At 60.5% G+C, this 57,515-nt stretch carries 49 protein-coding genes and 6 tRNA genes (1 of these 55 running past the window's edge); 15 read left to right on the forward strand and 40 right to left on the reverse strand.

All coding sequences use genetic code 11. The features are described from left to right. Window positions 1-206: 206 nt before the first annotated feature. The 3 genes from rplL to RX395_RS01160 form a co-directional block, all read right to left on the reverse strand. Window positions 207-584: a 50S ribosomal protein L7/L12 gene (gene rplL, locus RX395_RS01150; RefSeq protein WP_006235005.1), complete on the reverse strand. Its 378-nt coding sequence runs from the start codon at window positions 582-584 to the stop codon at window positions 207-209. A gap of 102 nt (window positions 585-686) precedes the next feature. After that, window positions 687-1,208: a 50S ribosomal protein L10 gene (gene rplJ / locus RX395_RS01155; protein WP_006235004.1), complete on the reverse strand. Its 522-nt coding sequence runs from the start codon at window positions 1,206-1,208 to the stop codon at window positions 687-689. Between the two features lie 507 nt (window positions 1,209-1,715). Then, complete coding sequence (locus tag RX395_RS01160; RefSeq protein WP_316364858.1) at window positions 1,716-2,852, reverse strand: pyridoxal phosphate-dependent aminotransferase; 1,137 nt, start codon at window positions 2,850-2,852, stop codon at window positions 1,716-1,718. Window positions 2,853-2,945: 93 nt separating this feature from the next. Here RX395_RS01160 and RX395_RS01165 point away from each other — a divergent pair, with 93 nt between their 5' ends. Then, window positions 2,946-3,608 carry a hypothetical protein gene (locus tag RX395_RS01165; protein WP_316364859.1) on the forward strand — a complete coding sequence of 221 codons (663 nt, stop codon included), beginning with the start codon at window positions 2,946-2,948 and terminating at the stop codon, window positions 3,606-3,608. Window position 3,609: 1 nt separating this feature from the next. On the opposite strand, the gene RX395_RS01170 is transcribed toward RX395_RS01165, so the two are convergent. The 5 genes from RX395_RS01170 to RX395_RS01190 all read right to left on the reverse strand — a co-directional run bounded on the left by RX395_RS01170 (window position 3,610) and on the right by RX395_RS01190 (window position 10,758). Next, window positions 3,610-4,173 (reverse strand): uracil-DNA glycosylase family protein, encoded by a 564-nt coding sequence (locus tag RX395_RS01170; RefSeq protein WP_316364861.1) that lies wholly within the window; start codon window positions 4,171-4,173, stop codon window positions 3,610-3,612. 3 nt (window positions 4,174-4,176) lie between these two features. Next, complete coding sequence (locus tag RX395_RS01175) at window positions 4,177-5,553, reverse strand: alpha-amylase family glycosyl hydrolase (RefSeq protein ID WP_316364863.1); 1,377 nt, start codon at window positions 5,551-5,553, stop codon at window positions 4,177-4,179. A gap of 154 nt (window positions 5,554-5,707) precedes the next feature. Next, entirely contained in the window at window positions 5,708-6,904 is a 1,197-nt protein-coding gene (locus RX395_RS01180) for an MFS transporter (RefSeq protein WP_316364864.1), read from the reverse strand. Window positions 6,905-7,024: 120 nt separating this feature from the next. Continuing rightward, window positions 7,025-9,436 (reverse strand): ferrous iron transport protein B, encoded by a 2,412-nt coding sequence (gene feoB, locus RX395_RS01185; protein WP_316364866.1) that lies wholly within the window; start codon window positions 9,434-9,436, stop codon window positions 7,025-7,027. A gap of 422 nt (window positions 9,437-9,858) precedes the next feature. Beyond that, complete coding sequence (locus RX395_RS01190) at window positions 9,859-10,758, reverse strand: alpha/beta hydrolase (protein ID WP_316364867.1); 900 nt, start codon at window positions 10,756-10,758, stop codon at window positions 9,859-9,861. Between the two features lie 243 nt (window positions 10,759-11,001). On the opposite strand from RX395_RS01190, the gene RX395_RS01195 reads away from it, so the two are divergent. The 10 genes from RX395_RS01195 (at window position 11,002) to RX395_RS01240 (ending at window position 23,042) form a co-directional block, all read left to right on the forward strand. After that, window positions 11,002-11,565, forward strand: coding sequence for a PTS sugar transporter subunit IIA (locus RX395_RS01195; protein ID WP_040359007.1), 564 nt, complete (start codon window positions 11,002-11,004; stop codon window positions 11,563-11,565). A 181-nt stretch (window positions 11,566-11,746) separates the two neighbouring features. Beyond that, the gene (gene asnS / locus RX395_RS01200) at window positions 11,747-13,150 is read left to right on the forward strand and encodes an asparagine--tRNA ligase (protein ID WP_022093883.1); all 1,404 of its coding nucleotides are present in this window, start codon (window positions 11,747-11,749) and stop codon (window positions 13,148-13,150) included. A 258-nt stretch (window positions 13,151-13,408) separates the two neighbouring features. Further along, window positions 13,409-14,194 (forward strand): hypothetical protein, encoded by a 786-nt coding sequence (locus RX395_RS01205; RefSeq protein WP_117745796.1) that lies wholly within the window; start codon window positions 13,409-13,411, stop codon window positions 14,192-14,194. A 160-nt stretch (window positions 14,195-14,354) separates the two neighbouring features. Further along, on the forward strand, window positions 14,355-15,335 hold the full coding sequence (locus RX395_RS01210) for an ABC transporter substrate-binding protein (RefSeq protein WP_195361885.1): 981 nt from the start codon (window positions 14,355-14,357) through the stop codon (window positions 15,333-15,335). Between the two features lie 203 nt (window positions 15,336-15,538). Beyond that, window positions 15,539-16,462 carry an ABC transporter permease gene (locus tag RX395_RS01215; protein ID WP_006234992.1) on the forward strand — a complete coding sequence of 308 codons (924 nt, stop codon included), beginning with the start codon at window positions 15,539-15,541 and terminating at the stop codon, window positions 16,460-16,462. Continuing rightward, window positions 16,455-17,249 carry an ABC transporter ATP-binding protein gene (locus RX395_RS01220; RefSeq protein WP_117817097.1) on the forward strand — a complete coding sequence of 265 codons (795 nt, stop codon included), beginning with the start codon at window positions 16,455-16,457 and terminating at the stop codon, window positions 17,247-17,249. Before RX395_RS01215 ends, RX395_RS01220 begins: the two co-directional genes overlap by 8 nt. A 157-nt stretch (window positions 17,250-17,406) precedes the next feature. Further along, window positions 17,407-19,431 carry a bifunctional metallophosphatase/5'-nucleotidase gene (locus RX395_RS01225; RefSeq protein ID WP_316364877.1) on the forward strand — a complete coding sequence of 675 codons (2,025 nt, stop codon included), beginning with the start codon at window positions 17,407-17,409 and terminating at the stop codon, window positions 19,429-19,431. A gap of 128 nt (window positions 19,432-19,559) precedes the next feature. Next, window positions 19,560-20,327 carry a mechanosensitive ion channel family protein gene (locus tag RX395_RS01230; protein WP_055250280.1) on the forward strand — a complete coding sequence of 256 codons (768 nt, stop codon included), beginning with the start codon at window positions 19,560-19,562 and terminating at the stop codon, window positions 20,325-20,327. 91 nt (window positions 20,328-20,418) lie between these two features. Then, a complete protein-coding gene (locus RX395_RS01235; protein ID WP_316364880.1) occupies window positions 20,419-22,335 on the forward strand; it encodes a BMP family ABC transporter substrate-binding protein in 1,917 nt (638 codons plus the stop codon). Next, on the forward strand, window positions 22,332-23,042 hold the full coding sequence (locus RX395_RS01240) for a metallophosphoesterase family protein (protein ID WP_316364883.1): 711 nt from the start codon (window positions 22,332-22,334) through the stop codon (window positions 23,040-23,042). The genes RX395_RS01235 and RX395_RS01240 overlap by 4 nt, the downstream gene beginning before the upstream one ends. A 125-nt stretch (window positions 23,043-23,167) precedes the next feature. On the opposite strand, the gene rplA is transcribed toward RX395_RS01240, so the two are convergent. From rplA to RX395_RS01295, 11 genes are all read right to left on the reverse strand, one after another. Next, on the reverse strand, window positions 23,168-23,875 hold the full coding sequence (gene rplA / locus RX395_RS01245; RefSeq protein WP_022093892.1) for a 50S ribosomal protein L1: 708 nt from the start codon (window positions 23,873-23,875) through the stop codon (window positions 23,168-23,170). A 117-nt stretch (window positions 23,876-23,992) separates the two neighbouring features. After that, entirely contained in the window at window positions 23,993-24,421 is a 429-nt protein-coding gene (gene rplK, locus RX395_RS01250) for a 50S ribosomal protein L11 (RefSeq protein ID WP_022093893.1), read from the reverse strand. A gap of 120 nt (window positions 24,422-24,541) precedes the next feature. Beyond that, window positions 24,542-25,078, reverse strand: a complete 537-nt coding sequence (nusG, locus tag RX395_RS01255; RefSeq protein ID WP_006234984.1) for a transcription termination/antitermination protein NusG — start codon at window positions 25,076-25,078, stop codon at window positions 24,542-24,544. A gap of 3 nt (window positions 25,079-25,081) precedes the next feature. Further along, window positions 25,082-25,420 carry a preprotein translocase subunit SecE gene (secE, locus tag RX395_RS01260; RefSeq protein WP_055285218.1) on the reverse strand — a complete coding sequence of 113 codons (339 nt, stop codon included), beginning with the start codon at window positions 25,418-25,420 and terminating at the stop codon, window positions 25,082-25,084. A gap of 76 nt (window positions 25,421-25,496) precedes the next feature. Then, window positions 25,497-25,572 (reverse strand) — tRNA-Trp (locus RX395_RS01265). A gap of 13 nt (window positions 25,573-25,585) precedes the next feature. Then, window positions 25,586-25,735, reverse strand: coding sequence for a 50S ribosomal protein L33 (gene rpmG / locus RX395_RS01270; RefSeq protein ID WP_022093895.1), 150 nt, complete (start codon window positions 25,733-25,735; stop codon window positions 25,586-25,588). A gap of 279 nt (window positions 25,736-26,014) precedes the next feature. Further along, entirely contained in the window at window positions 26,015-27,205 is a 1,191-nt protein-coding gene (tuf, locus tag RX395_RS01275) for an elongation factor Tu (protein WP_035137538.1), read from the reverse strand. A 96-nt stretch (window positions 27,206-27,301) separates the two neighbouring features. Next, window positions 27,302-27,378, reverse strand: a tRNA-Met gene (locus RX395_RS01280). A gap of 3 nt (window positions 27,379-27,381) precedes the next feature. Further along, window positions 27,382-27,457 (reverse strand) — tRNA-Thr (locus RX395_RS01285). 10 nt (window positions 27,458-27,467) lie between these two features. Further along, window positions 27,468-27,549 (reverse strand) — tRNA-Tyr (locus RX395_RS01290). A gap of 785 nt (window positions 27,550-28,334) precedes the next feature. Continuing rightward, window positions 28,335-28,409: transfer RNA gene (locus RX395_RS01295), tRNA-Thr, on the reverse strand. A gap of 161 nt (window positions 28,410-28,570) precedes the next feature. Between RX395_RS01295 and RX395_RS01300 the strand changes: the two genes are divergently transcribed. Beyond that, window positions 28,571-29,911 (forward strand): DNA-binding protein, encoded by a 1,341-nt coding sequence (locus RX395_RS01300; protein WP_316364892.1) that lies wholly within the window; start codon window positions 28,571-28,573, stop codon window positions 29,909-29,911. 27 nt (window positions 29,912-29,938) lie between these two features. Here the strand turns inward: RX395_RS01300 and RX395_RS01305 are convergent, their stop codons facing one another. The 6 genes from RX395_RS01305 to disA all read right to left on the reverse strand — a co-directional run bounded on the left by RX395_RS01305 (window position 29,939) and on the right by disA (window position 35,443). Then, window positions 29,939-30,616 carry an NYN domain-containing protein gene (locus tag RX395_RS01305; protein ID WP_055285223.1) on the reverse strand — a complete coding sequence of 226 codons (678 nt, stop codon included), beginning with the start codon at window positions 30,614-30,616 and terminating at the stop codon, window positions 29,939-29,941. Window positions 30,617-30,619: 3 nt separating this feature from the next. Next, window positions 30,620-31,534, reverse strand: a complete 915-nt coding sequence (gene rlmB, locus RX395_RS01310; protein ID WP_316364894.1) for a 23S rRNA (guanosine(2251)-2'-O)-methyltransferase RlmB — start codon at window positions 31,532-31,534, stop codon at window positions 30,620-30,622. 186 nt (window positions 31,535-31,720) lie between these two features. Further along, complete coding sequence (gene cysS / locus RX395_RS01315) at window positions 31,721-33,187, reverse strand: cysteine--tRNA ligase (protein ID WP_316364895.1); 1,467 nt, start codon at window positions 33,185-33,187, stop codon at window positions 31,721-31,723. Window positions 33,188-33,190: 3 nt separating this feature from the next. After that, entirely contained in the window at window positions 33,191-33,685 is a 495-nt protein-coding gene (ispF, locus tag RX395_RS01320) for a 2-C-methyl-D-erythritol 2,4-cyclodiphosphate synthase (RefSeq protein ID WP_006234975.1), read from the reverse strand. Then, the gene (ispD, locus tag RX395_RS01325) at window positions 33,675-34,403 is read right to left on the reverse strand and encodes a 2-C-methyl-D-erythritol 4-phosphate cytidylyltransferase (protein ID WP_195520838.1); all 729 of its coding nucleotides are present in this window, start codon (window positions 34,401-34,403) and stop codon (window positions 33,675-33,677) included. Before ispD ends, ispF begins: the two co-directional genes overlap by 11 nt. Next, window positions 34,403-35,443 (reverse strand): DNA integrity scanning diadenylate cyclase DisA, encoded by a 1,041-nt coding sequence (gene disA, locus RX395_RS01330; RefSeq protein WP_369796797.1) that lies wholly within the window; start codon window positions 35,441-35,443, stop codon window positions 34,403-34,405. Before disA ends, ispD begins: the two co-directional genes overlap by 1 nt. Before the next feature lie 373 nt (window positions 35,444-35,816). On the opposite strand from disA, the gene RX395_RS01335 reads away from it, so the two are divergent. The 3 genes from RX395_RS01335 to RX395_RS01345 all read left to right on the forward strand — a co-directional run bounded on the left by RX395_RS01335 (window position 35,817) and on the right by RX395_RS01345 (window position 38,297). Next, window positions 35,817-36,395, forward strand: coding sequence for a manganese efflux pump MntP (locus RX395_RS01335; RefSeq protein ID WP_195520837.1), 579 nt, complete (start codon window positions 35,817-35,819; stop codon window positions 36,393-36,395). A gap of 123 nt (window positions 36,396-36,518) precedes the next feature. Then, complete coding sequence (locus RX395_RS01340) at window positions 36,519-36,989, forward strand: helix-turn-helix domain-containing protein (RefSeq protein WP_271759652.1); 471 nt, start codon at window positions 36,519-36,521, stop codon at window positions 36,987-36,989. Between the two features lie 3 nt (window positions 36,990-36,992). Continuing rightward, the gene (locus RX395_RS01345) at window positions 36,993-38,297 is read left to right on the forward strand and encodes a type II toxin-antitoxin system HipA family toxin (RefSeq protein WP_316364901.1); all 1,305 of its coding nucleotides are present in this window, start codon (window positions 36,993-36,995) and stop codon (window positions 38,295-38,297) included. A gap of 126 nt (window positions 38,298-38,423) precedes the next feature. On the opposite strand, the gene RX395_RS01350 is transcribed toward RX395_RS01345, so the two are convergent. The 15 genes from RX395_RS01350 to rph all read right to left on the reverse strand — a co-directional run. Beyond that, complete coding sequence (locus RX395_RS01350; RefSeq protein WP_316364903.1) at window positions 38,424-39,881, reverse strand: aminoacyl-histidine dipeptidase; 1,458 nt, start codon at window positions 39,879-39,881, stop codon at window positions 38,424-38,426. A 214-nt stretch (window positions 39,882-40,095) separates the two neighbouring features. Next, entirely contained in the window at window positions 40,096-42,738 is a 2,643-nt protein-coding gene (locus tag RX395_RS01355; RefSeq protein WP_316364906.1) for an ATP-dependent Clp protease ATP-binding subunit, read from the reverse strand. Window positions 42,739-42,930: 192 nt separating this feature from the next. After that, the gene (locus RX395_RS01360) at window positions 42,931-43,620 is read right to left on the reverse strand and encodes a TetR/AcrR family transcriptional regulator (RefSeq protein WP_055309426.1); all 690 of its coding nucleotides are present in this window, start codon (window positions 43,618-43,620) and stop codon (window positions 42,931-42,933) included. Beyond that, the gene (locus tag RX395_RS01365; RefSeq protein ID WP_316364908.1) at window positions 43,604-48,043 is read right to left on the reverse strand and encodes an acyl-CoA dehydratase activase; all 4,440 of its coding nucleotides are present in this window, start codon (window positions 48,041-48,043) and stop codon (window positions 43,604-43,606) included. The genes RX395_RS01360 and RX395_RS01365 overlap by 17 nt, the downstream gene beginning before the upstream one ends. Window positions 48,044-48,324: 281 nt before the next feature. Beyond that, on the reverse strand, window positions 48,325-48,873 hold the full coding sequence (locus RX395_RS01370; RefSeq protein ID WP_316364910.1) for a DUF2798 domain-containing protein: 549 nt from the start codon (window positions 48,871-48,873) through the stop codon (window positions 48,325-48,327). 313 nt (window positions 48,874-49,186) lie between these two features. Further along, window positions 49,187-50,755 (reverse strand): threonine/serine exporter family protein, encoded by a 1,569-nt coding sequence (locus RX395_RS01375; protein WP_216596217.1) that lies wholly within the window; start codon window positions 50,753-50,755, stop codon window positions 49,187-49,189. 336 nt (window positions 50,756-51,091) lie between these two features. Beyond that, window positions 51,092-53,056 (reverse strand): lysine--tRNA ligase, encoded by a 1,965-nt coding sequence (gene lysS / locus RX395_RS01380; RefSeq protein WP_316364911.1) that lies wholly within the window; start codon window positions 53,054-53,056, stop codon window positions 51,092-51,094. A gap of 79 nt (window positions 53,057-53,135) precedes the next feature. Continuing rightward, complete coding sequence (gene greA / locus RX395_RS01385) at window positions 53,136-53,606, reverse strand: transcription elongation factor GreA (RefSeq protein WP_006234960.1); 471 nt, start codon at window positions 53,604-53,606, stop codon at window positions 53,136-53,138. Window positions 53,607-53,712: 106 nt separating this feature from the next. Continuing rightward, window positions 53,713-53,988, reverse strand: a complete 276-nt coding sequence (tatA, locus tag RX395_RS01390) for a twin-arginine translocase TatA/TatE family subunit (protein ID WP_022094895.1) — start codon at window positions 53,986-53,988, stop codon at window positions 53,713-53,715. Window positions 53,989-54,100: 112 nt separating this feature from the next. Further along, window positions 54,101-54,177: transfer RNA gene (locus tag RX395_RS01395), tRNA-Pro, on the reverse strand. A gap of 49 nt (window positions 54,178-54,226) precedes the next feature. Next, window positions 54,227-55,123, reverse strand: a complete 897-nt coding sequence (gene ispE / locus RX395_RS01400; protein ID WP_316364912.1) for a 4-(cytidine 5'-diphospho)-2-C-methyl-D-erythritol kinase — start codon at window positions 55,121-55,123, stop codon at window positions 54,227-54,229. A 2-nt stretch (window positions 55,124-55,125) separates the two neighbouring features. Continuing rightward, a complete protein-coding gene (locus tag RX395_RS01405; protein ID WP_316364913.1) occupies window positions 55,126-55,422 on the reverse strand; it encodes a Veg family protein in 297 nt (98 codons plus the stop codon). A gap of 183 nt (window positions 55,423-55,605) precedes the next feature. Beyond that, window positions 55,606-56,052 carry a D-aminoacyl-tRNA deacylase gene (gene dtd / locus RX395_RS01410; protein ID WP_316364915.1) on the reverse strand — a complete coding sequence of 149 codons (447 nt, stop codon included), beginning with the start codon at window positions 56,050-56,052 and terminating at the stop codon, window positions 55,606-55,608. A 3-nt stretch (window positions 56,053-56,055) separates the two neighbouring features. After that, window positions 56,056-56,697, reverse strand: a complete 642-nt coding sequence (rdgB, locus tag RX395_RS01415; RefSeq protein WP_022094898.1) for an RdgB/HAM1 family non-canonical purine NTP pyrophosphatase — start codon at window positions 56,695-56,697, stop codon at window positions 56,056-56,058. A gap of 140 nt (window positions 56,698-56,837) precedes the next feature. Next, on the reverse strand, window positions 56,838-57,515 hold the 3' portion of the coding sequence (rph, locus tag RX395_RS01420; RefSeq protein WP_316364917.1) for a ribonuclease PH. It continues 48 nt past the right edge of the window; the window shows 678 of its 726 coding nt (coding positions 49-726); its start codon lies beyond the right edge, outside the window — the gene reads right to left on this strand; its stop codon occupies window positions 56,838-56,840.

Consider the following 57,515-nt stretch of genomic DNA (forward strand, 5'->3'; position numbering starts at 1 on the left):
CACCCCTTCGACTCGAATTCTTGACGGCCTGAACAATCGTCAATATCGGTCGGAGGGGTGGCTTTGTAAAGCCGTTTGTCTCCACCCGCGTAGCGGGTGGTTTAAAGCTGGCCGCTGCGCGGCCAGCGGACTAAAGTCTTGAAACAAAAAAGACGGGGCTCGCAATGCGAACCCCGTCTGCAAAGAAATCTGGCGAGAAAGCCTGATTACTTGAGGGTGACAGCAGCGCCAGCAGCCTCGAGCTTCTCCTTGGCAGCCTCGGCGTCCTCCTTCTTGGCACCCTCGAGAACAGCCTTGGGAGCGCCCTCGACGACCTCCTTGGCCTCCTTCAGGCCAAGGTTGGTGAGCTCACGGACGGCCTTGATGACCTGGATCTTGTTGTCGCCGAAGCCCTCGAGCACGACGTCAAACTCGGTCTTCTCCTCGGCCTCAGCAGCGCCAGCAGCAGGAGCGGCGACAACAGCGGCAGGAGCAGCGGCGGAAACGCCGAAGGTGTCCTCGATAGCCTTGACGAGCTCGGAAGCCTCGAGAAGGGTCATTTCCTTAAGAGCATCGATGATCTCATCGGTGGTAAGCTTAGCCATTTCTAAGTCCTTTCGGTTTCCGTGCGGATGCACGGAGATCAGTTAAAACACGGCGCGAATGCGCCAGGGGTGCGGCGTTGCCGCCGCGGGTGAAAACAGCAACTAGGCTGCCTTCTGCTCGGAGACCTGCTGGATCGAACGAGCGAGACCAGAGGAAACGCCGTTGACGCAGACAGCGATGTCGCGAGCGAAACCGGAGATGAGACCGGCGATCTGGCCGAGAAGCTGATCCTTGGTGGGCAGCTCGGCGATAGCCTTAACATCATCAGCGGAAACGGCCTTGCCGTCGGAGATACCGCCCTTGATCTCAAGGACGCCCTTGGACTTAGCGGAGAAGTCCTTAAGGGCCTTAGCGGCCTCGACCGGCTCGGACTCGTAGAACACATAAGCGACGGGGCCGGCGAGGATCTCGTCGAGCTCGGGCTGCTCCTGGTTCTTGAGAGCGATCTTGACCAGGTTGTTCTTGTAGACCTTCATCTCGGCGCCGCACTCGCGAAGCTGATGACGCAGCTCCTGAGCCTGCTTAACCGTCAGACCGTTGTAGTTGACGACGAACAGACCAGCGTTCTCGGCGATACGGGACTCGATCTCTGCAACCTTGTCGATTTTGTACTGCTGGGGCATGAATTACACCTCCTCGAATTCTTTCCGGGCACGGTCCGCCACAAGGACGTGACGGGGGCATGTCCAAAAAGAAAGCCCCCGCGCTGCATGAGCGACGGGGGCGAGAAGACATATCTACTCGACCACCTCGGCTGGCGGGATATCCCATTAAGCTCGCGGGCAAAGCCCGTTTGCGCCGGCTGTCTCTGGCAGCGGATTCGTGCGTGAACCGAGAGTATTATGGCGGGGACCCCGGCGTCGGTCAACGGAAAACCGGGCTGTACACAATTCCACCATCCGGCCGCGCCGCCGAAGGCCAGGCGCAAGGTTTTCGCTCGGTCAAGTCCTGGGCTCGCACGAAGAGCACATTAAGTGCTCTTCGGCTCGTGCGGAATCTACGAAAACCTTGCGCCTGGCCTTCGGCGGCGCGTGCCTGCGTCAACTATGGGGCAGCCCGGTTTTACGTTGGCCGGCACGCCCCACTCATAATGCTTGGGTCGGTGGGCTGATGTGTTGCGTCCCTGAGGACTACAAAGTCGAAATGAAGGTGGACAGGCGGTGGAGGCCTTCGTCCAGGTCTTTGTCGGAGACGCAGTAGCTTAGGCGGATGTGGCCTTCGGTTCCGAAGCAGTCGCCCGGGACTAGGGCTACGTTTGCCTCTTTGATGGCTTTGATGCAGAAGTCTTCGCTGGTTAGGCCGTACTGTTTGATGCTGGGGAAGGTGTAGAAGGCTCCTGCCGGTTCCACTACATCGAGGCCCATGGCGTCTAAGGCTGCGAGCACGCGTTCGCGGCGGGCTCGGTAGACTTCGAGCATGGGGGTGGGGTCGACGGTCAGGGCTCGGGCTGCGGCGTCCATTTCGAAGGAGACGGCGCTCGATACTAAGTATTGGTGAGCCTTTGCGATCTCGGCGATGACGGGGGCTGCGGCTGCGAGCCAACCTAAGCGCCAGCCGGTCATGGCCCAGGGCTTGGAGAAGCTCTCGATGACCACCGTCTGCTCGCGTAGCTCCGGGTGGCGCTGGGCAAATCGCTCGTAGCCATCCACATAGACCAGACGGTTGTATACGTCGTCGCAGACTACGTAGATGCCCGCCTGCTCCGCTACGCGCGCCACGGCGTCGAGCGATGCCGCGTTGAGAATGCAGCCCGTGGGATTGTTGGGCGAGCAGATAACGATGGCCTTGGTCGCCGGGGTCACGCAGGCGCGAAGCGCTTCCTCGTCAATCTGAAATTGCGCGGGCTCCGTATCCAAAAAGACCGTCTTGGCATGGTTGGCCACGACGATGCTCTCGTACAGGCCAAAGGCCGGCGTGGGGATGATGACCTCGTCGCCGGGGTTGAGCATGGCCATAAACGTAGCCGACAGGGCCTCGGTCGCGCCATCGGTCAGGATGACCTCGTCAGCAGAAAACAAAAGGCCCGCGTCGCCCATATATGCGGACAGCGCCTCGCGCAGGGCGGGACGGCCGTTGTTGGGCGGATAGTGTGTGTCGCCGCGGTCCAACGCGACGGTCACCTCGGCGCTAATCACATCGGGCGTGGGGAAATCAGGCTCGCCGAGCGCGAGCGCAATGCATCCCGGATGCTGCGCGGCGAGTGCGTTGATCCGGCGGATGCCGGAGGGCTTGAGCGTGGCAAGCGAAGTATTCATGGGCAGGCGCATGGCGTTCCTTTCGTAAGGGTTGCACTAGGATAGCGCGGCTAGGCGCCGCCAGACGGTGTAACCTAAACGGAAACCAACCGGAAAGGAGGCGACATGGAGACGACCGCACGCGGCGATGTACCAAAAACGCTGCAAACCATTGCGTATATCAGCATTCCCAATAGCTCCGATCTTGAGTTTTTGCTCTGGGACCTGCAGGATGCCATCGCCGCCTATGCTCAGCTTTCCGACACCGTACTCCCCCGCCCGGTCGACTTGAAGGCAAATGACGCCGGCAGCGTTGCCGATGGCATCGTGCTGGCCATTGAAGATGTGGCTGACGATGAGATGTTGACAGCCATCGAGCAGGCACTTGAGCGCTTTGGCGGTACGGGAACGCGCGTCTATGCTGCGATTCGAGCCGCACAAGAGGGCACTGAGCAGGCGCGTGGGACCGCCGTTCGCCTGCACAAGGCATGTGAGCGCCATGACCAATTGTGGTGTGGCGGCGTTGCCATCTGCGCCGGCAGCGGCATTGCGGCGCTTCGTCGCTCTCCGCGCATGGGACTCTTGCGGCGACCGTTTTCTGAGGCCATGGACAAGCTCGTGGGCGCTGTGCGCATGGGCTGCTCCGTCGAGCATGCACAGCGACTTGGCGGAGGCAATGCCGCCAACGTCGACGCCGACGGCATGGTTTGCGCCGAGCCAGCCGTGCCTGCGCCGATCTGGCGAGGCGTTCTGAAACGTCTGGGCGCCCACGCTCAAACAAAAATCTAAATTAAATAACAGCCCAGTCAACGGCTTCGTGCCAACGCTCAACAAGACGCTCCAGACACCATGCTGCATTGGCGGGACTTGTCGAGGGCAGAACGATGGCAGGCAGCCCCGTCCGATCTTGCAAGTAGCGTTTGTAGAGTCGCCCTGCCGTACCGCCGTTACAGACAACGACCTCGATCGACGCGGCATCGGTAATGCGCTCGATATGTGCCGGCACAACGTTGCGGATGCTCGCGTCGCTCGAGCCCTTAATGTCGCAGCTCTCGATTGCATCCCACAGGGCCACGCCGCCGTTCAGCAGCATGGCCCGCTTGGCGGCAATGGAGGCATCGAGCGTCGCGGGCTCACCACTTGCCAAAGGATCGCCCTCGTTGGGCGGCACAGGCATACCGAGGCACGTGGCCATCACACGCCAAAAGCGATTCTGAGGGTTGCCGTAATAAAAGGCATTGGCGCGCGAAAGCACCGAGGGAAACGACCCGAGCACCAAAACGCGCGAGCGCTCGTCAAACACGGGCTCAAACCCATGCTCAATATGTTGATAGCCCTCGTCAGACGTTGCCATGGGCTAGGCTCTCAACAGATAGCGCACCTCGTAGGGTGCAAGATCAAGGGTACCCGTCAGCTCGACCGCGGGCGCATCGTCGGCAAGCAGGTCGACGAAGGAGCCGTTGAGTTCGCCGGCGCCAAAGGTGTAAGGCTCACTCACGGCATTCACCGCCACGAGTACCGTCGCGCCGTCACAGGCGCGCTCGAACAGCAGCTGCTTGTTCTGGATCACCACGTTGCGATAGGCACCGTAGTTGAGAGCACGGGCAGCCGCGTCGTCGGCCGAGCGAAGGTGCGCAAGCTGCGTGATGAACGCCGTCAGCTCGTTGGGCGCAGGCTCATTGAGCGCAGGTCGCAGCGCCCAGTCGCCATCGGGGCCACCCTTTTCGCCGGCAATTCCCCACTCGCTGCCATAGTAGACGCACGGGATGCCCGGCATGCCAAAGAGCATGCCGTAGGCGGGACGCAGACACGACTTGTCGGTGAGGATACTTGCCAGGCGCGGCACATCGTGGTTGTCGACAAACGACAGCAGATGTTTGCCGCGGTAGATGCACCACGGATCGCCGCCAAACTGGCGGTGCAGCGAATGGGCGATCTCGAACATGTTGACCGAGTTAAAGCTGGAGTACAGGCCCTTGTAGCACTCGTAGTTGGTGCAGGAGTCGAGCATCTCGTCGTTGACGATTTGGTTGTAGTCGCCGTGGAGCGTCTCGCCGATCAGCACAAAGTCGGGCTTGAGCTCACGGGTAAAGACGTGCAGGCGGCGCATAAAGTCGCGGTCGAGCATATAGGCAACGTCCAGGCGCAGGCCGTCGACGCCAAAGACCTCGGCCCAGCGGCGCACGGACTCGAGCAGGTAATCGACCACAGCGGGATTTTGCAGGTTGAGCTTCACAAGCTCAAAATGGCCTTCCCAGCCCTCGTACCAAAAGCCATCGCCATAGCAGGAATCGCCGTCAAAGCTAATGTGGAACCAGTCCTTGTACGGCGAGTCCCACTTGCGCTCCTGCACATCGCGGAAGGCCCAAAAACCGCGGCCGACGTGGTTGAAGACGGCATCGAGCACCACGCGGATGCCATGGGCATGCAGCGTGTCGCATACGGCGGCAAAGTCGGCGTCCCCACCCAGGCGACGGTCGATATGGCGCAGGCTGCGTGTATCGTAGCCGTGGCTATCAGATTCGAGCGGTGGGTTGATGAGCACAGCGCCAACGCCGAGTTCCTGCATGTAGGCGGCCCATTGGGCGACCTTCATGATAGGAGCATCGGGGTTGGGCGCGGCGTTGGCAGCCTGGGCGAGCTCATCCTCGGCAACGGGCGCGGCGTTTTCGCGCGGAGCCCCGCAAAAGCCCAGCGGATAGATCTGATAGAACGTCGTCTCGTATGCCCACATAACAGCCTCCCGGTAAGCTCAACACAACGACATCCATTGTATGCCCGCCGCGCATCCCCTCCCCCAAAATAAGTTGCGGTGGAATAGGGACTGTTTGCCGGGTTTATTGGGCCCAGCAGTCCGTATTTCACCGCAACTGATGAGGAGGATGTGGCTAGGCGACGGGCTTTGCGCGGCGTATGGCTGGGAACATCACCGTGATGGCGAGGATGACGCCCACGACGGCAATCGCCCCGCCCGCGAAGCCGATCCAAGCGATACCGGGACCCGAAACCACGGCGCCGCCGATTGCGGTGCCCGTGCCAATACCGAGGTTAAACAGGCCCGAGAAGATCGACATGGCGACGGCCGACGAATCTGCCGGCGTGTGCTTGATGAGCTCGGCCTGAAACGCCACGTTAAAGGCCGTGGCGCAGCAACCCCACAGTGCGCAGACGGCAAGCACTGTCACGAGCGACGATGCGGCCGGCCCCATGAGCAGCAGGGCCACCGGCACGCCGGAGAGCGTGATAGCAAGGAACGGAAAACGGTGCCCGTCGAACAGGCGGCTGAACAGCCAGCTGCCCACCAAGCCGGAACAGCCAAACGCCGTCAGCGTCATGGTGATGGCGCCCGCATCGACGTGCGCGACCTGCGCCAGGAAGGGCTCGATATAGCTGTAGCTTGCGTAATAGCCGGTCGCCATGAAGACCGTGACTGCGTAGAGCGCGATGAGGAGCGGGTTCTTGAGCAGCTCGGGCAGCTGTTTGACGGTAAAGCGCTCACCCGCCGGCATGGCCGGGAACACCGCTGCCTGGTAGACGACCGCGATGGCTGAGAGGCCCCCGACCACGGCAAACGTCATGCGCCAGCCCACGGCCAAGCCAATGGCGCGACCGAGAGGCAGGCCAAAGATCTGCGCGATGGACGAGCCCGTGGCGATCATGCTGATGGCGAGCGCGCCGTGGCGAGTGTCGACCAGGCGCGAGGCCATAATCGAGGCGACTGACCAGAACACGGCATGTGCGCAAGCGACCACCAGGCGCGCGCAGACCAGGATGGGATAGGTCGGCGCCACAGCGGACAGGAACTGACCGAGCGAGAACACGGCCAGCACGCCCAGCAGCATCCGCTTGAACTCAAAGCGCGAGGCGAACACCATGAGCGGCAGCGACAGCAGCATGACGCCCCAGGCATAGACCGAGATCATGATGCCCGCCTGGGCCTCGGTGAGCGAGAACGATGCGGCGATATCAGTCAGAAGGCCGATGGGCATGAACTCCGACGTGTTGAACACGAACGCGCAGCAGGTGAGCCCGATGAGCGGGAGCCACTGCTTGAGCGTGATACCGTCTTGCCTTGTCTGAGTCATATATAACGTCTCCAATCGTTTTGAGCGGAGGCGATTATATAGCAACGGCCCCGCATCCGTCAGTACAGATGCGGGGCCGAAAACAATTCGATACACAGAGGTTGCGCCGTCAATTCATAACTAAGCCAACCCCAGCAATATGCCCGCCGAATGCACGACAAACGCCACGATCCAGGCGACCGTCACCTGAAACGCGAATACAGCCACGGCATAGCGCGCGCCCAACTCGCTCTTGACGGCGCCGATGGACGCCACGCAGGGCGGGTACAGCAGCGTAAAGACCAGGAACACGTAAGCGGTAAACGGCGAAAACATAGTTGACAGCACCGCGGGAGAGGTTGCGCCCAAAAGCACCGTGAGCGTCGAGATGACGCTCTCCTTGGCAATGAGCCCCGTGACGAGCGCCGTCGAGGCGCGCCAGTCGCCAAAGCCGAGCGGGGCCAACACCGGCGCGATGATGCTGCCCAGACCGGCAAGCAGGCTTTGCGACTGGTCGGCGACCACGTTAAAGCGGATGTCGAACGTCTGAAGGAACCAGATGACCACGGTCGCGGCAAAGATAATGGTAAAGGCCTTGGTGATGAAGTCCTTGGCCTTATCCCATGCCAGCATCACCGTCGTCTTGACGCTCGGCAGGCGGTAATTGGGGAGCTCCATGATAAACGGCACCGGGTCGCCCTTAAATGCCGTGCGGTTGAGCACCAAAGCCGCGACGCAGCCGACCACGATACCGATCAGATAGAGCGAGACCATGGCGGGAACCGTCGCCTGCGGGAAAAACGCCCCGCACAGCAAGCCGTAAACCGGCAGCTTGGCTGAGCAGCTCATAAACGGCGTGAGCATGACCGTCATCTTGCGGTCGTGCTCGGATGGGAGCGTACGGGTCGACATGATAGCCGGCACGGTGCAGCCAAAACCGACGAGCATGGGCACGAAACTGCGGCCCGACAGGCCAAAGCGACGCAACACCTTATCCATGACAAAGGCCACGCGCGCCATGTATCCGGAGTCTTCCAGAATGGAGAGGAACAAAAAGAGCACGACGATAATCGGCAGGAAGGTCAGCACACTGCCCACGCCCGTAAGCACGCCGTCGACAGCCAGCGAGCGCACCACGTCGTTGGTACCGAACGCCTTGAGGCCCGCATCGGCCGAGGCGATGATGGCGGCGATACCGTCCTCCATGAGTCCCTGCAACGCCGCGCCGATCACGCCAAACGTCAGCCAAAAGACGAGGCCCATGATCACCAGAAACGCCGGAATGGCTGTGTAACGACCTGTCAGGATGCGGTCAATCTTGACGGAGCGCACGTGCTCGCGGCTCTCGTGCGGCTTGACGACGCAACGCCCGCACACGTCGCCGATAAAGCTAAAACGCATATCGGCCAGCGCAGATAGGCGGTCGGTGCCGGCCTCGCCCTCCATCTGGGTAATGATGTGCTCGATAGCGTCGAGCTCATTGCGATCCAGGTGAAGCGCCTCGGTTACCAGCTCATCGCCCTCGACCAGCTTGGTCGCCGCAAAGCGCACCGGGATGTGCGCCGTCACGGCATGGTCCTCGATCAGGTTAGCAATACCGTGGATGCAGCGATGCAGCGCACCGCCGTCCGGACCGTCGGGCGCGCAAAAGTCCAGGCGACCAGGGCGCTCGCGGAACCGCGCCACGTGCAGCGCGTGGTCCACCAGCTCGCCGATGCCCTCGTTGCGGGCAGCGCTAATGGGGACAACGGGCACGCCCAACAGGCTCTCGAGCAAGTTGACGTCTACGGCGCCGCCGTTGGCGGTCACCTCGTCCATCATGTTGAGCGCGATGACCATAGGACGGTCAAGCTCCATGAGCTGCAGTGTCAGGTACAGGTTGCGCTCGATGTTGGTGGCGTCAATGATGTCGATGATGGCGTCCGGACGCTCGTCGAGGATGAACTGACGGCTCACGACCTCCTCGCCTGTGTACGGCGACAGGGAGTAAATGCCGGGCAGGTCGGTAACGCTCGCCTCAGGATGGTTACGGATGGTGCCATCTTTGCGGTCGACCGTCACGCCGGGAAAGTTACCGACGTGCTGGTTGGAGCCCGTCAGCTGGTTGAATAACGTGGTCTTGCCGCAGTTTTGGTTGCCGGCGAGGGCAAAGTGCAGCGGCGCGCCCTCGGGCACGGCCGTCTTTGCCGCACGGGGCGAATACGTCCCCTCGCCCAGGGCCGGATGCTCCGTCGTGCCGATTGCGGCGTTAGCGCGCGGACCTGTATCGGTGTCGTGAATACCCACGAGCTCGATGCGAGCGGCATCGTCCTTGCGCAGTGTCAACTCGTAGCCACGCAGGCGGATCTCGAGCGGATCGCCCATGGGGGCGTACTTCATCATGGTGACTTCGGTGCCCGGCGTTAGGCCCATGTCCAAAATATGCTGTCGGAGTGCCTGATCGTCCGATGCCACCGATGCGACAACGGCGTCTTTTCCGATCTCGAGCGTATCGAGCTTCACGTCCGTGTTCCTCCCCCGACGCCCACAGGGCGTTGCATTTATGTTCACCATGGCTAACCGTTTGCCATGGCTAACCAATTTTAAACTTACATGATAGCGTGAACACACAACGACGTTCAATCAGCAAATTGGCGCAATGGGGACAGGCAGGAGAGTTCAGGGCCATAGTTTCCCGATGAGGCCTCTCGGGGAAACTACATCCCAGAATTCCGGCTCGAAACGGGATATGGTTTCCCAAACAGGCCTCTTACGGAAAATGCATCCCGGAATCCCCGCTCGAAACGGAACGCGCTTTCCCAGTCGAGGCCCTATGGGAAACTGCGTCCCACCTTGAAAGGCAAAACTGGGGCGCAGTTTCCGGGCGGGGCATCAAAAACGAAGTTGCGGTGGAATAGTTCCTGGATGGGCTGGTTGATGCCCCAGATAGGAACTATTTCACCGCAAGTTATTGAAGGGCTTGGATGCCGGGACTCTTACAGATGGCGCTCGAGGAAGCGGAAGGCCAGGCGGATCCAGGGACGGACGGAAACCTGCTTGTCCTCGTTGTCGACCGCGGTGTTGGCGTTGCCGAGCGAAAGGCCGTGACCACCTTGGTCAAAGACGTGCATCTCGCAAGGGACGCCCTCCTCTGCCATGCGTTGGGCAAACGGGTAGACCTGCGCGATCGGCGCCGTCTTGTCGTCGGACACGCCCCACACAAAGGTCGGTGGCATCTGACGCGAAACATGCGTGGTGGGGCAGATGTCGGCCAGATGCTCGTCAGTTGCCTCGCCGCCCGTCACCATCGACAGGTAGTCGTTGAGCAAATCGCGCCCCGTCTTGCCGCCCGTCTTGGGCACACGCAAGTCAATGCGCGGATCGCGCGTCTGCATGTCGCGCACATAGGCAAAGTCGAGCAATGGATAGCCCAGCACCACGGCATCGGGACGAATGTCGTCCGGACGCGCCCCGGCAAGTGCCGCAAAGGGGCCGGTCTTCCACTGTGTTGCCAGCGAGGCGCAAATCATGCCGCCAGCAGAAAAGCCCACGACGCACACGCGCTTAGGATCGACATGCCACTCGTCGGCGTTGGCGCGCACCGTGGCGACCATCTTGGCAAGATCTGCCTGGGGGTGCGGAAAGCTCACGTCACCCGTAGAACTCGTGACATAGTTGAGCACAAAGGCCTGGTAACCGTGATCCAAAAACGCAAACGCCACAGGATCCTGCTCATGCGGAGCGATATGCGTAAACGCACCTCCGCCACAGATAATCACCGCGGGGCGGCGGCCATTCGGTTTATCGGGCAACGGCTCGGCACCCAAATACGTAAACGTCGCCGGATAATCCTCGGTCGACTCCTCGCCCCACAGCGCATGGTTCTCGACAATCATATGTGCTCCCTTCGCGCAAATTATGCGCCCTTGTTTTTCGCCTTCAAGCGTACCCCACTTGAACCCGTGGCGCAGAAACACTCCGGCAATAAGTTTCCCTTCAACTGATATATCACATAATCCCAGTTCAGAGGTATCGTTGAGCAGCGTAGAATAGGGGCGTTGACCAAGCCGCGAAACACATGTGAAACGTTTCCGGCAAACCAAACGCGCGATATGCGCCTATTTAAGTTGGAGGCAACTATGGGTCTGCTCGATTCGCTTAAGTCCACCTTCACCTCGACCGGCGAGGCGTCCGTTCCGCCCGCAGCAAGCTTCGCCACCCGCGAAGGCGTCATCTATGCCCCCGTCAACGGCGTGCTCGTCAACCTGAACGAGGTTCCCGACGAGACGATCGCCTCGGGCATGCTTGGCCAGGGCTATGGCATCGAGCCCATTACCGGCACCATCTATGCGCCCGCCAACGGCCGCATCGGTGCCACCACTGTCACCAACCACTCCATCGGCATGATCACCGAGGACGGCCTGCGCGTGTTCATCCATGTTGGCCTGGGCACCGTGGAAATGAACGGCAAGGGTTTTGCCCGCTTTGTCGAGATGGGCGATGTGGTCAAGGCAGGCCAGCCGCTCATCAGCTTCGACCGCGAGGCCATTAAGGCCGCTGGTCACGAGGACATCGTGACCGTCATCGTCTCCGAGCTCGATCGTCTTAAGAGCATCGACCATGTCGGCGAGTCTGGAACGCTTATCGGCGGCAACCCGCTCGTCAAGCTTGGCGACCCGCTGCTGGTTGCCAAGACCAAGTAGCCAGGCCCCACGCCACACAGCCAAAAGGCACCTCGTCAAGCGCCCGCGACCATTTGGCCGCGGGCGCTTTTCGTTTGAAAAACCATCCCGCCAATGCTTTATCTGTATAGCTCAAATGAGCCGAGCTGCTAGAATATCGAACTGTATGGATAACTATCATTCAACCGTTATGGGAGGATACGTGAACCGCACCAAAATCGCGCAGCTCTATGCCGATGCCGAGTCGCTCGGCGGCCAGACCGTCACCGTCGCCGGCTGGGTCAAGTCCGTCCGCGACATGAAGAACTTTGGCTTTGTTACGCTCAACGACGGCAGCTGCTTCCGCGACCTGCAGGTCGTCATGAACCGCGAGGCACTCGACAACTACGACGAGATCGCCCATCAAAACGTCTCGGCCGCACTCATTTGCACCGGCACCGTCAAGCTGACCCCCGATGCGCCCCAGCCTTTCGAGCTTTCTGCCACCTCCATCGAGGTCGAGGGCACGAGCGCCCCGGATTACCCGCTGCAGAAGAAGCGCGCAACCGTCGAGTTCCTGCGCACCCAGCAGCACCTGCGCCCGCGCACCAACCTGTTCCGCGCCGTGTTCCGCATCCGCTCTGTCGCGGCTGCCGCCATCCACCGCTTCTTCCAGGAGCAGGGCTTTGTCTACGTCAACACCCCCATCATCACCACGAGTGACTGCGAGGGCGCCGGCGAGATGTTCCGCGTGACCACGCTCGACCCCAAAAATCCGCCCCTCACCGAGTCCGGCGAGGTCGACTGGAGCCAGGACTTCTTTGGCAAGCATGCAAGCCTCACCGTGTCCGGCCAGCTCAATGCCGAGAACTTTGCCATGGCCTTTGGCGACGTGTACACCTTTGGCCCCACCTTCCGTGCCGAGAACTCCAACACCACGCGCCACGCCGCCGAGTTTTGGATGATCGAGCCCGAGATGGCCTTTGCCGACCTTAACGACTACATGGATAACGCCGAGGCCATGCTCAAGTACGTCCTCAAGGACGTTATGGCAACCTGCCCCGACGAGCTCAATATGCTCAACAAGTTTGTGGACAAGGGTCTGCTCGAGCGCCTGGACCATGTCGCCAACTCCGACTTCGCCCGCGTCACCTACACCGAGGCCGTCGAGATCCTGGAGCAGGCAGTCGCTGCTGGCCACCAGTTTGATTACCCCGTCAGCTGGGGCATCGACTTGCAGACCGAGCACGAGCGCTTCCTGACCGAGGAGCACTTTAAGCGCCCGACCTTCGTGACCGACTACCCGGCCGAGATCAAGGCGTTCTACATGCGCATGAACGAAGACGGCAAGACCGTCGCCGCCGCCGACTGCCTGGTGCCGGGCATCGGCGAGATTATCGGCGGCTCCCAGCGCGAGGAGCGCCTGGATCTGCTCGAGGCCCGCATCAAGGACCTGGGCATGAATCCCGAGCAGTACAAGTACTACCTTGACCTGCGCCGCTACGGTTCCTGCAAGCACGCCGGCTACGGTCTGGGCTTCGAGCGCTTGGTCATGTATCTGACCGGCGTGGGCAACATCCGCGACGTCCTGCCGCACCCGCGCACCGTGGGCAACGCCGACTTCTAATCGTCGGACGCTAGCTCGCGTCGCCACACGCCAACGCTCATCGCACAAGCGCCTCTCGACATCGGTCGAGAGGCGCTTTTTTCAACAGCATCCGTCAAGCTTTTGGCAAGGTTTTGGTCAGTTGAGCAGGGCTGTTGAAAACTCGACCCGCCGTTTGCCGACGACTACCGACCGCCCAGAGCGCCCTGCGCCCCTGGGAAAGCCCCGCGTCCTAGGCTCCATACCGTCGCCACCCAAAACGGAAAGGACGTGGGCACCATGACCGAAGCCGCTGTTGAAACCTACGACACCACGACGAGAGGCGCCGCCTCGATGGCAGCCTATCGCGCCGTTCGTATCCTGCAGCTCTTGAGCGAAAACACCGGCGAAGACAAGGCCATGCTTTCCGATGAGCTGATCCGGCGCCTCGCCCATCCTGACGACCCCGCCCGCATGCCCATCTCGGCGGCGCGGCGCAGCATCTACACCGCCATCTCCGCGCTTCGCCATGCCGGATACGAAATTGAGTACAAACGCGGCGTGGGCTACAAACTTCTTACCCGCCCGCTCACCGATGAAGAGATCATCCGGCTCCACGGTATGGTCATGCGCAACCGCTCCACGCCTATCGCTATCCGCAAGAGCATGGCGCAGCACTTAGTTGCCATGGCGAGCGCCGACGTTCGCGGCTACCTCGATACACCCGAACCCGCTCCAAGCGCAGGCAGCAAGGCTACCAAGGCAACACGCACGCCCATCAAGCGCATCGACACGTGCGAGCTCGTCGAGCAGGCCATCGACCACGGAACCACGGTGAGTTTTGATATTTCGAGCGTCACGACACGCGGCGAAACCGAAGCAGCACGGATGACACTCCGTCCCTTTGCCATCAGGCAGCGCGATGGCATCTCGTATCTGCTGGGAACGGTCTACGACGCCCGAGGCACCGACGATACGCTGCGCACCGTCGAGATCGCCCGTATGAGAAACGTCAGCACGCGCCTGCTCGACGGCAAGAAGCTCTTCGCCGCCCTAGACGAGGACGACGCCTCCTCCGCCGCATAAGACCCTCCGCCGCCCATTCGACTACCCGCACCGCCCATCCGATTCTGTATTAAAAAACCCGCCAGGCTGTTGTAAAAATGGACATCAGCGCTACTATAGTTCCACTTGCACTTTGTCCCAGTGCAGTGTTTCCAGCCATTTTTATACTGGGGGTAATGATATGAAGGACATCACCATCAGCCGCAGGAGCCTTCTGGTCTCCGCCGGCCTGCTCGCGCTCGCCCCGCTCGCCGGATGCGGCGGCAACTCTGGTTCCGGCTCCGCTGCCGCCGGTTCCGACTACACCATCGGCGTTCTGCAGCTCACCGAGCACTCCGCGCTCGATGCCGCCAACGACGGCTTCGTCAAGGCCATCAAGAAGAGCGGCCTTAAGGTCAAGATCGACCAGAAGAACGCCCAGAACGACCAGTCCACGTGTAAGTCCATTGCCGACAAGTTTGTGGGCGACAACGTCAACCTGATTTATGCCATCGCCACGCCCGCCGCGCAGGCTGCCGCCGGCGCCACGGCCGATATCCCCATCGTGGGCTGTGCCATCACCGACTACGCCGCCTCCGGCCTGGTCCAGGACAACGACAAGCCGGGCACCAACGTCACGGGCGCTTCCGACCTCACCCCGGTCGCCGAGCAGCTCGAGATGATGCAGAAGGTCCTGCCCGACGTTAAAAAGGTCGGCCTGCTCTACTGCACCGCCGAGTCCAACTCCGACGTCCAGATCAAGGCCGCCAAGAAGGAACTCGACAAGCTGGGCCTGGAGTACACCGATTTCACCGTCTCGAGCTCCAACGAGATTCAGTCCGTCGTCGAGTCTGCCGTGGGCAAGGTCGACGCGCTGTACTCCCCCACCGACAATACCATCGCCGCGGGTGCCTCGCAGGTCGGCCAGATCTGCAAGGAAAACAAGCTTCCCTTCGTGACTGGCGAGGAGGGTATGTGCATGGCCGGCGGCCTGTTCACCCTCTCCATCAACTATGAGGACCTGGGCTACGCCGCGGGCGAGATGGCCGTTAAGATCCTGAAGGGCGAGGCCAAGCCCGAGGATATGCCGATCAAGCACCTCTCGAGCAAGGACCTGGTCGTCGTCAAGAACGACGAAATGGCCGAGGCCCTGGGCATCGACCTTTCCGCCCTGGACGCGTAATGCCATACGCGGCATGCGTCTAGAGCCCGTGCTCGCGCTTTAGCCGCGTTATTCAATATCTGAGCCACAGGGGCGGGCGCTATAGACCGGCGTCCGCCCTGCTTGTTTCAGGTAAAACAAAACGTCTGTCCGTAACTCTTCTATGCATTGTTACCGCTATTATGGTGAATCACGTGTCCACCCTATCCTAGGAGGTATGAAGCATGCTCATTGCATTGCAGGGCGCCGTTTCGCAGGGCGTCCTCTGGGGCATTATGGTGCTTGGCGTGTTTATCACGTTCCGCCTGCTCGACATCCCCGATATGACCTGCGACGGCAGCTTTGCCCTCGGCGGCTGTGTCTGCGCCGTGCTCATCGTCAATAACAACGTCGACCCGCTGCTCGCCGTGCTGGCCGGCATGTGCGCCGGCGCCATCGCGGGCGCCGTCACGGGCATTCTGACCACCGTCTTCGAGATTCCCGCGATCCTCGCCGGAATCCTCACCCAGATCAGCCTGTGGTCCATCAACCTGCGCATCATGGGCAAGTCCAATACGCCCATTCTTGCCAAGGGCACCGTGTTCTCGGCCGTCAGCAATATGACCGGTCTGCCGCAGTCCACCGTTGCCATCATCTTGGGCATACTGCTCGCCGTGGCTATCGTTGCCATCCTGTATTGGTTCTTTGGCACCGAGATCGGCTCGGCGCTGCGCGCCACCGGCAACAACGAGTACATGATCCGCGCTCTGGGCGTCAACACCAACTCCACCAAGATGATCGCCCTCGTGCTCTCCAACGCCCTCATCGGCCTTTCGGGCGCGCTCATCTGCCAGAGCCAAAAGTATGCCGACATTGGTATGGGCACCGGTGCCATCGTTATCGGTCTTGCCGCCATTGTTATCGGTGAGGTGCTCGGCCGTCTGCTGCCCGGCGGCCTCACGCAGTTTAGCGTCCGTCTTGCCTCCGCCGTCTTTGGCTCCGTGGTGTACTTCCTTATCCGCGCCATCGTGCTGCAGTTGGGCATGGACGCCAACGACATGAAGCTGCTCTCCGCCGTAATTGTCGCTGTGGCCCTGTGCGTGCCCGTGGTTTGGGAGCGCTATAAGCTCCGCAGCTCCTACACGAAGGGGGATGAGGCAGATGCTTAAGCTCTCGCACGTCAAGAAGACCTTTAACAAGGGCACCGTCACCGAGAAGCGCGCGCTCACCGGCGTCGACCTCACCCTGAATGACGGCGACTTTGTAACCGTGATCGGCGGCAACGGCGCCGGCAAGTCCACGCTGCTCAACATGATCGCCGGCGTGTACCCGCTCGATTCGGGCGTTATTGAGCTCGACGGCACCGACATCTCGCGCCTGAGCGAGTCGCAGCGTGCCAAGTACCTGGGCCGCGTGTTTCAGGACCCCATGCGCGGTACCGCTGCCGACATGCAGATCGCCGAGAACCTGGCCCTCGCCAAGCGTCGCGGCCAGCGTCGCGGCCTTTCGTGGGGCGTCACCAAGGCCGAGAAAGATGAGTACGTTGAGCTGCTCAAGCGCCTGGACCTTGGTCTGGACACGCGTCTCAACGCCAAGGTCGGCCTGCTCTCGGGCGGCCAGCGCCAGGCACTCACCCTGCTGATGGCCACGCTCACCAGGCCGCGCCTGCTACTGCTCGACGAGCACACCGCGGCCCTCGACCCCAAGACGGCCTCTAAGGTGCTCAACCTGACCGAGGAGATCGTCGACGAGAACCGCCTGACCACGCTCATGGTCACGCACAACATGAACGACGCCATCCGTCTGGGCAACCGTCTGATCATGATGCACGAAGGCCACGTGATCTACGACGTGGCGGGCGATGAGAAGAAGTCGCTCACCGTAGCCGACCTGCTGCAGAAGTTCGAGGAGGTCTCGGGCGGCGAGCTCGCCAACGACCGCATGCTGCTAAGCTAAACCTACCAAAAAGGGACAGGTTTATTTTGGCAGGTTTTATCTGCGCAAACGTCAAAACCGCCGCAAAGGGACAGACGTCCTTGCGGCGGTTTTCGCATATTATGTCGATAATCCGATATTCAACCAGACATTCTGGCTAAGGACTAAGGAAACTGCCATGAAAAGACTCCCCCGCTTTGCGTTAGCCGCCGCGTTGTTTGCCGGCACGCTCGCAGGCATCCCAAGCCTCGCTTTCGCGGGGAACCTGCCCGCCGCTATTGACGGCTCCGTGGCCGTCATGCACACCAACGACATCCACGGCAGCTACAAGTACAGCTACAACGCAAGCAAGGGCACCGGCACTGTGGGCTTTGATGGGCTGGCGGTTCTCTATAGCGCCCAAAACAGCGCCCCCGATCTTTTGCTCGATGCGGGCGACACCTTCCACGGGCAGTCCTTCGCCACCATGAGCGAGGGCAAGAGCATCGCCGAGCTCATGGACACCTTCTATGTAGACGGCTACGACGCGACCACGCCGGGCAACCACGACTGGAGCTACGGCGCGGACAAGCTCCGCACCATGACCGGCTACAGCACCGCCGGCACGCCCTTCGCCATGCTCTGCGCGAACGCGAAGTCTACGAGCGGCGTATGGAGCTCGAGCATCACGAAAACGCTCGATCGCACCTGGGAGGATAGCGAGGATCACTCCACATTCGACTACAAAATCAAGGTCGGCGTCGTGGGTGCCATGGATGAGTCGCTGGGATCCTCGCTGCGCGCGGACCTGGTCGCGGGCACGTCGTTCTCGAGTGCCACGAACGCCATCAATACCGAGGCAGAGCAGCTGCGCAAGGAGGGCTGCGATGTTGTTGTGTGTATCGCGCACACGCTCGACGCAAAGACCTTTGCCACGCGGCTCCGTGGCGTCGATGCCCTTATCGCAGGCCACGAGCACATCAACCTTAACGAGAAGGTGACGGGAGCCGACGGCAAGACGATCCACGTTGTCGAGGCAGGCAGCGCCTTTGCCGAGGTGGGGCTGCTTTCCATTCCGTACAAGTACGACACCAATGGCACCGAGACGACCGACGATGACACGGTCACGGTCCCTGCAGACGGCAGCGACGAGAAGCTCTACACCGTCAAGAACGTCAACGACCTTTTGGCAGACCCCGACAAGGGCTCCGACTACCAAAGCTGCCTTGAAGCCGTCCGCAACAAGATCAAGCCGCTCGACGAGGCCTTTGAAAACGAATCGAACAAGGTGCTCGGCACATCCACCACCAACTATTTCTACGGCGAGGACGCCGCAGGCACGCATGGTTGGGAAATGGTGCGCACCACCGATTTCCGCCCCAGCAAGGAGGACGACACCACCAAAGCCCAGACCATCGGCCACGTGATTTGCGGCTCCTATCTTGCCTTGACGGGCGCAGACCTCGCTATCGAAAACGCTGGCGGCATCCGCGGCGGCATCGCGGCGGGCAACGTGACCGCCGGCAACGTCATCGCCATCTCGCCCTACGGCAACACCGTGGAGACCTGGACCATGACCGGCGCGGACTTCCTCGCAGCGCTCGAGCACTCGCTACAAATTAGCGACGATTGCAACGACAGCTACGAGCTTCAGCAGGCTTATGTGACGGCCGGTCACACCGAGCAGGAGGCGCAAGACAAGTACAAGTGGCGCGATGACTCTGGCAGCGTTCTCTCCTTTGGCGGCATCAACGTGACGATTGATTGGACGCAGCCCGAAGGCAAGCGCATTGTGAGTGCCACACTCACCAAAGACGGCAGCACGCTCGATCCCACCAAGACCTATACCGTCGCCACCAACAACTACATCATCACCAACACGACCGACTTCCCCACCTTCGCAAACGCCACCAAGTACACCGAGTGGGGCACGTGCGAGGCGGCGCTGAGGGCGCTGATTGGGCAGAACGGCTGGGAGAGCAAGATGGCCGGGCTCGCCGGCACCATCAGCTTTGGCTCCACTGCCGTGGACCCCACGCCCACACCGGCCCCGACGCCTAAGCCCTCGCCTAAGACGGACACGGCGACCACGAAGGTCATCACCAAGAAGACGACCGGTAAGCTCGCCGCAACGGGAGACCGCACGCTGGCAGTAGTTGGCGCGTGCCTTATCGGCGGCATCATCGTCATCATGCTCGGCATTATCTGGAAGCGTCGACGCTAAGCTACACCGCCGGGCCTTGCAGCCCCACCGCGTAAACTTTATATCGAGCACAGAAGCCCGTCCGAATTTGATCGGACGGGCTTCTTGGTGGGTATCATGGTTGGACGATCATTAGGAGGTTTCCCTACATGGAATTGTTTGAGCCGATTCTTCATTTCTTTGAGCAACGGTGGGTCCACAACATCATCTGGGCCGTCATCTTGGCGATAGGCACCGCCGTCGCCGCCAAGGTCGTATCCAAGACCCTGAACCATCTGCTTAACCGAGACGATAACCCGCTACCGGCATCGAGTATCTTCATCAACATCGCGCGCGCCGTCATCTGGATGATCGGCGGCAGCTTTATCCTCGACAACTGTTTTGGCATTAATGCAAACGCCCTCGTCGCCGCTCTTGGCGTCGGCGGCATCGCCATCTCCCTGGGTTTCCAGGACACGCTCTCAAACCTTATCGGCGGCATGCAAGTGACCTTTATGGGCATCATCAAGCCCGGCGACAATATCGAGGTCGGCGGTGTGTCGGGCGTGGTCCAAGACATCACTTGGCGCCATACAACGATTGAGGATGCCTGTGGACAGACCATCATTGTGCCCAACTCCAACATCTCCAAGAACACGCTCGTGCATTTGATGCCCTTTGGACGCGTGGCCGTGCCCGTTGCCGTAAAGGACACGTCTAAGTGGGCTTCCCTTGACGCGCTGGCAGACGAGCTCACGAGCGCAACCAAAACGGCCGTCTCGCCCATCTCGGGCTTTGACAAAGAGCCCTACGTGCTCTTTAGCGAAATCGGCGACTTTGGCATCAAGGGAAAGATCATCTTTATCGTCAGCGACGACAGCACCACCTTCACGGCAGCCGACGCCTGCATCCGCGCCATCGCCCCTATCATCGCCTAACCCGCCAAAAAGGGACAGGCACCTTTGTGGTGGTTTTCATTCGTGGTACCATGGTTTATATAGTTGTTTAAACGACTAAGGGAGCAACATCATGGAAGAGGCCTATCGTCAAGCACGCAAGCGCGGCGAGCAAGGACGCCGACGCGCCATTAGCCAAAGCGAGCATCCATACCTTACGGACCTCGACAGCTTGGTTGCTCAGCTCCCCTTAGGTCAGCGAGAGAATGTCGGCCTGCGGGATATTCCGCTCGAAATGGTCGTCGGCACGGTCACCAAAGGCCGTCAGTCCGCCTTTTCGTGTAACTTTATGCCCCTGCTTCCGTTTAGCACCGAGTTCGCCCGCAAGTGGTCCAACCTCTACGACATCCAGGTAACCGAGGGCTATCGCGACCCCATCATCGTCACCGAGTTCATGCATCGGTTCTATGTCCAGGAAGGCAACAAACGCGTCAGTGTCCTCAAATTCCTAGACGCCCCGACGGTTTCGGCCAAGGTCACCCGTCTCTACCCCGGCACATGGGATTCCGTCGAAAGCCGCCTGTACGGCGAGTTCTGCGCGTTTTGGCGCGTCTGCCCCCTATACGAGATCGAGTTCTCGCGTGAGGGAAGCTACGAAACGCTCGCCAAGATGCTCGGTCAGAACCTTATCGAAAAATGGACGCAGAAAAAGGTCGACTACCTGCGCCACACTTTCCTGCTCTTTAAGCGTGCCTACCTTCGCGCAGGCGGCGATCACCTGGACATTACGCCCGCCGACGCCATGCTCGTCTACCTCAATGTGTACAACCAGGACCGCCTGCTGGATACGGCGACGGATATCGTCGTAAACCGCCTGTGCAAGATCTGGCGCGAGCTGGTCATTGCCGGCAAAAATGACGAGGACAAGGTCAATCTTGTCGAAGCACCGAGCGTCGACGAGGAGGAGACGCCCGCCAAGTCCACCTCTGGCGTGCTCAACTTCTTTATGGGCAAGACCGTCTACTCGACGGCCAACCCCCTGCGCATCGCCTTTATCCATGAGTTCCCCTGTGCGACGTCGAGCTGGGACAGCCTGCACGACCAAGGGCGTCAGTATCTCGATGAGCACTTTGGCGGTATCGTGCGCACCGAGGCGTTCGAGGACTGTCACGATCCGGATGTGTTCTACGCCGCCGTGGAAACGGCTGTCAAACATGGAGCAAACGTCATCTTCTCGACCTCGCACCGCCTGATGGAATACACGCTCAGGGCTGCCGTTGAGTATCCCCAGGTTCGGTTCCTCAACTGCTCTATCGGCCTTCCCCATCAAATCGTCCGTTCGTACTTTGGCAAGATGTACGAGGCCAAGTTTCTGCTGGGCGCCCTTGCGGCCAGCATGGCGGACAACCACCGCATCGGTTACCACGCGTCGGTCTTCGCCTCGGGCGCACTCAGCGAGATCAACGCCTTTGCGATTGGCGCCTCGCTGCTCGACCCGCGCGCGCAGGTCATCCTCACCTGGGGCGATGTTCCCGCCGGTGGTCTTGCCGAAGCCATGTGCCGCGAAGGCGTAAGCGTCATGACCGGCGCTGACATGTCAAAGTCGCTCGAAGACCCAACGGCCTACGGGCTTCACCGCTTGGTCGACGGCAAAGTCACCGGCATCGCCATGCCCGTATGGAACTGGGGCCGTTACTACGAGCTCATCGTTCGCAGCCTTCTTCACGGCACGTGGGACGAGACCAGCGACGACAACCAAGTGCGCGCCGTCAACTACTGGTACGGCATGAGCTCCGGCGTTATCGACATTCGCTACGCTCCGGGCCTGCCTTATCAGACGCGCAAGCTTGTTCAGCTCCTCCGCAATGGCATTGTTGAGGGATCCATCAACCCCTTTGGCGGCGAGCTCCACAGCCAGAACGGCGTGGTACAGATCGAAGGCTTCCCTCCGCTGCCGAGCACGCAGATTGTCGAGATAAATTGGCTGGCGGACAACGTGGTAGGCACCATTCCGCAGCTCGACGATGAGCCGAAAGTCCCTGCCCTATGAAAATCCTTGCCATAGCCGATACCGAAGAACGATGCCTTTGGGAGTGCTTTCGCAAGGAACGCTTTGAGGGAGTCGACCTGATTTTGTCCGCCGGCGATCTGGACCCGGACTATCTTGAGTTTTTGGTTACGGTCATCAACAAACCGCTCATCTACGTGCGCGGCAATCACGATGACCGCTACGCACGTCATGCACCGGGCGGATGTATCTGCGTGGAAGACAGCGTGTACACGTACCGAGGGATTCGCATTGCGGGCCTTGGCGGGTCCATGCGTTATCGCGACGGCGCCAACATGTACACCGAACGCGAGATGTCCAAGCGCATGCGTAAGCTGTCGCGTAAGGTTAGGATGGTCGGCGGGTGCGACATTCTGCTTACCCATGCACCCGCCGCCGGTATGGGTGATCTGGACGATCTACCGCATCGAGGATTCGAGTGCTTTAACACAGCACTCGAATCCTGGAATCCCGACTACATGGTGCACGGGCATGTGCACAAAAGCTACGGTTGCGATTTTCAGCGCGAACGGCAGCATGCGTGTGGAACGACGATCATCAACGCCTGCGGCTATACGCAGTTTGAGCTCGACCAGACGCGCTACCCCATCCGCGGCTGGCAAGCAGCTTGGCTCAACTCGCAAACCATGCGCCGCGAGCTCAAACGCCACGATGCCATCGAGTCCTCAACTGCCAGAACCCCCTGGTAACCACCACAAAGAGGACACTGTCCCCTTTGAGGTGGTTTTGACGCGATAGCAAGAAACCCGGTCCTGCACGGGGCAGAACCGGGTTTCTTTAGCAATGCTTGCTTTGCTCAGGCAGTAACTGTTAGTTACTCAGCCAGGAAGTCACGCTGGACAGCGGGATCGACCTTGACGCCAGGACCCATGGTGGAAGACACGGAGATGGACTTGACGTACTTGCCCTTAGCAGAAGAGGGCTTGACGCGCAGAATCTCGGTGTACAGGGCAGCGTAGTTCTCGACGAGCTGCTGCTCAGAGAAGGACTTCTTGCCCAGGGGCACGTGGCAGATGCCGTAGCGGTCGGCACGATACTCAACGCGGCCAGCCTTGAGCTCGGAGACCATCTTGGCGACGTCCATGGTCACGGTGCCGAGCTTGGGGTTCGGCATGAGGCCACGGGGACCAAGGATCTTACCGATACGACCAACCTTGGCCATCATGTTCGGCGTAGCGATAGCGGCGTCGAAGTTGATCTCGCCCTTCTGAATCTGGGCGACGAGCTCGTCGGAACCGATGATGTCGGCGCCGGCAGCCTCAGCCTCGCGGGCCTTCTCGCCCTCGGCGAAGACGGCAACACGAACGGTCTTGCCGGTGCCGTGGGGCAGGGAGATGGAACCACGGATGTTCTGGTCAGCCTTACGAGTATCGATGCCCAGACGGAAGTGGGCCTCGACGGTCTCGTCGAACTTGGCGGTGTCGAGCTCCTTGATGAGCTTGGCAGCCTGAAGGGGGGTGTAGAGCGTGGCGCGGTCGATCTTCTCGGCAGCGGCGTTATAGCTCTTACCATGCTTAGCCATGTGCATTACCTCCTGTGGTTAAACGGGCGTGAGCCCTCCCACATCGTATCGTGTGCCCTATTGCACACATTTAACGGGCGCCCCGGTCGGAGCACCCGTCGTTACCATAAGAAATCGCTACTCAGCGATGGTGACGCCCATGGAACGGGCGGTACCGGCGATGATCTTCTTGGCGGCGTCAATGTCGTTGGCATTGAGGTCCGGCATCTTGATCTCGGCGATCTTGGTGAGCTGCTCCTGGGAGAGCTGACCAACCTTGTCGGCCTGGGGCTTAGCGGAACCAGACTTGAGGTTCAGCTCCTTCTTGATGAGGTGAGCCGCCGGCGGGGTCTTGGTGATGAAGGAGAAGGACTTATCCTCGTAGACAGAGATCTCAACGGGGATGATGTCGCCCTTCTTGTCCTGCGTCTCGGCGTTAAAGGCCTGGCAGAACTGCATGATGTTCACGCCAGCAGCGCCCAGGGCGGGGCCGACGGGAGGAGCGGGGTTAGCTGCACCAGCAGGAATCTGGAGCTTAATGACGTTGGCAACCTTCTTCTCAGCCATGGTCATTCCTTTCGAATCACGAGTGTGAAGTACTTGCTATATCGTAAGCACGCACGTGTTAGAAGCACTCCTGAGATGAGCAGTCACAGAAGAAGCACGCTCGCGCGAACGGACGAAAACTTAAGCGATGACAGCGACCTGGTTAAAGTCGAGCTCGACCGGCGTCTCGCGGCCAAAGATCATCAGCGTGACCTTGAGCTTGCCAGCCTCGGTGTTAACCTCGGAGACCTTGCCATCAAAGTCGGTAAGCGGGCCATCGGTGACGCGGACGGACGTGCCGACCTGAATATCAACCGAGGTGCGCTTGGGCGAATCGCCCTTACCGGGACGACGAGTCATCTTATTGTACTCGTCGCGGGAAAGCGGAGCGGGCTTGCCGTTGCCGCCTAGGAAACCGGTGACGCCAGGCGTGTTACGAACACACGTCCAAGCATCGTCATCCATCTCCATGCGGACCAGGACATAACCCGGGAAAATCTTGGAATCCTTGGTCTCGCGCTTGCCACCCTCTTTAATCTCGGTGACGCGCTCCATAGGAATCTCGATATCAAAGATACGGTCCTGCATGCCCATGGTCTCGATGCGATGCTCGAGATCGGACTTAACGCGGTTCTCGTATCCAGAGTAAGTGTGAACGACGTACCAACGCTTAGACATGGTTTAGCCCCTCAATCCAGAGAACAGAGCAAGAGCCTCGCCAAAGCCAGCATCGAGCAGAGCGATGACGACGCCGACGACGACCAGAGAAGCGCAGACGACGACCGAGTAGTTCACGAGCTCCTTCTTATCGGGCCACGTGACACGCTTCATCTCGGACTTGACCGAAGCGAAATACTTCTTGGTGCGGGCGAAGAAACCAGGCTTCTCGTTCTTCTTGGACTTCGCAGCCTTCTCGTTCTTCTTGGCAACGGCCTTCTTGGCCTCAACCTTGGAGTTGGCGGCAGCTTTGTTGGCAGGTGCCGGCTGCTGAGCCTTCTTCTTGTTCTTCTTGTTGGCCATTTGGGTTACCTCCGCGCGATGCGCTTATACATGAGTAAACCGTAAGCCCCCAAGTGGGAGCTTACGGAATAATGACTGGCACGCCAGGAAGGACTCGAACCCTCAACACTCGGTTTTGGAGACCGATGCTCTACCAATTGAACTACTGGCGTATGTGACTAGAGACTAGCGAGTCTCTTTGTGCAGCGTGTGGTGACGGCACCAGGGGCAATACTTCTTGATCTCCATACGATCAGGCATGGTCGACTTGTTCTTGGTGGTCGTATAGTTGCGGCGCTTGCACTCAGTGCACGCAAGAGTAACTAGAGTACGCATGTATCCTGAACCTTTCATTTCCGCCCCGTACGGGCACGAGTTGTTACTTTATCAGCTCCACGTAAGTGCTGTCAATGAAAACCTCGAGTCAATTGGTTCTCGGTGGATCCATTCATATTTGGAACACATCAATGAAGCCATCGAGAGCTAATCGACGGTGCATCCAGGACCATTATCGATCCTCTCGACACCAGCAACGGCTCAATATCCATTGCAGAAAAGAACCCGGCACCCATATAAGTGCCGGGTTCTCTAAGTCAGCTATATCAAAGAGCTAATTTACTCAATGATCGTGGAGACGATGCCCGAACCGACGGTGTGGCCACCCTCGCGGATAGCGAAGCGCAGGCCCTCCTCCATGGCGATCGGGTGGATGAGGTCGCCCTCGATGGTGATGTGGTCACCAGGCATAGCCATCTCGGTGCCCTCGGGGAGCTTGACCGTACCGGTAACGTCGGTGGTACGGAAGTAGAACTGAGGACGATAACCATCGAAGAACGGGGTGTGACGGCCGCCCTCCTCCTTGGTCAGAACGTAGATCTCGCCGGTGAACTTGGTGTGCGGGGTAACCGAACCGGGCTTGCAGAGAACCTGGCCGCGCTCGATGTCCTCACGCTTGATGCCGCGGAGCAGCAGACCGACGTTGTCGCCAGCCTCGCAGAAGTCCATGGACTTACGGAACATCTCGATACCGGTAACGACGGTGTTCTGGGTATCCTTGATGCCGACGATCTCGACGGGCTCGTTGAGCTTGAGCTCACCGCGCTCGACACGGCCAGTAGCAACGGTACCACGGCCGGAGATGGTCATAACGTCCTCAACGGCCATCAGGAACGGGAGGTCGTTGTTACGAGCAGGCGTCGGGATGTACTCGTCGACGGCCTTCATGAGCTCGCGAATGGCGTCCATCCACTTGGCGTCGCCCTCGAGAGCGCCCAGAGCGGAGCCACGGATGACGGGGATGTCGTCGCCGGGGAAATCGTACTCGGAGAGGAGCTCACGGGTCTCCATCTCGACGAGGTCGATGAGCTCGTCATCGTCGACCATGTCGCACTTGTTCAGGAAGACGACGATGTAGGGAACGCCGACCTGACGGGCGAGCAGGATGTGCTCGCGGGTCTGAGCCATGGGGCCGTCGGTAGCAGCGATGACCAGGATAGCGCCGTCCATCTGAGCAGCGCCAGAGATCATGTTCTTGACGTAGTCAGCGTGGCCCGGGCAGTCAACGTGAGCGTAGTGACGGGCAGCAGTCTCGTACTCGACGTGGGAGACGGAGATCGTAATGCCGCGCTCGCGCTCCTCGGGAGCCTTGTCGATGTTCTCGAACGCAGTGAAGTCAGCCTTGCAGCCCTCGGTCTCAGAGAGAACCTTGGTGATGGCGGCGGTCAGCGTGGTCTTGCCGTGGTCGACGTGACCAATGGTGCCGATGTTAACATGCGGCTTAGTGCGCTCAAACTTCTCTTTGGCCATAAAGCCCTCCTCTAAACAGGTCGTCCCCGGACGGGACTTTGCCTTTATACCATAGTGGCCTCTCAACATACTATTGAGAAGCCACCGTGTTACCTATGGTAGCGGTGACTGGATTCGAACCAGTGACGCCACGGGTATGAACCGTGTGCTCTAACCAACTGAGCTACACCGCCGGATGGAGCCTGCAACCAGACTTGAACTGGTGACCTCTTCGTTACCAACGAAGTGCTCTACCGACTGAGCTATACAGGCACTTGACGGGTGGGAGCTATAGGATTCGAACCTATGTAGGCAGAGCCAACGGGTTTACAGCCCGTCCCCATTAACCACTCGGGCAAACTCCCAATCGTTCAAGTATCCGCAGGTCCTTTGGTCTTTTGGACCGCCGCCCCCGCGAACGAAAAAGATAATACGATGCAACCTTGGGGGCTGTCAACGAAAACCTCTAAATACACGGTGCCGGGCGTATCTATATAGCTGTGACCTGCGGTTTTGTTGAGTTTGGATATGAAGGACGGTGGTTTTGGATACTGAGGTGACGTTTCCCGAGGTAACACTTTGGTGTAGTGGAGTACACCTTCAGTATCGAACTTCGATACCGGCTTATTTGCACCTATATATAGGTCGAGATCGGAGCTTCCCAGACGGAAGATTGCTCTTCCCAGCAAAATCGAGCGTGGATAATCTCCCACCTTTGGCGTGTCACTGGGCCCAAACCAGCAGATTATCCACGCTCATTCACTAGGCGGAAGATTTTCCACGCTCGTGTGTCCGATAATCCACGCTCGATGACGATGACCAACCTCGCCCCGGCCTATGTCTCGATCTGTAACATTTAGAGAACATTTTCTCCCCCATCTGTTACAGATCGAGATGTTTCGCAGAAACCCCCGCTTACGTCTCATTCTGTAACAGTAAGAACGGTTTTCAGCCTCTTCGTGTTACGGATCGAGATGTTATCGGCCTTCCCTTGGCAATGTTTCGATCTGTAACTATAAGGAGGGTCTTCAGCCCACTCGTGTTACGGACCGAGACAAACCTGAAGCTTGGTTGGCGCCAAACACGCTGACTTATCGACATAAATAGAAACGGGCCCTGTCCCACAAGGGAACAGAGCCCGAAACTCTCATGGAGCCAGTGACAGGAATCGAACCTGCAACCCACTGATTACAAATCAGTTGCGCTACCGTTGCGCCACACTGGCACACTTGGCGCTTTCGCGCGAAGCCAGTTAAGAATAAAGGAATTGCGGACGAGGCGCAACAGGCCCTTTGACCGACCACATCTTAAAACCCTTCGCCAGAACGAATAGTTTTAATTACAATTGGCTATATAAAACTATTCGTTTTGGCGAAGGGTTTCGCGATGTTGACTACCAAGGAAGCAGCCGAACTGCTCGGCATCACCCCGCGCAGGGTGCAGGAACTCATTAGGAACGGCGCGCTAACTGCCCGCAAGGCTTCTGGCGTGTGGCTTATCGACAAAGACAGCGTAGACACGCGACTCCGTTCCGTGACCAAAACGGGGGGACGTCCCCGCCGCGGCCACGGTAAGAGCGAGATCGCATTCACCCTCATGAACCGCACCCACGAAGTCGCCCAGCTGGTCTACAGCACATCGCGAAAAGACTTTACCCACATCGGCGCCGACGTCGATCGTACCCACGCCCCTATTGGAGTATTTGGCCCTAATAGCCCCATATCGCTCGACTCCTTCCGCATCTGGTGGCGCGGCCGCGGTATCCCGCTCGCACGCATTGGGCTAGCCTCCCTGCTTGCAGAAGCCGCAGTCGATGTTCCCGATGAACTCGTGCAGCGAAATCTAGGCCTCTCCTTATCCGACCAGTATTGGATAAGGCCCCAAGGCTCCGGTCTCGCGTGGGAAGATATTAACTTCTTCAATAATGCTTTTGACGACGTCTCTCTCAGCATCGCGTCCTTCGCCCCAGAGGGCAAGGCAGCTGCCGCAAAGCCCGACAACACCTCGGACGGCAATCTTCAAAAGTACTGGACATGCGAGGGTGACCGTCGAATCCTCCACAAGGCAGGTGCGCATCTAAACCAGGAACCCTATAACGAAATGGTGGCGACTGCACTTCACCGTCGCATCCTAAACACCTGCGATTATGTGCCTTACTCGCTCGAGGGCACGGGCACTTCCGCCCTGAGCATATGCGATGTCTTCTTAACTGATGAAGAAGAGTATGTCCCTGCGTTCTATGTAAACCAGCAGGCAAATGCAGACGAGCGACTAACCGATTACGAACGGTATGTAGCAAACTGCGAGGAGCTTGGAGCGACAGATATAAAAGACGCCCTTGACCGCATGATCGTATGTGACGACATCATTGCCAACTACGATCGTCATTGGCGCAACTTCGGCCTCGTGCGAAACGTCAACTCACTGGTCTGCAGACCAGCCCCCATCTTCGATTCGGGCTCATCGCTCTGGTGCAACATATCACTAGAGGAGCTTAGGGCGGGAGAGCACAGTTTTACCAGCGCACAATTTCATTCAAGCCCCGCCAAACAAATGTTGCTCGTTGAGGATATGAGCTGGTTTGACGGGGACAAACTCGAAGGCTTCGTTGACGAGGCAATCGAGATTCTGTCCAGAAACGACGCGCTCACGGCAAGGTTGCCATATCTAAAAGAAGCGCTAACGTGGCGCCTCGAAAGAATGATCGACATCGCTGAATGGAGTTAGCAAGGCAGCATTGCCCCGCCAACTCCCCTACCGTCCGCGCAACGCCTTGAGCTTGGCCAGGGCCTCGGGGCTTAGACGGCTGCCCAGGGTCATCTTGATCTGCGGGGCCTCCTCGGCCTCGTGCACGTCGTTGTCGATCTGTTTGATCTCGTCCACCAGCATACGGCTCGAGATGCGCGTGACACCCTTGCCCATGACGACGGCCTGGATCGTGCCGTCGCTCGATACCACGGAGCATGCGCGGCCTTCCTCGCGCGCCTCGATGCAGAGCTTTTGCACCACGGTATCGGCTGAAACACCCGTCGGCGAGAACTCGATGCGCACGCCGCGGGCCGGCAGGTTGGGACGTTCACTGGAGATATTGCCCGCGCCGTCAAACACGATCACGGCCTCGTAACGGCCCTGGGCAAAGGCAGCAACGTCGTTGATGAGGGCGGTGCGCGCCATATCGTGGACGTCGCTGGAATACGGATCGTCGGAATGGTCGTACACGAGCTTTTCGTAGCGCGGCGTGCAGTGGATCACGTTGTAACCGTCGACCACCAGCAGCTCGGGCTTGTTGGAGTGCACCGTCGAGACTGGGTCGGCGATAGCCTGCGCAAACGCATTGCCGCCCACGCCGTAGGTCGCGGCCGAAACAATCGGCTTGGCCGAGCCCTCGCCAAAGCGCTTGGCCTTGGACTTGGCACGGTTCTTCTTGGACATGCGCTACTCCTCCCCCATGAGCTCGCCGGCGTTGCGGCGCAGCCACTCAAAGCAGAGGGCCGTAGTCGCCTGGGCAACATTGAGGCTCTCGGTCATGCCGCGCTGGGGAAGCTTGGTCAAAAAGTCACATTTCTCGAGCACTAGACGCGAGATGCCGTCGCCCTCGGAGCCCATGACGAGCGCCACGCGACCCTCGAAGGGAGCATCCCAGCAACTGCCTTCGGCGTGCTCAGAGGCACCGCCCACCCAAAAGCCAGCGGCCTTGAGGTCATCGAGCGCACGGGCGATGTTGGGCACCTGCGCGATAGGCAGATGCATGACGGCGCCGGCTGAAGTCTTGTAGCTGCCCACGGTCACGCCGGCGGCACGCTTGTTGGCGATGATGACGCCGGCCGCGCCCACAACCTCGGCGGAGCGCACGATGGCGCCAAAGTTGCCGTCGTCAGTCACGTGGTCGAGCACCACGACAAGTGCCGGGCCCTCGCCTGCGCGGTCGAGAATATCGGCGACATCGGCATAGGGGAAGTTGCCCACCTCGAGCGCAATGCCCTGGTGAGCGCCATGGCTCGACAGTGCGTCGAGTTGCGCGCGCGGCACATACTTAATGCGGACGCCCGCGGCGTTGAGGTCGTCGACCAGGCGCGACAAGGCGGCATCGCGCTCCCCGCCCTCGGCAATGAGCGCGCACTTGATGGGAAAACCAGTGCGCAGCGCCTCGGCGGCAGCACGACGACCTTCGATAAACTCGCCCTTGGGAGCCTGGACAGCGTCGCGGTTGCGATCGCGCTGCGGACGTGTGGCCTGAGTGCGATCACGCTGGCCCTTGGGAGCGGCAGCGCGGTCATTGCGGCGAATCGGACGCGAGCCAGAAGCGGCCTGCTTGCCGCCACGAGGCGCACGCTTGCGATTGTCGGCCATAAAGTGACCTCCTAAATACAACTATCAAACGAAACAAAATAAACGACCGCCCATGAATATTAATTCGGGCGGTCGGTACGGGTTTTCCAAGTGCCCGAGATTGCCGTGAAAGAGGAGCGACGCGTACTTGAGTACGCGAGCGACGGTTTGAACGGCAAGGTCGGGTGCTTGGGAAACCCGCGGGGATTAGAGAGATTTGATACGAGTGCCGGCGGCGGTATCTTCAATCGTCAGGCCCAGGTCCTTGAGCTGGTCGCGGATGGCGTCGGCCAGATCCCAGTTCTTGGCGGCACGGGCCTCGGCGCGGGCCTCGAGAATCTTGGCAGCAGCCTCGTCCACGTCGTCGCCCGTATAGGCAACCAGACCGGCGGCAACGCCCAGCAGACCCAGCGGCAGCTCGACCTTGGGCTCGGGAAGCTCAACGCCAAACGTATCGAGCAGCTCGGCCAGCGTGTCGGCGGCGGCAAGCGCTGCGGCCTTGTCGGCAGCGTCGCCCGCCTGCTCCAAGTACTGGTTGCACTCGGTCACAAAGCCAAAGACGGCACCCATGGCACCAGCAGTGTTAAAGTCGTCGTCCATGCACTCCTTAAAGGCGGCGCGGGTCTCAGCGGCCTTGGCGGCAAACGCCTCGGCGGCAGCCGCATCGGCATCGGCCGTCGCGTGGTTCGCGGCCCAGCGCAGGTTCTCGACCGTACCGGCGATACGCGTGAGCGAGTTCTCGGCACCCTCCAGGCGCTCCCAAGAAAAGTCGAGCGACGAGCGATAGCTCGTCTGCAGCATCAGCAGACGCAGGGCGGCAGCGGAGTGCTGCTCGAGGACCTCGGCCAGCGTAAAGAAGTTGCCGAGCGACTTGGACATCTTCTCGCCGTCTACCAGCAGCATGCCCGTGTGCATCCAGGTGTTGGAGAAGCCCTGGTGCCAGGCGCAGGTGGCCTGAGCGCACTCGTTCTCGTGATGCGGGAAGGCAAGGTCGGAGCCGCCGCCGTGGATGTCGATCGGAGTGCCCAGGTAGCGATGCACCATGGCGGCGCACTCGGTGTGCCAACCGGGACGGCCCTCGCCCCAGGGGCTCGGCCAGCTGGGCTCGCCGGGCTTGGCGGCCTTCCACAGGGCAAAGTCGAGCGGGTCGTTCTTGTCCTCGTTCTCCTCGATGCGCGCGCCAACCATAAGGTCGTCGATGTTGCGGCCCGAGACCTGACCATAGTTGGGATCGCTGCGCACGGCAAAGTACACGTCGCCGTTATCGGCGGCATAGGCATGGCCCTGCTCGATAAGCGTCTTGACCATGGCGATCATGGGGCCGATCTCTTTGGTGGCACGAGGACGCACATCCGGATCGAGCACGTTGGCGGCGCGCATGACGCCGATGAACTTGTCGGAGAACTCCGTTGCGACCTCGGCGGCAGTGCGGCCCTGCTCGTTGGCGCGCTTGATGATCTTGTCATCGACATCGGTGAGGTTCTGGGCGAATGTGACCTCGTAGCCGCTCGCGATGAGCCAGCGGCGGATCACGTCAAAGCTGATGAACGTGCGGGCATTGCCGATGTGGATGTTGTCGTAGACCGTGGGGCCGCACACGTACATGCGGACCTTGCCGGACTCGATGGGCTGGAATTCTTCCTTTTTATGGGTAGCGCTGTTGTAGATACGCATTCGTTACTCCTTAACGGTTTTCTGTAGCAGGCAGACGGCCCAGGCGCCGATTCCCTCGCCCTGGCCTTCCCAACCGAGCTTTTCGGTCGTAGTGGCGGCGACGCCCACGTTTTCGACGTCAACGCCCAGGGCATGGGCAAGGTTGGCGCGCATGGCATCGCGGTGCGGGGTGATCTTGGGTTGCTGACAGGCAATGGTGCAATCGGCATCGACAAACTCGAAGCCCAGCTCGCGCGCATAGTCCATTACGCGGGCGAGCAGCACCATCGAATCGGCACCCTCATAGGCGGGGTCGGTATCGGGGAATAGCTTGCCGATGTCTCCCCCGCGACAGGCGCCCAGAATGGCGTCGGCCAAGGCGTGCGCGAGCACATCGGCATCCGAGTGGCCCAGCAGGCCGCGCTCGTAGGGAATGTCGACACCGCCGATGATACATCGACGCCCCTCCACCAGACGGTGAACGTCGTAGCCATGGCCAATGCGCAGGTTACTGAACATGGGGAAGGTCCTCTCCCTCGGCCATGCGGCCAAGCAGGATCGCGGTTACGGGACGCAAGTCCTCGGGCACCGTCACCTTAAGGTTATCGCGCGGGCTCTGGACGCAGCGGACGCGCCCACCCATGCGCTCGACCAGCGACGAATCATCGGTGCCGGTAAAGCCCTCGGCAATGGCTGCAGCGTGGGCGCGCTTCATAGCATCGACGCTAAAGATCTGCGGCGTCTGCGCGGCCCAATAGAGCTCACGCGGCGGCGTCTCGACGATATTGTCGCCATCGACGATCTTGAGCGTGTCGATCGCGGGCTGGCCGCACACGACACCGTCGAGAGCACGGTCGCTCACGAGCACGTCGATAGCGTGGTCGATGGCCTCGGTCGCAATGAGCGGACGAGCGCCATCGTGAATGGCGACGTATTCAAAGCCCGCCGGAACCGCATGCACGCCGGCACGGGTGGAATCCTGACGGGTATCGCCGGCATCGGCAAAGCTGATGGGCGTGTCATAGTCAAACGGGTCGATGGCCAGGCGGCGCATCTCGGCACGGCGCTCGGCAGGACACACCACTACAATGTGGCCGACCTTGTCGCTACGATCGAACGCGCGGATGGACCAGCTCATAAGCGGACGGCCCGCCACGTTAACGAGCTGCTTGCCGCCGGGGTTACCAAAGCGCTGGCCGCTGCCACCGGCAACGACCACGGCGCATACGGGCGCCATTATGCGTTCCCCTGTTTGGTGCCCTTCATGCGGTACAGCGAGTCCGCAAGAATGGCAGGGTTGTTGACGCCAAAGTCGCCCAGGCGCTCCGGATCCTCGCTGATGTCATCCATGAGCTCCTGCAGCGAGCCGTACTCGTCGACGATCTTCTCGGCCACGCCGTCGCGCACGACGGACACGCGCGAAAGCGTGCGCAGGCCCAGCGGTGTCATGACGGAGTCCTCGTCCAGGTCGTCATAGCCCAGAACTGCCGCCACGTGCTGCGGGTCAGACAGGTCCTTAGGCGTCATGCGACTCAGCTCGGCGCGAATCTTCTCGGCGTTGGCCTCAGAGGAATCGCTTGCGTAGTCGCGGATCATCAAGTCGTATTCGGTATCCATGCTGGAGCCCGCGAGCTGCTCAAGCTGCATCTGCACGAGCTTGCCCTGGTTACCCAGCTTGACGATGCAATCCTTAAGCTCGGTCTTTGCCTGTTGCATGATCTCGAAACTCGAGAAAATGCCGGTGATGTCGGCGAGCGTGACGTAGTCGTCGAGCTCGAGGGCCGTCAGGCGCAGCAAGGAGCGGTCGAGCGACTGACGGGTGGTCTGGAGCGTGGCGACGAGCTGGTTGACCGAGCTCATGATGGTGGTGACGGGCTGGATCTCGTAGCTCTTGCCGTGAACGTACACGTTAACGACGGCGCGACGGGCCGAGACCGAGATCACGATGGCATCGGTGAGCACCGACATGCGAGCGGCAGTACGGTGACGCATGCCCGTCTCACTCGTGGCAAGCGAGGGATCGGGATTGAGGTGGAAGTTGGCGCGCAGGATCTGGGTGAGGTCGCCATCGATAACGATGGCGCCGTCCATCTTGGAAAGCTCGAACAGGCGGTTCGAGGTAAACGAAATGTTGAGCGGGAAGCCGTCGTTACCGGCAGCGAGCACGTTTTCGGTGTCGCCGACGCAGATAAGGGCGCCCAGGTGACCGGCGATGATCATGTCGAGGGCGGTGCGGATCGGCTGACCAGGTGCCGTCAGGCGGATGGCCTGTTCCATACGCTTTTGCAGCTCGTTCTTATCCAAGGCATCGCTCCCATCGTATACGCTCCATAAACGTCAATAAGTTTCTCACGGTTTGCCCCTGTGACGCCCGCAAAATCCGATGCTTACAGAATGAGCGAACACAGCTGAGAGCCCAATCCAAATGAGCTGCTTATGTGGTAGCATCGGGATTCGCATAAATGAGGGAGTAGTCGCGTGATCGGGTTCGCCTCCGGTGGCGCGGCAAGTCAACACACTGGCCGATGCGGCCTGGCTTGCCTTAATGAACGAGACTCGTGGCTGTGCGCGCAACGCGTACGCCACGGGTCTTTTTTGTTACTCCCCCAAGAGGTACACGCGGGCCCGCCCGCAGAGAGGGAGCCAGACTATGGGACTCGCAGAGCTCGTGTTGCTCGCCGTTGGCCTTTCGATGGACGCCTTTGCCGTTTCCATCTGCAAGGGCCTTGGCATGAAGAAGATCAACCTTAAAGTCGCCGTGGTGCTCGGCCTGTTCTTTGGCGGCTTTCAGGCCGGCATGCCCGTAATCGGATGGGCGCTCGGCAGTCAATTCATGGGCTTCATCGGACCCATCGACCATTGGATCGCCTTTATCCTTTTGGCCTTCATCGGCGGCAAAATGCTGTGGGAAGCCTTTACCGAAGACGAGGATGGAGGCGACGGCAAGGATGCCGAAAAGATTGACCTAGGCGAGTACCTGATCCTCGCCATCGCCACCTCAATCGACGCCCTGGCCGTGGGCATCTCGTTCGCCGCGCTTTCGGTCGACATCGTTCCCGCTGTATCGCTTATCGGCGTCACAACGTTCATCTTCTCCGTTGCCGGCGTAGCGATCGGCCACACCTTTGGCGCGCGCTACGAAAAACCCGCCACCATCGTGGGCGGCGTCGTGCTCATCCTCATCGGGCTTAAGATCTTGCTTGAGCATCTAGGGATCCTCGCGATATAAAAAACGCCTCTCATAAGCCAACGTCAATGTAGGAGTCTCATGCAGAGTTTTGCATAATGACTATTCGTGCAGGCTTTTGCATGTCATACTAATATGCAAAAGTCTGCACGTTAGGAGATAGCCGTGGATACCCTTCCCATCACCACACCGCGCCAAGCTGGCATCTACGTGCGCCAGGCACGCGAGACTCAGGGTCTCACCCGTGCCGCCCTCGCCAAAAAGGCCGGTGTTTCGGAGCGCCTGCTCGCATCGCTCGAGCTAGGAGACGCCACCGGCATTCGACTCGACAAGTTGCTGGCGATTTTCGACGCTCTTGGACTGGCACTCGCAGCACAAGGGGATATCGGCGAAGCGAAAAACGAGCGACCAGTCGACGCCCCGCATGCCAATCCGCTGCCTCGCAGCATCCCCAGGCGCCATCACACTCAACGTCCTCATCATCGCAACCGTCGTAGTACCGCCATTCCGGCTCTTCCAGATGTCCCCTTTACATCCGCACTCTACGACGAGGTCTTCGCCGATTTCGCCATGTCCAATCTCGGAGTCTCGATTGCCGCAAACGCATCTAGCAAAACCAAGCCCGAAGGGAAATAGCCAATGGCCAGAACATCACTTCGGACCATTATTTGCGGCGTGCCTGCTGGAACGCTCACGCAAGATGAGAACGGTCTTATCAGCTTTACCTACGATCATGACTATGACGGGCCAGCCCTATCGACCAACATACCCGTATCGAATCGCGCATACGGACAACAGGTCATGAATCCGTACCTGTTTGGCCTTCTACCCGACAGCGAGGACCAACGAAAAGCGATTGCCGCGGAATTCGACGTTAGGCCCAACAATCCCATCGCACTACTCAGCCGTATCGGACTCGACTGTCCGGGCGGCGTGCAATTTTGTGCCGAAGAAGATATCGACGCCGTCCTGCATCGCTCCGGCGAATACCGCCCCATAGACGACCACGAAATTGCTCTCCGCCTCAAGTCGATCAGAGATGACCGCAATGCATCGTGGATGGGCCTAGATGAAAGTTGGTCACTTGGAGGCAATCAGGGCAAGTTCGCTCTCGCACTCATGGACGGTCGCTGGTGCGAATGCATGGGGTCCTCGCCCACGACGCATATTTTCAAAAATGGCGTTATCGGTTTTAAACTCGAGGCTCTCAATGAGTTTGTCTGCATGAAAAGCGCCCAGCGCGCCGGCATCGCAACGGCAAACGTCGAATATCGTATGTTTGAGGACGAACCTGCCCTCATTGTTGAGCGCTATGACCGCGTGAAAGTCAAAGACGGAACGATCAGGCGCCTACATCAAGAAGACCTCTGTCAGGCACTTGGGGTGATGCCCGCCCAAAAGTACACGGCAGACGGCGGCCCGACCACACGCGACATTCAAGAGCTCCTCGTAAATACGAGCCACCATCAACTTAACCTGTATCTGTTTACGCAGATACTGTTCTTCAACGCCATTATCGGCGCACCGGATGCGCATGCGAAAAACTATTCCCTGCTCCTTGGAAACGACGGCGCAGCCATGATGGCTCGAATGTACGATGTCGCATCGGGGCTGGCATACGAGCGCATGCGCCGCCGGGCGCGCCTTGCCATGAGCGTTGGCGGCGAAAATCGTGTGGGGCGCATCGGTCCAGGCGCTATCCGCCGATACCACGGTATGGGCGACCCCGCGCTGGAGGCGGCACTCACCGATGCCGGGCTATCCGAGAAGTTTTGCTTTGCGACCATGATGGACCTCGCCTACGAGGTACCTATTTGCATGGAAGAGGTCATGGTCGAATACGCCGACCTGCCCGGCATGGCGGACCTGCGCGAGCATATGCTCGGCCCCGTCTGCGAAAACTGTCAGCGCACCCTCGACCTCATCAAGGCGGATATGGGCTAGGTGTCCGTAATCTCCCATTTCCCAAAAGAAGAGAGGGGGCACCCGTCGCAAAAGCTCGGGTGCCCCCTCACGTAATGTCATTTGCAATCCACCAGCACGTGGCTCGGACTGCTGCTAGCGCAACCTTTACGCAGCGAGGCGCTTGAGCACGTCGATGAGCAGCTCGTAGAAGCGCTCAGCAGAAGCGAGTTCCATGCTCTCGTCCGGGGTATGGACATCGGAGAGCGTCGGGCCCACGGCGATGGCATCCAGGCCGTGCAGGGCCTCGGCAAACAGGCCGCACTCAAGGCCGGCGTGAATGGACTCGATGCGCAGCTCGGAGCCAAAGAGCTCGCGATAGCTCTCGACAAAGACGTCGCGAACCGGCGAATGCTCGGCATAGCTCCAGCCGGGATACTCAAACTCAAACTTGGCGTCGAAGCCCAGGACATCGGCCAGCGTCTGCAGACGGTCCTTGAACTCGTTCTGCAGCGAGGTGATCGAAGAGCGCGGGGACAGCATAATCTTGACCTCGTCATCGGAGGTGGCGACCACGCCGATGTTGGAGGAAACCTCGACGGAGCCGTCGGTGGCGACGTTGCGGCGAATCACGCCGTTAGGGGCAAGGCGCAGGGCGCGGATGAGGGCAAGCGCGGACTTCTGGTCCATGGCCTCAACCTCGGCGTCGTCGGCAATCTCGACGGTGCAAGTAAAGCCGGGGTCGAAGACCTCGAGCTCGGCAGTGACGTCGGCGATGATGCCCTTTGCGATCTGGGCCGCGGCCTCGGCGGCAGCGTGGTCGGCGTAGACCAGAACAGCCTTGCACTCACGGTTGATGGCGTTGTCCTTGGTGCCGCCGTTAAAGCTAACGATGGCGGGCTCGCCGGCAACCATCAGGCGGTCGATGATGCGGGCCATGATGAGGTTGCCGTTGCCGCGCTCCAGGTTGATATCGCTGCCGGAGTGGCCGCCCAGCAGGCCGGAGATGTCGAGCGTGAGGGTGCTACCGGTCTTGTGCTCGCGCGCGATCGGGCAGGTGTAGGTAACGACGACGCCGCCGGCACAGCTGACGGTGGCAACGCCCTCTTCCTCGGAGTCAAGGTTGATCATGGTGCGGGCGCTAATCTGGGACTTGTCGAGCGTCTCGGCGCCGACCAGGCCAGTCTCCTCGTCGGTGGTGAACACGCACTCGAGGGCCGGATGGGCAATCGAATCGTCGTTGAGCACGGTAAGCATAAGCGCGACGGCGATACCATTGTCGGCGCCCAGAGTGGTGCCGTTAGCGGTGAGGACACCGTCCTTGACGACCAAGTCGATACCGTCGGTCGTAAAGTCGTGCTCGACGGAACCCAGCTTGTCACACACCATGTCGATGTGACCCTGCAGCATTACGGTCGGGGCATTCTCGGCGTCGGCAGATGCGGGCTTGCGAATGATGACGTTGTAGACCTCGTCCTGATACACATCGAGACCGCGCTCCTTGGCAAACGCGACCAGGAAATCGCTGATGCCCTTCTCGTTGCCAGACCCACGGGGGATCGCGCTGACCTCCTCAAAGAAATGGAACAGCTGGGCGGGCTCGTAGCCGGTAATCTTGTAGTCCATGGTGCCTCCTTGGCGCAACTGGTTAGACAGTAAGACATGCGACTTGTATATTCCCAGACTTTGCGTGCATAAACCAGTCGAAAACGCCGAGCGCCCTCGCATCATCGGCTAACGGTGGACCGTATAGCGTAACGGTCACAACTTCCGCAGCTCTACAAATCGAGGCGCCCTTGCCAGAGCGCCTCGATTGCGCGTATCAAATTGTCGCCACGCCCTACAGCGCGCCGGAACCGGCTTGCATCATGCCGCCGGGGCCCGAGGTCACGCCGCCGCTCACGGGCGCGGCGTTGCCGGTGTGCGGTGCCGCCGGGGCGGTATCGCCACCGAGCGTGCCCACCGGACGCGGTGCCGGGATCTCGCCCGTACCGTGGCTAAAGACAAACTTGCCATCGGCCACGTCGCACAGGACGGTATCGCCCTCGCCCCACTCGCCGGCCAGAAGCTCCTCGGACAGCGGGTCCTCGATGAGCTTTTGAATGGCGCGGCGCAGCGGACGCGCACCGTTGGTGAGGTCGGTGCCCTCGGCCACGATCTTGTCATAGGCCGCATCGGTGAGCTTGATGTTCATGCCGTTGGCAATCAAACGCTGACGCAGGTCGTCCACCAGCAGGTGCGCGATCTTGGTGAGATTCTCGCCCGAGAGCTTCTGGAACACCACAATGTCGTCGATACGGTTGAGCAGCTCGGGGCGGAACAGGCGCTTGAGCTCGCCCATCGCGCGGCCGCGGATCTCACTCGACGTGAGGCCCTGCTCGCCGGTGGTGCCAAAGCCAACGCTCGCATCCTGCGCGATCTCGCGGGCGCCCACGTTGGACGTCATGATGATCACGGTGTTGCGGAAGTCAACCGTCTTGCCCTGGCTATCGGTCAGACGACCCTCCTCCAGCACCTGCAGCAGAATGTTGAAGATGTCGGGGTGCGCCTTCTCGATCTCGTCGAACAGCACGACCGAGTACGGGTGACGACGAACGGCCTTGGTAAGCTGACCGCCCTCGTCGTGGCCCACGTAACCCGGAGGGCTACCGATAAGCTTGGAGACCTCGAACTCGCTGCCGAACTCCGACATGTCGAAGCTGATGAGCGCGTCCTTACTGCCAAAGAGGTACTCGGCGAGCGTCTTGGCGAGCTCGGTCTTGCCTGTGCCGGTGGGACCAAGGAAGATAAAGCTACCACCGGGACGACGCGGGTCCTTGAGCGGCGAGCGGCTGCGGCGCACGGCCTTGGCGACGGCCTCGACGGCCTCGTCCTGGCCGATAATGCGGGTCTTGAGCACGCTTTCGGTCTGCAGCAGGCGACGGCTCTCGCTCTCGGTGAGCGAGGAAACCGGCACGCCAGAGGTCACGGACACGATGTCGGCAATCTGACTCACGTCGATGGTGAGCGGGCTGGCGTCGAGCTCGGCGGTCCAGGCGGCCTTGGCCTCGGCGAGCTCGATCTCGGCGGCCTTCTGCTGCTCGGTGATCTCGGCGGCCTTGTTCATGTCGTCGCTCTCGGTGGCCTCCTGCGCGGCGGCCTTGAGCTCCTCTATGCGATGCTCGGCCTCGCGCACCGGCTCGGGCGCGCGATTCGCGGCGATGCGAGCACGGGCACCGGCCTCGTCGATGAGGTCGATGGCCTTATCGGGCAGGAAGCGATCCTGGATGTAGCGGTCGGAGAGGTTCGCGGCGGCCTCGATAGCACCCTGCGTATAGCGCACATGGTGGTGCTCCTCGTAGCGCGGCTTGAGCGCGGTCAGGATCTTGACCGTGTCCTCGACGCTCGGCTCCTCGACATCGATGGTCTGGAAGCGACGCTCGAAGGCCGGGTCCTTGGTGAGGTACTTGCGGAATTCCTCGGCCGTGGTGGCGCCGATAATCTGGAAGGCACCGCGCGCGAGCACGGGCTTGAGCATGGAGCTCGCGTCGATGGAGCCCTCGGCAGAGCCGGCACCGATGATGGTGTGCATCTCGTCAATAAACAGGATGACATCGTCAGCTTCGGTGGCCTCCTGGATCACGTTCTTGAGGCGCTCCTCAAACTCACCGCGATACTTGGCGCCCGCAACGAGGCCCGGCAGGTCGAGCGTCCAGATGTTCTGGTTCATAAGGTTCTCGGGCACGTTGCCAGCTGCAATCTGCTGAGCCAGACCCTCGACGATGGCCGTCTTGCCCACGCCGGGGTCGCCCAAGATAAGCGGATTGTTCTTGGTGCGACGCGAAAGGATCTCCATCATACGCTGGACTTCCTTTTCGCGACCAATTACAGGGTCGAGCTCGCCGTCGCGCGCCTTCTGCGTAAGGTTGGTGGCGAACTGCTTAAGCGTATCGGTGCCGCTCCCCTTTTGCTGCGATGCGTCCGAGCCGCTAAAGAACGGCAGGCCCGCACCGGGACGCCCGGCACCGGCGCCGGCGAGCGGACGCTTCTTGTCCTGGTCCTTGGCGGTAAGTTTCTCGATAGCCTTTTTGATGGAGGCGGACGACACACCCAGGCGCATGAGGATGTCCATGGCCATGCCGTTACCCTCTTCGACGATGCCAATCAGCAAGTGCTCGGTCGACACGTAGGTCTGGTTGTTCTCACGTGCCACGCGGAAGGAGCGCTCCATCACGCTAATGACGAGCGGCGTAAAGGCAAGCTTGGCAGCCTCGGTCTCCTCGCTGGGCTCGGGAACCGTGGTCTGGACCTCCTTGAGGGTGTCCATGATGTCGTCGTAGGAGATATCAAGCGAGCGCAGCGCCTCGGCAGCGATGCCCTCGTCCTCCTTGGCGAGTGCGAGCAGCAGGTGCTCGGTGCCCACCTTATTTGAGTGCAGATCGAGCGCCTCCTGTTTGGCCATCGACATGACCTTGCGCGCTCGATCGGTAAATCTATCTAACATGCTCGTTTCCTTACATGAGTTCATCGAAATCAAAACGCCCGCCCGTCGGCGGCGCTTTTGTCTCTTTACCCACAGGTTGTCTATGTTAACAGCTGGAGGAATATCTATAAACCCGGCTCACATGAATGCAGGTTATGACCGCATCGCGGGACTCACCGCGCGATGCGCGACAGGCGCCCCGCAAGAGAAACCCTAGGCGTCTTTCACCACGTCGGGACTCGTCGCACGCGATGCGCGATAGGCATCGGCCTCCTTGGAGACGCGTTCGAGCAGCTCGGATGTATCGACGCCCTCGACTTGCGCGACCGTTTCCACCGTCTGCATGGCGACCGCCCTCAGGTACGCGCACGCGCTGTCCCCCGGCTGCTCGAGGTCTATCTCCTCGCCGCCCTCCCGGGCAAAGCCGACCGCCATCACAAAGCCCATGATGCCCGAGACCAGAAAGCCCACCGCAAAGCTCGAATCTGCCTTGAGCTCTTCTCCGTCGGGGTGGACGATCTCTCTCACGCGGTCGATGATGATCGTATGGATGCCCTGCACGACCTGCTCGGCGGCACCCGCCCTCATGGTGATGACGATGCGCCGCAGCAGGCAGCGGACGTCACGCCGGTCGAACGCCGAAAGGTCGCCCTCGCTCGAAAAATGCCAGAGGGCATCGGTGATGAGCTCGTTATCCTGCAGCAGCTGGGCTATGGCGATGGCGACGAGTTCATCGAAATCGTGAAAATAGTAGTAAAACGTTCCGCGATTGCACTGGGCGGCGCGGGTCACCTCGCCAACCGACAGCTCGAAGATGCTGTTGTTCTCGATGAGCTCCCAAAACGCCTCGATGATACGGGTGCGTGCATCGGGCGCATCGGCGTCCTTACGCGGTCTCGCCATGCGCCTCACCGCACCCCTGCGCCTTGGCGTTCATGATGAGCATCTGAAGACGGTTCTCCACGTTGGCGAAGCTCACGTCGGGATCGTAGTCGAGCGGCAGGAACTGCGCCGTGGGATACTGCTCCTTGAGCGCATGGATGAGCCCGCGCCCCACGACATGGTTGGGCAGACACCCGAACGGCTGCAGGATCACGAAGTTGCGGCAGCCGCGCTTGGCGTGCTCGAGAATCTCCGCCGGAATCAGCACGCCCTCGCCCGCATCGAACGTATGGTGCAGGATCTTATCGCTCGCGCGCACGAGCTCGGGCATGCGCGTCGGCGGCTCGTAGAGCGGGCTCGCCGCGCCCAGGCGGTCGCAACGGTCGTGCGCGAGCTCGAACAGGTTGTCCGCCGTGGCGTACCAGGCCTTTTCGGGCAGCGACAGGTCGACGTGGAACTCGCGCGACTGCGCATGCTTGTAGAAATAGGTCTTGCGGATCACGTCGGTCATGCGCGCCTCGATGACCTCGAGCCCGTTGTCCTCGAGGTAGCGCTCGATCTCGTGGTTGGCGCCGAGATGGAAATTGAGCAGGTACTCGCCCACGATGAGAACGGTCGGATGCGGGTTCGAGCGGTCGTACGGAACGGCGTCCATGATCGCAAGCGCGCGTTTGAAGCCCGTCGCCTGGCCTCTCAGCCCGGAGCGCTCCATGCCCTCGATAACCTCATCGAGCGCGCGGTCGAACGCAGCGTCCGCCGCGCCCTTCTCGAGCTCGTAGGGACGGATGCGCCTAAGCATGGCCTCGAGGGCATCGATCATGGGAAGACCGTAGGCGATCTGGATGCTCGGGCCAAGGCCGAGCTTGAAGCCCGGATGCGCATTGTGGGCATCGACGTCGTCGTTGGTGAGCACCGGGACATAGTCGTATCCCGCGTCGTCGAGCGCGCGGCGCAGCAGGGGCATGTAGTGCGTCAGGCGGCAGTCGCCGATATACTTGCCAGTCACCACGGCGACGTCGTGCAGGTCGTACTTACCGCTCTCGAGTGCCGCGAGCGCCTCGCCGATCACGATTTGCGCGGGGAAGCAGATGTCGTTGTGCACATAGCGTTTGCCCAGGCGGATGGCATCCTCGCGCCCGATATCAAGGGCCTCGGCGCGCACGCCTTGATTGCGCATCGCCGCGGTCATGAGCCTGCAGAACGCATGGGAGGTGTTGGGGACCAGCGCGATCTTGTCGTGCCGGTCGCGCTTGGTGTACTTGACCTTATACGGGTCGTCGAGCGGATGGACCGCGTGCACCCGGGCGCCCTCGGCACGCTCCTCCGCGCGACGACGGTTGACCGACTCGATAAACGAACGCACGCGAATGCCCATGGGACCGGCGACGTCGCTCTCATCGAGCTTGATCATCATCGGAACCTTGGAGCCCATCTCGCCCATCATGCGCGCGATCTCGTCGGTGAGATACGCATCGTGGCCGCAGCCGAAGCTGCCCATCTGCACGAGCTCGAGCTCGGGCGTCGATGCGACGATGACCGCGCACGACAGCATGCGCGCATGGTAGTTGTTCACGATGTCGATGCGGCTGTTGGAAAGATCGACGTTGCAGACCCCCGGCACCGCATCGGGCGTCAGCACGGGGATGCCGCGCTCAGAGAAGAGCTTGGGCAGCCCGTGGTTGACCAGCGGGTCGTTGTGGTACGGGCGCGAAGCGATCACCACCGCGTAGCCGCCGTCCTCGTGCACGTTCTCGAGCACCTGCCTGCCGCGCAGCTGCAGCTGGTTCTCAAACGTCTCCTGCGCGCGGTCCGCCTGCTCGGTCGCCTTGGCAACCAGGTCGGCATCGATATCGAAGGTCTCCTTGCACCACGCCTTGAGCTGGCGGTTTCGGTCGCCCTCGTCGTACCAGTGGAACAGCGGCGTATCGAACGGAACGCCGAAACGCTCCTCCGGGTTATCGGAATTGCGCATCACGTAGGGGTATCCCTTTACGACGGCGCACATCCACTCGCTGGTAGAGGCGGTGTTTTCGGTGGGTACCGTCGTGATGATGGGCATGAAGATGCGGTCGACGCCGGCGTCGACGAGATTGCGGATGTGCCCGTGGACGAGCTTGGCCGGGAAGCACACGGTGTCGGATGTGACGTGCGCCAGACCGCGCTCGTACATCGCCTTGGTGCTGCGTCCCGAGACGCGCACCTTAAAGCCGAGCGTGCTGAAGAACGTCGACCAGAACGGCATGGTGTCCCAGAACTCGAGCACACGGGGAATGCCGATCGTGACATCGCGCCCCCCGCAGACGAGAACCGTGGGGTACGACTCGAACAGCAGCTTCTCGCGGTCGACAAAGAGATTGGGGGCAGCCGCGGTCCGGTCGCGCCCCGTGCCGGGTGCCTGTGCCTCGCAAGCACCCTGCGGACGCAGCTCCTCCGCCGCGGGAACCTCGCGCACGAGCTCATCCCATGAGATGGCGCCGCCGCGCGGGCAGCGATTGCCCGTGACGTAAAGCGAGCCGTCGCCAAATGCCACGACCGCGCGCTGGCAGCGGTTGTTGCACCGACGGCAGGTAACGCCGCCGAACTCGCGATGCTCGAAGCGCTCCACGGCATCGAGCCCGATAAACGACGTGCCGGCGTCGCCCTTGCGGCATTCCTCGCGCGCGAGCAGGGCGATACCGATAGCGCCCATCAGCCCCGGGTGGGGCGCACGCGTGACGGGTTTGCCCATATACTGCTCGAATGCGCGCAGCACCGCGTCGTTTCGGAACGTGCCGCCCTGGACGACGACTTTGTCGCCCAGACGGTTGAGATTTGAAACGCGAATGACCTTGGTGAACACGTTCTCGATAATCGAACGGCAGAGACCGGCCATGATGTCGCCCGGACCCTTACCGCGCCGCTGCTCGGAAACGACGCTGCTGTTCATGAACACCGTGCAGCGGCTGCCGAGAACGGCGGGGGCTTTGGACGAAAATGCCTCGGTCGCGATATCCTCAACGGCTATTCCGAGGTTTTTGGCAAAACCCTCGAGGAACGAGCCGCAGCCCGCAGAGCACGCCTCGTTGACGACGATATCGGTCAGCACGCCGTGGTTGAGCCAGATGGCCTTCATATCCTGTCCGCCGATGTCGAGCACGAAGGTCGCATCGGGAACGCATGCGCACGCGGCGCGGGCGTGCGCGACCGTCTCGACCGTATGGTAGTCGGCGTGGAACGCGCGCGCGAAAAGCTCCTCGCCGTATCCCGTGGTGCCCACGGCATCGATCGCAAGCGTGACTCCCGCTGTCTCCCAGCGGTTCTTCAAGCTGACAAGACCCTGTTGGGCGACGTCGAGCGGTCTGCCGTTATTAGACGCGTAGAACGAATCGACAAGCTCACCCGCCTCATCGACCAGGGCGAACTTGGTCGTCGTGCTCCCCGAATCGATACCGAGCGCCACACGCACCGTCTCTCCGGGCGCATACGCATCCGGACCCTTTGCCGGCGTCTCTTTGCCATGGCGTGCCGTAAAATCCGCCTGCTCGGCAGGTGTGGCAAAAAAGGGCTGGGCAAGACGTCCCTCCCCGCTTGCGGGCGCGACCGTCTCGAGCTTATCCAGCCGGACAAAAGCGTCGGGAAGGTCGATCGGTTGGGACGATGCGAACATGTCGGTCAGCGACAGGGCGGCACCGCGCGCGACCATGATCTGCGGATCGCGCGGGACGATAACCTGATCGTCCGATAGATTCAGTTGCTCCCGGAACACGCGGACCAGTGTGGGGTTGTAGGCGAGCGTACCGCCCTCGAAGATTACCGGCGGCTCGATGTCGATACCCTGGGCCAGACCGCCGATCGTTTGGCGGGCGACCGCGTGAAGCGCCGAAAGCGCCAGGTCGGTGGTAGGAATGCCCTCGTTGAGCAGCGGCTGGATATCGGTCTTTGCGTACACACCGCAGCGGCCCGAGACCTCGTGGACGGTCGTTCCCCGGCTTGCGAGCTGCTCGAACTCGCCCGATTCGGTGCCGACCCCCATGAGCTTTGCCATCTCGTCGATAAATGCACCGGTACCGCCTGCGCACGAGCCGTTCATGCGCATGTCGGCAACCTCGATGTCTCCCTTATCGTTGGTGCGGAAGAAGATCATCTTGGCGTCTTGGCCGCCCAGCTCGATGGCGCAGCGCGTCTGCGGATAGAACCTGCTGATCGCGAGCGCGTTGGCGACCACCTCCTGAACGTACGAGGCGCCCAGCGCGGTCGCGATATCGCGCGCACCCGAGCCGGTCACCGCAACGCGCAGTGACTCATGGGGAAAGCGCTCGGCGAGCTCGCCGAGCATGGCGCGCACGCTCGCTGTCTGACACGCCCCGTGGCGGCGATATCCCCACCACGCCTCGGTCATATCTTCGTGCATCGCGTAAACTTTGGTCGTCGTCGACCCTACGTCCAGTCCTACTAGCAACGCCATAATGCTCCGTCTCTCGCATTTTTCCCGCTAGAGATATACCACTCTACGTAATACAACAGACTGTTGTATTTAAACTCCGTATAAAAAGCGGCTGCCGAAACGCTTCAGCAGCCGCCGAATGCACCAACAGATTGTTCTGCGCGCTAGCACGTCGGGCAACGGAGCAGCACGGGCCCTCCGGTCATGCGCACCGCTCACGCCCGCGATGTCGCCGAGAGAGCTATCCACGCTTAGGGCTCCAACCAAGCAAGTCGCCCGCGCTCAGCAGATCCCTAAGCGAGCTACTCGCACTCAGGAGCCATAGCCTGCTCCAAGAGCTCGGCATGCTCCTCCTCGAAAACCGTCCCCACAGGGAAGGCGCGACGGAAGACGAAGCGGGAAATCGGACCGGCTACCAAAAGGTTCCACGGCAGCGCCATCACAAAATTATGCGGGATGTTGATCATCCAGATCGCGGGCACGGAATACAGGTTCGCAAGGATGCCGCCGGGCATGTGCGTCAGACCCTCACAGGCACCGTACAGCGACATGATGATGACCATGGGAACGACCATGCAGGAGCTGACGGCGAGCGTCATGGCAAGTGGCGAGCTCTTGCCCGGCGTGACCAGGAATTTAAAAGCGAAACCCTTGGCAAGGGGACTGGCAACAAACCAGTCGCAGCACATGGCAAAAATGTAGGCAACGGGGAAGCCGAGCCACGCAGTGGCAACGACCTCGCCGTTGATGGCCCCGTGCTGCAGGGCAACGTTGTAGATGCTCATCCAGAGCACCATGCAAAAGCACATGATAAAGGTGAACAGCAGGCTCTCTCGTTTGTTGATAGGCATAAAGGGCAGATTCCTCTCTGTGTTGTACCGCGGCGCCACGCAACAAAAACGGGCGGGCAAGATGGAGCTGTTGGAACTTCATCTCGCCCGCCCGTGGTACGCGCGTCTGCGACTACTTATGTGGTGGAACCAGCCTAGCACGAAACGCATGCGCTTCGTAAGCGTTGAGTTTATGAAGATGCAGGGCACCGATAATCCCCCGACCCCATAAGTTGCGGTGGAATACGGACTGTTTTGACCCTTTAAGCAGCAATTCAGTCCCTATTTCACCGCAACTCATTTGGTGCAAAGTAACCTGTCTCCCTTGCACCAATTAGCTGGTGTGGCGCCAGCGAGGGTCGGTGAGCGTACGCGCCACACCCAGGCCAACGGGCAAAAACGCCACGATGAGCACTGCGCGCACAAACCAGCCGAGCATATTGACTGTGTCGAAGGTGCACATGTAATACATCGAGCGATACAGATACAAACCCGGCACCATAATGACAATCGAAGGCACCGTGAGGGCGATACGCGGGTAGGTGAGCTTGACTTCGGCCAAGCTTGCCAGCAGACCCGATACCAGCGCGCCGATAAACGCTGCTGCCTCGGGAGGCATTCCCGTGCTGAGGCCCAGGAAGGGAATCATCGTCGGCGCATCGACAAGGGTCAGACGCAGGGTATTGGACACGGCGCCGATCAACCCAGCTGCCGCGGCCATCTTTACCGGGCTGTTGAACATCACCGAGAAGCCGAATACGCCAACGAAGCTCATCACCACGCGTAGGAGCGTAAGGGCAAGCGGCGAAAGGCCCAGTGGGGCAAAGTCGTCCGGCGCCAGGCCAACACACTCGGCAACCATCCAACCTACGAGCGTCGCCATCACAATAATCGATACGGCATATGAAAGGCGCTCGATACCGCTTCGCATGTCGAGCTTGGCGATGTCGAGGCCCGCCGTAATGAGCGGAAAGCCGGGAATCACAAAGAGCATGGCGCCGATATAGCCTTCTTGGTGCGACATTGCCCCCGGTATGACCTGGCCAAGGCCGAGCAATGCCAGCAGATACGAAACGCAAGCGAGCGCAACGCCGGTCGTCAGCGCGCTGAACTGACCAAGGCCTTGCTTGAGAATATGGGAACGAGCAAAGTTGCCAACACCAGCGCCTACGAATGCGCAGGCCATCTCGATAGGGCCGCCGCCGAGCAAAAAGACGAAGGCGCCGCAAGCACAGGCTGCCGCAAGGCCCTGTTGCCAGGGAGAGTAATCGGGCTTTGAGCTCTCAACGGTCTTAAGCATCTCGTGGTATTCGTGCACGGTAAACCGGCGCCCATACGTCTCGATTTCCTTTAAGAAGCTCTCCATCATCCAAATGCGATGGGTATTGACTCCCGTTGTGGGCAGGCTGACAACCTCGTTAAAGCAGTGGCCATCTTCGATGCAGGTGCACTCAAACGACAGAAGACTTAAGTCAACGTGGATGGTGACACCGAGTACGGCGGCAACACGATTCATGGTATCGCGCACGCGCCAGGCACCCGTTCCGCTTGCCAGCATAAGCATGCCGGTGCGGCAGATGATGGATGATTTATCGGTGAGCGGCGCATCGACGGCAAGCTCATCGCCTGCCGTCACGATCTGGTGCCAGTCAGTTTTCATATGGAGCGCGCCGGCACGAACGCCGTGGTGCATGGGGGCTCTCGAAAGCAGCGAGTCAAGGCGCGAAGGCTGTGGGGGCTCCGTTGATTCGTCCTCAACCTCATCAGTCTCTTCATCGACCAGATCAAAGGAATCAAGCGGCGCTGGCTCGCGACGGTCGATCAGCTCCTCGTCCTCATCATCAAAGTAATTGAACTGATCGAGCATGTCCTCTTCGATTGAACGCTCGCTCGCGTCGTCCATATAGACGCTCCCTTCCTACCGACTAACCCCCATCCTAGGCAGCAACGGCTAAAGGAAACATAAAAGAGACGGCTGTCATGCGAGCCATGTGCTCAACAGCCGTTGGGCAGTCGTTTAAGAACGTCCCCAATGACTACATCGATGTTCTAAGTGTCAACCAAGTCAACGCCGCAGGTAGAGGACGGACAGCGAGCGACGTCCAGGGCGAACAAGTTGGCATGAAAAAGGCAAGGCATAGACCTTCTGGTCATGCCTTGCCTTTTGAATGACAAATTGTCGCCCTGGGCGGCGCGCAGCGTCAACTGGTTACGCGGGTTGGTAAACCCGCGTAACCCCCTAGTACATCTTTGCGCCGGCGGGGATGGAAGCGTCGAGCTGGATCAGGTTGAGACGCTCCTCGCCCTCCTCCTCGTGGATGGCACTGATGAGCATGCCGCAGCTGGGAATGCCCATCATCTTGCGCGGAGGCAGGTTGGTGATGGCGAGCAAGGTCTTGCCAACCAGGTCCTCGGGCTCGTAATAAGCGTGAATACCGGAGAGGATGGTGCGGTCGGTGCCGGTGCCGTCGTCGAGCGTAAAGTTCAGCAGCTTCTTGGACTTCTTGACGGCCTCGCATGCCTTGACCTTCACAGCGCGGAAGTCGCTCTTGGAGAAGGTATCAAAGTCGACGAACTCCTCAAACAGCGGCTCAACGGCGATCTTGGAGTAATCGAGCGTGGGCTTAAGCGACTTAACGAACGGGCTCGCGGCGTTGCCGGCCTCGGCAGCCTTGGCGGCAGCGGCACCGGACTGGAAACCCTTCTCGGGCTTCATGTGCGGGAACAGCAGCACGTCGCGGATAGAAGCCTGGTTGGTAAGCAGCATGACCACGCGGTCGATACCAATGCCAATGCCGCCCGCGGGAGGCATACCGTACTCGAGGGCGCGCACGTAGTCCTCGTCGTACTCCATGGCCTCGTCGTCACCGCCGGCCTTCTCGGCCATCTGAGCGGCAAAGCGCTCGGCCTGGTCGACCGGGTCGTTGAGCTCGGAGAACGCGTTGGCGTACTCGTGACCGGCAATAACCAGCTCAAAGCGGTGCGTCAGGCGCGGGTCGTCCTCAAAGCGCTTGGCAAGCGGGCTGACCTCGATGGGGTAATCGCACACGAACGTGGGGTTGACGATGGTGTCCTCGCCCAGCTCATCGTAGATCTCGGCGATAATCTTGCCGGCGGTCCACTCGGGCTTAATCTCCAGGCCCTTCTCGCGCGCGGCGGCAGCAAGCTCCTCGACCGGTGTGTCGATGGTGACCTGCTTGCCGAGCACGTCGGAGACGATGTCGGTCATGGGACGGCTGGCCCACTCACCAGAAAGGTCGATGGTCTGGCCCTGGTACTCGATGACCTCGGGGTTGCCGATGGCCTTGTTAGCCGCCTTAATGACACCCTGGGCGAGCGCCTTCATGCCCTCGAGGTCGGAGAAGGCACGGTAGGCCTCCATCGTGGTGAACTCGGGGTTGTGGGTAAGGTCCATGCCCTCGTTACGGAAGATGCGGCCGATCTCGAACACACGCTCAAAACCACCGACGATGCAGCGCTTGAGGTGCAGCTCGGTGGCAATACGCAGGTAGCACTCCTGATCGAGCGCGTTGAAGTGGGTAATGAACGGCTTGGCAGTAGCGCCGCCTTGGATGGTCTGCAGGATGGGGGTCTCGACCTCCATGTAGCCGTCGGACTCCATAAAGCGACGGAAGGTGGAGAGAATCTGCGAACGCTTACGGAAGGTCTCGCGAACGTCGTCGTTGGCGATCAGGTCGACATAGCGCTGGCGATAGCGGGTCTCCTTGTCGGAAAGACCGTGGAACTTCTCGGGCAGCGGACGAACGGCCTTGGCAAGCAGGGTCGCGCTCTTAGGGGCAACGGAAAGCTGGCCACGCTGGGTGCGCACGACCACGCCGGTCACGCCCAGGATGTCGCCCAGGTCGAGGGCCTTGAGCGTACTCCAGGCAGCCTCGTCCATGTCGTTGATGCGGCAGAACAGCTGAATCTCGGCAGTCGCATCGCGCACGACGATGAACATGATCTTGCCCTGACCGCGCTTGGCGACCACACGGCCAGCGATCTTCACGACGTCCTCGGTGTCCTCGCCATCGGCAAGCTCGGCGTACTTAGCCTCGATATCGGCGACGTAGTCCTCAAGCTCAGAGTGCTCGGGATAGGGGTTCTGGCCCGCCTCGAACAGGGCGGCGCGCTTGGCCAGGCGGGTGGCGCGCTCGTCGTTGAGCGTCGATGCCTGATCGGCGGCGTTCTGGTTCTCTGCCATAAGTTAGCTCCTCAAACTAAAACGCTCCCCAGGATTCGGTCCCAGGGAGCGAAAACATACCTTTACGCGGGACCGTGGTCTAGCGTGCGATCTTGGCGATGGTGTAGACGCGAGTCTTGCCGGAAGGCGTAACGACCTCGACGGAGTCGCCCTCGCCGTGACCGATGATGGCGTGACCGACCGGAGACTCGTTGGAAATCTTGTGCTCGAGCGAGTTGGTCTCGGTGGTACCGACGAGCGTGACTTCCATGACCTCGCCGTTGGGATCAATCAGCGAAACGGTGGAACCGATGGAGACGGTCAGATCGCCCGTAGTGGCAGCAACCTGAGCGTTGGCAAGAATGGCCTGGATCTCGGCGATACGAGCAGCATTCTGGGCCTGCTTGTCCTTGGCGGCATCGTACTCGGAGTTCTCCGAAAGGTCGCCGAACGCGCGGGCTTCCTTGATGTCCTCGACGATCTCCTTGGCGTAATCGCCCTCACGCCAAGCGAGCTCCTCGACGAGCTTCTGGCGGCCCTCAGCGGTCAGTACGATCTGGCTTGCGTCCATACGGATATCTCCCCAACTCTGATCAAACAATCAACTGTCAACAAAACGAAAAAGACCGGCTAGCCTGCGGGCAAGCCGGTCAGGTGCTCACCCCAAAGGGATGGGACTACTCTGCGTCCGCGTCGCTGTCCTCTGCCTGCTTCTTCTTGGCAGCAGCGAGCTTGGCCTCGAGCTCAGCGATCTCCTTGTCCTCCTCGGACTGCTCGACCACGACCTCCTCGGCTTGCTTGGTCTCGGCCTTATCGTCGCCCTCCATACCCTCACGGATATTCTTGACGGTAGAGCCGAGGGACTTGCCGAGCTTCGGCAGGTTCTTGGGCCCGAAGATAATCAGGACAACGACGAGAATAATGATGAGCTCAGGAGCCCTCAGTCCAAACATGTAGACCTCCACAATACAGCGAGACAAGCTCGAATGAGTATACCGCGGGTATCGCGGTATCACAACACTAGCTAAAAAAAGGGACCGCAAGAAGCGGTCCCTCCTCATGCTCTGGTCGGGTTGACTGGATTTGAACCAGCGACCCCTGCGTCCCGAACGCAGTGCTCTACCAAACTGAGCCACAACCCGTTAGCTCGACTATAGTAACAAAGATTTTCGCCGCGTGCTAGAGAAATTTTTATTTCTTTGGCGCGTCGATTTGAACCGTGTTGGGAATAAGCTCAGTCGCGCAGGCCCACCAGCCATTTTGCTGGGCAGCATCGGCAAGCCTTTCGGCCGTGGCAGCGGTGTCGCAAATGGCAAACGAGCAGGCACCCGATCCGCACACATCTACAGCAACGGTTCCGTCCTGTTTACGCAGCCAGTCGAGGACCGTTTGAATCTGCGACTCCATCTGTGCGGAAATGACACCAAGGTTGTTATGGATGAGTGCATATGCCGTCTCGGCATCACCAGCACGCAAGGCAGAAGCTATCGCGCCGGGCTTGTCCGCAGGCACCGGGGTCTCGTCAAAACGTCGATAGGCTTCAATTGTCGAAACGCTTGCCTCGCGCGGCTTGACCAGCACGACGGGCGTCGCGGGCAGCGCGGGGTACTCAGTTGCCAGCACGTCTCCCCCACCTACGTAGAACGCAGGACTCGCGTGCAAAAAGAACGGGACGTCGGCACCAATGCCCCGCGCAATATCGTCGAGCGCTGGGTCGGTGCGATCAATGCTCCAGAGCTCCGCCAAGGCGACAATGACCGCGGCCGCATCCGTCGAGGGGCCGCCCAAGCCGGCGCACAATGGAATGCGCTTCTCAATCGTCACGCAGATGTTTGCCTCGCGACCATAATGCTCGGCCATAGCAACCGCAACCCGATACGCCGTATTCTTTTGCATGGGAAAATCTGATGCCGGAACCGTCTGGACGGTCAGCGCCTGCGCCGGCGTGACCGTCACGGTATCGGAAAGACCGACGGCTGCCATCAGGGAATCGACCCTGTGGTAGCCGCGGTCATCGCGCTCGGTATGAACCCCCAGGTAGAGGTTAATCTTTGCCGGCGCGGAAAGAGTCAGGGACCGATCGGTCACCGTTAATGCTCCTCGAGCTGATTGTCGAGCGGGGTAAAGATATGCTCGCCGCTCTCGGGGTCGAACAGCTCGACCTGGCCGGTGAGGACATCGATGTACTGGTAGGACTGACGCGACTTGCGGCCGCGACGCTCGTCAACCTCGACAATGAAGACGGCCGGGTGGACGCTCTTGATGGTGCCCATGCGCTCGACGACGCGGGTACGGCCCATGTTGGCCTTCACCTTGACGCGATCGCCCACCATATCGGTCAGCTTCTCGTGGATGTCGTCGACGTGATTGACTTCCATCTCTTCCATGAACAGGGCCTCCAGAAGGTGCAATTCAAAAAGGGGATAATACCCCTAAGATAGACAAAACTCTAATACTATAGCACCCTATTGTGGCCATACGCAAGTAGCTAAATAAGCCCGGTCCCAAATACGTACCAGACGACAACCTCGCATGACCAGTTGTTACGCGGTTTGGTAAAACCGCGTAACCTAAAGGTTGTCGGTGTCCAAGACGATGGTGAATGGGCCGTCGTTGACCAGGTCGACCTTCATGTCGGCGCCAAAGATACCGTGCGCTACATGCTCAACGTCCTCGTGCACAAGCGTCAGGAAGTACTCGTAGAGCTCGTTGGCAACATCGGGTGCGCCGGCATCCGTAAACGACGGACGGCGGCCGTGGCGGCAGTCAGCGAACAGTGTGAACTGCGACACCACGAGCACCTCGCCGTCGATATCGGCAAGCGCCAAGTTGGTCTTGCCGTTCTCGTCCTCGTTGATACGCAGGCCGCGGAGCTTGCCCCACAGCTTGTCGGCCTCGGCGCGCGTGTCGCCGTGGCCCACGCCCAGCAGCACCAGATAGCCGCGTCCAATGCGGCCCACGCACTCGCCGTCGACCGTCACGCCGGCGTTGAGCACGCGCTGCACCACCGCACGCATGGCCTACTCCTCGCCCGTCAGCTTGGCGGACAGATGCTCGAGCGCGTGGAAACGATGGCTGATGGCGTTCTTCTCGTCAGCCGTCAGCTCGGCCATGGTCTTGCCCGGCGTGTCGACCGGCAGGAACAGCGGGTCATAGCCAAAACCATGGTCGCCGCGGCCCTCGTGCGCGATAACGCCCTCGCAGGCGCCCTCGCCATAGGTAACCAGACCGTCCGTGTCGATGAGCGCGACGACGCTCATAAAGCGCGCGGTGCGGTCCTCATCTGCCACGCCTTCCAGGTTAACGAGAAGCTTGGCGTTGTTGGCGGCATCGTCGCCGTGCACGCCCGCATAGCGCGCGCTATACACACCGGGCTCACCGTCCAGCGCGTCGACGACCAAGCCCGAATCGTCGGCAATGGCCATAAGGCCCGTCTCCTCAACCGCGGCTTGGGCCTTGATGATGGCGTTCTCCAAAAACGTCGTGCCGTTTTCCTCGGGATCCTCAAAATCACCCAGCTGGCCGAGCGCCACAAAGCGCACCTCGGGCATGACCTTGCCCAAAATGGCCTCGATCTCGGTGAGCTTATGGGCGTTGCCCGTTGCCACGACGATGGTCGCCGCCGGGTCGAGGGTGTCGATGTCAATCTTCTCAAGTGCCATGACTGGCCTCCTTGTCTCTATAGCAAGCCGCGTGAGGGGCGTTTGGGCACTTGACCTCTCCCCTCTCAGGCGATCGGACCTTTCAACGCAGCATTTCAGCAGATAAAACCTACCAAAATAAACCTGTCCCTTTTGGCAGGTTAGGCGATGGCTTGGCGCTGAAGCTCGATGAGCTCGGCGATACCCTTGTCGCCCAGGTCGAGCAGGGCGTTGAGGCGTTTGCGGTCAAAGGGCGCCTGCTCGCCGGTGCCCTGGAGCTCGATCATCTCGCCAGTGTCGGTGGCGACGAGGTTCATGTCGACCTCGGCATGGCTGTCCTCGGAATAATCGACGTCAAGCAGCGTATTGCCGTCGACAACGCCCATAGAGATGGCAGCCACCTGGCCGGTAAGCGGGATGCGCTCGATCTTGCCCGCCTCGACCCACATGGCGAGGGCGTCGTGCAGCGCCACCCAGGCGCCGGTGATGCTCGCTGTACGCGTGCCGCCATCGGCCTGAATCACATCGCAGTCGACGGTGACGGTGTACTCGCCGAGCGCCTTCATGTTGACGACGGTACGCAGGCTGCGGCCAATGAGGCGCTCGATCTCCATGGAGCGACCCTTGCGGTTGGCGTGCTCGCGCTTGCAGCGCTTGCCGGTCGACGCCGGCAGCATGGCGTATTCCGCGGTCACCCAGCCGGCCTTAGCTCCCTTTCGCCAGCCCGGCACGCCCTCCTCGATAGTGGCGGCGCACAGCACGCGCGTGTCACCGAACTCGGCCAAACACGAGCCGTGGGCGTGCTTCATGACGCCACGGGTGAGCTTAACGGGGCGCAA

It is taken from the genome of Collinsella aerofaciens, assembly GCF_032584215.1.
Taxonomy (GTDB): Bacteria; Actinomycetota; Coriobacteriia; order Coriobacteriales; family Coriobacteriaceae; genus Collinsella.

What these genes read in the sequence shown, in the direction of transcription:
- RX395_RS01230 (WP_055250280.1), top strand. Translation starts at nt 19,560, where the DNA reads ATGGAATTGTTTGAGCCGATTCTTCATTTCTTTGAGCAACGGTGGGTC.
- RX395_RS01190 (WP_316364867.1), bottom strand. Translation starts at nt 10,758, where the DNA reads ATGATTGTCGAGAACCATGCGCTGTGGGGCGAGGAGTCGACCGAGGAT.
- cysS (WP_316364895.1), bottom strand. Translation starts at nt 33,187, where the DNA reads ATGCGTATCTACAACAGCGCTACCCATAAAAAGGAAGAATTCCAGCCC.
- rplL (WP_006235005.1), bottom strand. Translation starts at nt 584, where the DNA reads ATGGCTAAGCTTACCACCGATGAGATCATCGATGCTCTTAAGGAAATG.
- RX395_RS01360 (WP_055309426.1), bottom strand. Translation starts at nt 43,620, where the DNA reads ATGGCGAGACCGCGTAAGGACGCCGATGCGCCCGATGCACGCACCCGT.
- RX395_RS01355 (WP_316364906.1), bottom strand. Translation starts at nt 42,738, where the DNA reads ATGTTAGATAGATTTACCGATCGAGCGCGCAAGGTCATGTCGATGGCC.
- RX395_RS01205 (WP_117745796.1), top strand. Translation starts at nt 13,409, where the DNA reads ATGACCGAAGCCGCTGTTGAAACCTACGACACCACGACGAGAGGCGCC.
- RX395_RS01220 (WP_117817097.1), top strand. Translation starts at nt 16,455, where the DNA reads ATGCTTAAGCTCTCGCACGTCAAGAAGACCTTTAACAAGGGCACCGTC.
- RX395_RS01370 (WP_316364910.1), bottom strand. Translation starts at nt 48,873, where the DNA reads ATGCCTATCAACAAACGAGAGAGCCTGCTGTTCACCTTTATCATGTGC.
- RX395_RS01345 (WP_316364901.1), top strand. Translation starts at nt 36,993, where the DNA reads ATGGCCAGAACATCACTTCGGACCATTATTTGCGGCGTGCCTGCTGGA.
- rplJ (WP_006235004.1), bottom strand. Translation starts at nt 1,208, where the DNA reads ATGCCCCAGCAGTACAAAATCGACAAGGTTGCAGAGATCGAGTCCCGT.
- greA (WP_006234960.1), bottom strand. Translation starts at nt 53,606, where the DNA reads ATGGACGCAAGCCAGATCGTACTGACCGCTGAGGGCCGCCAGAAGCTC.
- rlmB (WP_316364894.1), bottom strand. Translation starts at nt 31,534, where the DNA reads ATGGCCGACAATCGCAAGCGTGCGCCTCGTGGCGGCAAGCAGGCCGCT.
- RX395_RS01335 (WP_195520837.1), top strand. Translation starts at nt 35,817, where the DNA reads ATGGGACTCGCAGAGCTCGTGTTGCTCGCCGTTGGCCTTTCGATGGAC.
- feoB (WP_316364866.1), bottom strand. Translation starts at nt 9,436, where the DNA reads ATGGTGAACATAAATGCAACGCCCTGTGGGCGTCGGGGGAGGAACACG.
- RX395_RS01195 (WP_040359007.1), top strand. Translation starts at nt 11,002, where the DNA reads ATGGGTCTGCTCGATTCGCTTAAGTCCACCTTCACCTCGACCGGCGAG.
- rplA (WP_022093892.1), bottom strand. Translation starts at nt 23,875, where the DNA reads ATGGCTAAGCATGGTAAGAGCTATAACGCCGCTGCCGAGAAGATCGAC.
- ispF (WP_006234975.1), bottom strand. Translation starts at nt 33,685, where the DNA reads ATGTTCAGTAACCTGCGCATTGGCCATGGCTACGACGTTCACCGTCTG.
- RX395_RS01165 (WP_316364859.1), top strand. Translation starts at nt 2,946, where the DNA reads ATGGAGACGACCGCACGCGGCGATGTACCAAAAACGCTGCAAACCATT.
- lysS (WP_316364911.1), bottom strand. Translation starts at nt 53,056, where the DNA reads ATGGCAGAGAACCAGAACGCCGCCGATCAGGCATCGACGCTCAACGAC.
- rpmG (WP_022093895.1), bottom strand. Translation starts at nt 25,735, where the DNA reads ATGCGTACTCTAGTTACTCTTGCGTGCACTGAGTGCAAGCGCCGCAAC.
- nusG (WP_006234984.1), bottom strand. Translation starts at nt 25,078, where the DNA reads ATGTCTAAGCGTTGGTACGTCGTTCACACTTACTCTGGATACGAGAAC.
- RX395_RS01375 (WP_216596217.1), bottom strand. Translation starts at nt 50,755, where the DNA reads ATGGACGACGCGAGCGAGCGTTCAATCGAAGAGGACATGCTCGATCAG.
- RX395_RS01215 (WP_006234992.1), top strand. Translation starts at nt 15,539, where the DNA reads ATGCTCATTGCATTGCAGGGCGCCGTTTCGCAGGGCGTCCTCTGGGGC.
- RX395_RS01365 (WP_316364908.1), bottom strand. Translation starts at nt 48,043, where the DNA reads ATGGCGTTGCTAGTAGGACTGGACGTAGGGTCGACGACGACCAAAGTT.
- RX395_RS01160 (WP_316364858.1), bottom strand. Translation starts at nt 2,852, where the DNA reads ATGCGCCTGCCCATGAATACTTCGCTTGCCACGCTCAAGCCCTCCGGC.
- RX395_RS01175 (WP_316364863.1), bottom strand. Translation starts at nt 5,553, where the DNA reads ATGTGGGCATACGAGACGACGTTCTATCAGATCTATCCGCTGGGCTTT.
- tuf (WP_035137538.1), bottom strand. Translation starts at nt 27,205, where the DNA reads ATGGCCAAAGAGAAGTTTGAGCGCACTAAGCCGCATGTTAACATCGGC.
- RX395_RS01180 (WP_316364864.1), bottom strand. Translation starts at nt 6,904, where the DNA reads ATGACTCAGACAAGGCAAGACGGTATCACGCTCAAGCAGTGGCTCCCG.
- RX395_RS01235 (WP_316364880.1), top strand. Translation starts at nt 20,419, where the DNA reads ATGGAAGAGGCCTATCGTCAAGCACGCAAGCGCGGCGAGCAAGGACGC.
- rplK (WP_022093893.1), bottom strand. Translation starts at nt 24,421, where the DNA reads ATGGCTGAGAAGAAGGTTGCCAACGTCATTAAGCTCCAGATTCCTGCT.
- tatA (WP_022094895.1), bottom strand. Translation starts at nt 53,988, where the DNA reads ATGTTTGGACTGAGGGCTCCTGAGCTCATCATTATTCTCGTCGTTGTC.
- RX395_RS01240 (WP_316364883.1), top strand. Translation starts at nt 22,332, where the DNA reads ATGAAAATCCTTGCCATAGCCGATACCGAAGAACGATGCCTTTGGGAG.
- dtd (WP_316364915.1), bottom strand. Translation starts at nt 56,052, where the DNA reads ATGCGTGCGGTGGTGCAGCGCGTGCTCAACGCCGGCGTGACGGTCGAC.
- RX395_RS01170 (WP_316364861.1), bottom strand. Translation starts at nt 4,173, where the DNA reads ATGGCAACGTCTGACGAGGGCTATCAACATATTGAGCATGGGTTTGAG.
- disA (WP_369796797.1), bottom strand. Translation starts at nt 35,443, where the DNA reads ATGGAACAGGCCATCCGCCTGACGGCACCTGGTCAGCCGATCCGCACC.
- RX395_RS01305 (WP_055285223.1), bottom strand. Translation starts at nt 30,616, where the DNA reads ATGTCCAAGAAGAACCGTGCCAAGTCCAAGGCCAAGCGCTTTGGCGAG.
- RX395_RS01350 (WP_316364903.1), bottom strand. Translation starts at nt 39,881, where the DNA reads ATGGACTACAAGATTACCGGCTACGAGCCCGCCCAGCTGTTCCATTTC.
- RX395_RS01300 (WP_316364892.1), top strand. Translation starts at nt 28,571, where the DNA reads ATGTTGACTACCAAGGAAGCAGCCGAACTGCTCGGCATCACCCCGCGC.
- RX395_RS01225 (WP_316364877.1), top strand. Translation starts at nt 17,407, where the DNA reads ATGAAAAGACTCCCCCGCTTTGCGTTAGCCGCCGCGTTGTTTGCCGGC.
- RX395_RS01210 (WP_195361885.1), top strand. Translation starts at nt 14,355, where the DNA reads ATGAAGGACATCACCATCAGCCGCAGGAGCCTTCTGGTCTCCGCCGGC.
- ispD (WP_195520838.1), bottom strand. Translation starts at nt 34,403, where the DNA reads ATGGCGCCCGTATGCGCCGTGGTCGTTGCCGGTGGCAGCGGCCAGCGC.
- RX395_RS01405 (WP_316364913.1), bottom strand. Translation starts at nt 55,422, where the DNA reads ATGGAAGAGATGGAAGTCAATCACGTCGACGACATCCACGAGAAGCTG.
- rdgB (WP_022094898.1), bottom strand. Translation starts at nt 56,697, where the DNA reads ATGGCACTTGAGAAGATTGACATCGACACCCTCGACCCGGCGGCGACC.
- secE (WP_055285218.1), bottom strand. Translation starts at nt 25,420, where the DNA reads ATGGCCAACAAGAAGAACAAGAAGAAGGCTCAGCAGCCGGCACCTGCC.